The organism is Kitasatospora sp. NPDC002543, assembly GCF_053594915.1.
The window spans coordinates 1-57439 of the sequence record NZ_JBSFWR010000021.1 but is presented as its reverse complement, the minus strand read 5'-3'; the positions used below and the strand labels follow the sequence as shown (position 1 = coordinate 57439).

The 57439-nt window shown below is 73.1% G+C and carries 49 protein-coding genes, 4 tRNA genes and 1 pseudogene; 10 read left to right on the top strand and 44 right to left on the bottom strand.

Annotated elements, in window-relative coordinates; translation table 11 throughout:
* Nucleotides 1-55: 55 nt before the first annotated feature.
* The 5 genes from rimM to proS all read right to left on the bottom strand — a co-directional run bounded on the left by rimM (nt 56) and on the right by proS (nt 4336).
* The gene (gene rimM / locus ACWD4P_RS12375; protein WP_449779529.1) at nt 56-718 is read right to left on the bottom strand and encodes a ribosome maturation factor RimM; all 663 of its coding nucleotides are present in this window, start codon (nt 716-718) and stop codon (nt 56-58) included.
* Between the two features lie 157 nt (nt 719-875).
* The gene (locus tag ACWD4P_RS12370) at nt 876-1115 is read right to left on the bottom strand and encodes an RNA-binding protein (RefSeq protein ID WP_030056773.1); all 240 of its coding nucleotides are present in this window, start codon (nt 1113-1115) and stop codon (nt 876-878) included.
* Nucleotides 1116-1117: 2 nt separating this feature from the next.
* Nucleotides 1118-1546: a 30S ribosomal protein S16 gene (gene rpsP / locus ACWD4P_RS12365; protein ID WP_045700219.1), complete on the bottom strand. Its 429-nt coding sequence runs from the start codon at nt 1544-1546 to the stop codon at nt 1118-1120.
* A gap of 353 nt (nt 1547-1899) precedes the next feature.
* Nucleotides 1900-2478: a hypothetical protein gene (locus ACWD4P_RS12360; RefSeq protein ID WP_359822362.1), complete on the bottom strand. Its 579-nt coding sequence runs from the start codon at nt 2476-2478 to the stop codon at nt 1900-1902.
* Between the two features lie 445 nt (nt 2479-2923).
* Entirely contained in the window at nt 2924-4336 is a 1413-nt protein-coding gene (proS, locus tag ACWD4P_RS12355; protein ID WP_359822364.1) for a proline--tRNA ligase, read from the bottom strand.
* A 189-nt stretch (nt 4337-4525) separates the two neighbouring features.
* Here proS and ACWD4P_RS12350 point away from each other — a divergent pair, with 189 nt between their 5' ends.
* Nucleotides 4526-5353: an SAM-dependent methyltransferase gene (locus ACWD4P_RS12350; RefSeq protein WP_449779528.1), complete on the top strand. Its 828-nt coding sequence runs from the start codon at nt 4526-4528 to the stop codon at nt 5351-5353.
* A 62-nt stretch (nt 5354-5415) separates the two neighbouring features.
* Here the strand turns inward: ACWD4P_RS12350 and ftsH are convergent, their stop codons facing one another.
* The 7 genes from ftsH to nsdA all read right to left on the bottom strand — a co-directional run bounded on the left by ftsH (nt 5416) and on the right by nsdA (nt 16318).
* On the bottom strand, nt 5416-7461 hold the full coding sequence (gene ftsH, locus ACWD4P_RS12345; protein ID WP_449779527.1) for an ATP-dependent zinc metalloprotease FtsH: 2046 nt from the start codon (nt 7459-7461) through the stop codon (nt 5416-5418).
* Nucleotides 7462-7609: 148 nt separating this feature from the next.
* Nucleotides 7610-8134, bottom strand: a complete 525-nt coding sequence (locus ACWD4P_RS12340) for a GNAT family N-acetyltransferase (protein WP_449779526.1) — start codon at nt 8132-8134, stop codon at nt 7610-7612.
* A 192-nt stretch (nt 8135-8326) separates the two neighbouring features.
* On the bottom strand, nt 8327-9892 hold the full coding sequence (ffh, locus tag ACWD4P_RS12335; RefSeq protein ID WP_449779540.1) for a signal recognition particle protein: 1566 nt from the start codon (nt 9890-9892) through the stop codon (nt 8327-8329).
* Between the two features lie 175 nt (nt 9893-10067).
* Entirely contained in the window at nt 10068-12530 is a 2463-nt protein-coding gene (locus ACWD4P_RS12330; RefSeq protein WP_449779525.1) for a [protein-PII] uridylyltransferase, read from the bottom strand.
* 254 nt (nt 12531-12784) lie between these two features.
* On the bottom strand, nt 12785-13123 hold the full coding sequence (locus tag ACWD4P_RS12325; protein ID WP_359829808.1) for a P-II family nitrogen regulator: 339 nt from the start codon (nt 13121-13123) through the stop codon (nt 12785-12787).
* Nucleotides 13120-14562, bottom strand: coding sequence for an ammonium transporter (locus ACWD4P_RS12320; RefSeq protein ID WP_449779524.1), 1443 nt, complete (start codon nt 14560-14562; stop codon nt 13120-13122). Before ACWD4P_RS12320 ends, ACWD4P_RS12325 begins: the two co-directional genes overlap by 4 nt.
* 301 nt (nt 14563-14863) lie before the next feature.
* On the bottom strand, nt 14864-16318 hold the full coding sequence (nsdA, locus tag ACWD4P_RS12315) for a transcriptional repressor NsdA (protein ID WP_359829806.1): 1455 nt from the start codon (nt 16316-16318) through the stop codon (nt 14864-14866).
* Between the two features lie 626 nt (nt 16319-16944).
* Here nsdA and ACWD4P_RS12310 point away from each other — a divergent pair.
* Entirely contained in the window at nt 16945-17637 is a 693-nt protein-coding gene (locus ACWD4P_RS12310; protein WP_359829805.1) for a bifunctional DNA primase/polymerase, read from the top strand.
* A gap of 76 nt (nt 17638-17713) precedes the next feature.
* On the opposite strand, the gene ftsY is transcribed toward ACWD4P_RS12310, so the two are convergent.
* The 5 genes from ftsY to ACWD4P_RS12285 form a co-directional block, all read right to left on the bottom strand.
* The gene (gene ftsY, locus ACWD4P_RS12305) at nt 17714-18940 is read right to left on the bottom strand and encodes a signal recognition particle-docking protein FtsY (protein WP_359829804.1); all 1227 of its coding nucleotides are present in this window, start codon (nt 18938-18940) and stop codon (nt 17714-17716) included.
* 47 nt (nt 18941-18987) lie between these two features.
* Nucleotides 18988-22608, bottom strand: coding sequence for a chromosome segregation protein SMC (gene smc / locus ACWD4P_RS12300; protein ID WP_449779523.1), 3621 nt, complete (start codon nt 22606-22608; stop codon nt 18988-18990).
* Nucleotides 22609-22763: 155 nt separating this feature from the next.
* Nucleotides 22764-22967 carry a hypothetical protein gene (locus ACWD4P_RS12295; RefSeq protein ID WP_045702518.1) on the bottom strand — a complete coding sequence of 68 codons (204 nt, stop codon included), beginning with the start codon at nt 22965-22967 and terminating at the stop codon, nt 22764-22766.
* Nucleotides 22968-23448: 481 nt separating this feature from the next.
* On the bottom strand, nt 23449-23748 hold the full coding sequence (locus ACWD4P_RS12290) for an acylphosphatase (RefSeq protein WP_359826472.1): 300 nt from the start codon (nt 23746-23748) through the stop codon (nt 23449-23451).
* 98 nt (nt 23749-23846) lie between these two features.
* A complete protein-coding gene (locus tag ACWD4P_RS12285) occupies nt 23847-25196 on the bottom strand; it encodes a hypothetical protein (RefSeq protein WP_449779522.1) in 1350 nt (449 codons plus the stop codon).
* 331 nt (nt 25197-25527) lie between these two features.
* Here ACWD4P_RS12285 and ACWD4P_RS12280 point away from each other — a divergent pair, with 331 nt between their 5' ends.
* Complete coding sequence (locus ACWD4P_RS12280; protein ID WP_359826467.1) at nt 25528-26448, top strand: DMT family protein; 921 nt, start codon at nt 25528-25530, stop codon at nt 26446-26448.
* A 19-nt stretch (nt 26449-26467) separates the two neighbouring features.
* Here the strand turns inward: ACWD4P_RS12280 and mutM are convergent, their stop codons facing one another.
* The 10 genes from mutM to ACWD4P_RS12230 all read right to left on the bottom strand — a co-directional run bounded on the left by mutM (nt 26468) and on the right by ACWD4P_RS12230 (nt 36352).
* Nucleotides 26468-27346 (bottom strand): bifunctional DNA-formamidopyrimidine glycosylase/DNA-(apurinic or apyrimidinic site) lyase, encoded by an 879-nt coding sequence (mutM, locus tag ACWD4P_RS12275; RefSeq protein WP_359826465.1) that lies wholly within the window; start codon nt 27344-27346, stop codon nt 26468-26470.
* Between the two features lie 54 nt (nt 27347-27400).
* Entirely contained in the window at nt 27401-28192 is a 792-nt protein-coding gene (gene rnc / locus ACWD4P_RS12270; protein WP_359826463.1) for a ribonuclease III, read from the bottom strand.
* A 20-nt stretch (nt 28193-28212) separates the two neighbouring features.
* Nucleotides 28213-28386 carry a 50S ribosomal protein L32 gene (gene rpmF / locus ACWD4P_RS12265; RefSeq protein ID WP_030056747.1) on the bottom strand — a complete coding sequence of 58 codons (174 nt, stop codon included), beginning with the start codon at nt 28384-28386 and terminating at the stop codon, nt 28213-28215.
* Nucleotides 28387-28388: 2 nt separating this feature from the next.
* Entirely contained in the window at nt 28389-29033 is a 645-nt protein-coding gene (locus ACWD4P_RS12260) for a YceD family protein (RefSeq protein ID WP_359826461.1), read from the bottom strand.
* Nucleotides 29034-29206: 173 nt separating this feature from the next.
* Nucleotides 29207-30391 (bottom strand): ATP synthase F0 subunit B, encoded by a 1185-nt coding sequence (locus ACWD4P_RS12255; protein WP_449779521.1) that lies wholly within the window; start codon nt 30389-30391, stop codon nt 29207-29209.
* Nucleotides 30392-30578: 187 nt separating this feature from the next.
* Nucleotides 30579-31070 (bottom strand): pantetheine-phosphate adenylyltransferase, encoded by a 492-nt coding sequence (gene coaD, locus ACWD4P_RS12250; RefSeq protein ID WP_359826457.1) that lies wholly within the window; start codon nt 31068-31070, stop codon nt 30579-30581.
* Nucleotides 31071-31119: 49 nt separating this feature from the next.
* Nucleotides 31120-31704, bottom strand: a complete 585-nt coding sequence (gene rsmD / locus ACWD4P_RS12245) for a 16S rRNA (guanine(966)-N(2))-methyltransferase RsmD (protein WP_359826454.1) — start codon at nt 31702-31704, stop codon at nt 31120-31122.
* Nucleotides 31705-31815: 111 nt separating this feature from the next.
* Nucleotides 31816-32349: a hypothetical protein gene (locus tag ACWD4P_RS12240; RefSeq protein WP_359826452.1), complete on the bottom strand. Its 534-nt coding sequence runs from the start codon at nt 32347-32349 to the stop codon at nt 31816-31818.
* A 103-nt stretch (nt 32350-32452) separates the two neighbouring features.
* Nucleotides 32453-34681, bottom strand: a complete 2229-nt coding sequence (gene recG, locus ACWD4P_RS12235) for an ATP-dependent DNA helicase RecG (protein WP_449779520.1) — start codon at nt 34679-34681, stop codon at nt 32453-32455.
* 39 nt (nt 34682-34720) lie between these two features.
* A complete protein-coding gene (locus ACWD4P_RS12230; protein ID WP_449779519.1) occupies nt 34721-36352 on the bottom strand; it encodes a DAK2 domain-containing protein in 1632 nt (543 codons plus the stop codon).
* 297 nt (nt 36353-36649) lie between these two features.
* Here ACWD4P_RS12230 and rpmB point away from each other — a divergent pair, with 297 nt between their 5' ends.
* Nucleotides 36650-36835 (top strand): 50S ribosomal protein L28, encoded by a 186-nt coding sequence (gene rpmB / locus ACWD4P_RS12225; RefSeq protein ID WP_014138233.1) that lies wholly within the window; start codon nt 36650-36652, stop codon nt 36833-36835.
* A 172-nt stretch (nt 36836-37007) separates the two neighbouring features.
* Here the strand turns inward: rpmB and thiD are convergent, their stop codons facing one another.
* The 3 genes from thiD to ACWD4P_RS12210 form a co-directional block, all read right to left on the bottom strand.
* Nucleotides 37008-37805 (bottom strand): bifunctional hydroxymethylpyrimidine kinase/phosphomethylpyrimidine kinase, encoded by a 798-nt coding sequence (gene thiD, locus ACWD4P_RS12220; RefSeq protein ID WP_449779518.1) that lies wholly within the window; start codon nt 37803-37805, stop codon nt 37008-37010.
* 23 nt (nt 37806-37828) lie between these two features.
* On the bottom strand, nt 37829-38854 hold the full coding sequence (locus ACWD4P_RS12215) for an ATP-dependent 6-phosphofructokinase (protein ID WP_359826444.1): 1026 nt from the start codon (nt 38852-38854) through the stop codon (nt 37829-37831).
* A 158-nt stretch (nt 38855-39012) separates the two neighbouring features.
* Nucleotides 39013-39978 (bottom strand): thiamine-phosphate kinase, encoded by a 966-nt coding sequence (locus ACWD4P_RS12210; protein ID WP_359826442.1) that lies wholly within the window; start codon nt 39976-39978, stop codon nt 39013-39015.
* A 207-nt stretch (nt 39979-40185) separates the two neighbouring features.
* Here ACWD4P_RS12210 and ACWD4P_RS12205 point away from each other — a divergent pair, with 207 nt between their 5' ends.
* Both ACWD4P_RS12205 and ACWD4P_RS12200 read left to right on the top strand, forming a co-directional pair.
* A complete protein-coding gene (locus tag ACWD4P_RS12205; protein WP_359826440.1) occupies nt 40186-40419 on the top strand; it encodes an Lrp/AsnC family transcriptional regulator in 234 nt (77 codons plus the stop codon).
* Nucleotides 40420-40483: 64 nt separating this feature from the next.
* Nucleotides 40484-41002, top strand: a complete 519-nt coding sequence (locus ACWD4P_RS12200) for a DUF3515 domain-containing protein (protein WP_449779517.1) — start codon at nt 40484-40486, stop codon at nt 41000-41002.
* 83 nt (nt 41003-41085) lie between these two features.
* Here the strand turns inward: ACWD4P_RS12200 and ACWD4P_RS12195 are convergent, their stop codons facing one another.
* The 3 genes from ACWD4P_RS12195 to ACWD4P_RS12185 all read right to left on the bottom strand — a co-directional run bounded on the left by ACWD4P_RS12195 (nt 41086) and on the right by ACWD4P_RS12185 (nt 44184).
* Nucleotides 41086-42231: a D-alanine--D-alanine ligase family protein gene (locus tag ACWD4P_RS12195; protein WP_359824492.1), complete on the bottom strand. Its 1146-nt coding sequence runs from the start codon at nt 42229-42231 to the stop codon at nt 41086-41088.
* Between the two features lie 124 nt (nt 42232-42355).
* Nucleotides 42356-43357, bottom strand: coding sequence for an NAD(P)H-dependent glycerol-3-phosphate dehydrogenase (locus ACWD4P_RS12190; protein WP_359824490.1), 1002 nt, complete (start codon nt 43355-43357; stop codon nt 42356-42358).
* Nucleotides 43354-44184, bottom strand: coding sequence for a lysophospholipid acyltransferase family protein (locus ACWD4P_RS12185; RefSeq protein ID WP_359824488.1), 831 nt, complete (start codon nt 44182-44184; stop codon nt 43354-43356). Before ACWD4P_RS12185 ends, ACWD4P_RS12190 begins: the two co-directional genes overlap by 4 nt.
* Before the next feature lie 228 nt (nt 44185-44412).
* On the opposite strand from ACWD4P_RS12185, the gene cofC reads away from it, so the two are divergent.
* Both cofC and ACWD4P_RS12175 read left to right on the top strand, forming a co-directional pair.
* Nucleotides 44413-45096, top strand: coding sequence for a 2-phospho-L-lactate guanylyltransferase (cofC, locus tag ACWD4P_RS12180; protein ID WP_449779516.1), 684 nt, complete (start codon nt 44413-44415; stop codon nt 45094-45096).
* A gap of 154 nt (nt 45097-45250) precedes the next feature.
* Nucleotides 45251-45472, top strand: a complete 222-nt coding sequence (locus tag ACWD4P_RS12175; RefSeq protein WP_280686257.1) for a hypothetical protein — start codon at nt 45251-45253, stop codon at nt 45470-45472.
* Nucleotides 45473-45796: 324 nt separating this feature from the next.
* Here the strand turns inward: ACWD4P_RS12175 and ACWD4P_RS12170 are convergent.
* From ACWD4P_RS12170 to ACWD4P_RS12120, 11 genes and pseudogenes are all read right to left on the bottom strand, one after another.
* Nucleotides 45797-46459 (bottom strand): annotated as a pseudogene (locus ACWD4P_RS12170) (HU family DNA-binding protein); the annotation flags it as partial.
* 133 nt (nt 46460-46592) lie between these two features.
* The gene (locus ACWD4P_RS12165; protein ID WP_449779515.1) at nt 46593-46940 is read right to left on the bottom strand and encodes an SCO5555 family protein; all 348 of its coding nucleotides are present in this window, start codon (nt 46938-46940) and stop codon (nt 46593-46595) included.
* A 182-nt stretch (nt 46941-47122) separates the two neighbouring features.
* Entirely contained in the window at nt 47123-47719 is a 597-nt protein-coding gene (gene leuD, locus ACWD4P_RS12160; protein WP_359824480.1) for a 3-isopropylmalate dehydratase small subunit, read from the bottom strand.
* Between the two features lie 3 nt (nt 47720-47722).
* Nucleotides 47723-49147, bottom strand: coding sequence for a 3-isopropylmalate dehydratase large subunit (gene leuC / locus ACWD4P_RS12155; protein ID WP_359824477.1), 1425 nt, complete (start codon nt 49145-49147; stop codon nt 47723-47725).
* Nucleotides 49148-49496: 349 nt separating this feature from the next.
* A tRNA-Gln gene (locus tag ACWD4P_RS12150) sits at nt 49497-49571 on the bottom strand.
* A 49-nt stretch (nt 49572-49620) separates the two neighbouring features.
* A tRNA-Glu gene (locus tag ACWD4P_RS12145) sits at nt 49621-49693 on the bottom strand.
* 45 nt (nt 49694-49738) lie between these two features.
* Nucleotides 49739-49811: transfer RNA gene (locus ACWD4P_RS12140), tRNA-Glu, on the bottom strand.
* A gap of 34 nt (nt 49812-49845) precedes the next feature.
* A tRNA-Gln gene (locus ACWD4P_RS12135) sits at nt 49846-49917 on the bottom strand.
* Nucleotides 49918-50156: 239 nt separating this feature from the next.
* Entirely contained in the window at nt 50157-51656 is a 1500-nt protein-coding gene (gene gltX / locus ACWD4P_RS12130) for a glutamate--tRNA ligase (RefSeq protein WP_449779514.1), read from the bottom strand.
* Nucleotides 51649-52449, bottom strand: coding sequence for a fumarylacetoacetate hydrolase family protein (locus ACWD4P_RS12125; RefSeq protein ID WP_449779513.1), 801 nt, complete (start codon nt 52447-52449; stop codon nt 51649-51651). Before ACWD4P_RS12125 ends, gltX begins: the two co-directional genes overlap by 8 nt.
* Before the next feature lie 230 nt (nt 52450-52679).
* Nucleotides 52680-52901 (bottom strand): hypothetical protein, encoded by a 222-nt coding sequence (locus ACWD4P_RS12120; protein ID WP_359824470.1) that lies wholly within the window; start codon nt 52899-52901, stop codon nt 52680-52682.
* Nucleotides 52902-53539: 638 nt separating this feature from the next.
* Between ACWD4P_RS12120 and ACWD4P_RS12115 the strand changes: the two genes are divergently transcribed.
* Both ACWD4P_RS12115 and ACWD4P_RS12110 read left to right on the top strand, forming a co-directional pair.
* Nucleotides 53540-57292: a sensor histidine kinase gene (locus tag ACWD4P_RS12115; protein WP_449779512.1), complete on the top strand. Its 3753-nt coding sequence runs from the start codon at nt 53540-53542 to the stop codon at nt 57290-57292.
* A gap of 10 nt (nt 57293-57302) precedes the next feature.
* A partial coding sequence (locus ACWD4P_RS12110) for a roadblock/LC7 domain-containing protein (RefSeq protein WP_329882915.1) occupies nt 57303-57439 on the top strand: 137 nt, incomplete at its 3' end.

Below are 57439 nucleotides of genomic sequence, written 5' to 3'. Positions count from 1 at the left end.
TCGGCGGCCGTCCCGGGGCCCGCCTCGACACGCTCCTCGGCACGCTCCTCGGCAGTCACTCCGACTCCTCCGAACCCTTCGCGCCCCCGGCGTCCGCAGTGCCCTCGGCGTCCTCAGCGCCCTCGGCGTCCGCAGCACCCCCGGTGTCCTCAGCACCCTCAGCGCCCTCGGCACCACCGGCCGAGGAGGTCCCCGCGACCTCGGCCTGCTCCGGGTCGATCAGCCCGGCCGGCGGGGTGATCACGGCACGCTGGTTCTCCAGGTCGATGGTCGGCACGATCTGGCTGACGAAGGGCACCAGCACCTCCGTCCCGTCGGCCTTCCTCACCATGAGCAGGTCCTGGTAGGGCAGGTGGAGGACCTCGGCCAGCTCGCCGACCGGGGTTCCGTCCAGCAGCACGACGTCCAGCCCGATCAGCTGGTGGTCGTAGTACTCCTCCGGGTCCTCGGGGCGCTCCTCCGGGTCGATCTCGGCGATGAGCATGGTCCCGCGGAGGGCCTCGGCCGCGTTGCGGTCCTTGACGCCGACGAAGCGCAGCAGCAGTCGGCCGCTGTGCACCCGGCCGGACTCGATGGTCAGCGGTCCGGCCGACGCGGGGTCGGTGAGCAGGACGGCACCGGGGCCGAGCCGGAGTTCCGGCTCGTCGGTGCGGACCTCGACACTGACGTCCCCCCTGATGCCGTGGGCACGGCCGATCCTGCCGACGACGAGCTGCACGGTGATCGTTCTCCTGGAGTTCCTGAGCCGATACGAAAAGCGACGGGCTGCGAAGCGATGATGCGACGGAAATGCGGATGGAAATGCGAAAGGCCGACCGGGACGACATGCGTCCCGGTCGGCCTCACAAGCCCTGACGGCTGAACGAGCAGCAGCGTCAGCGAATGTTGTCCACGTCGACCAGGTCGACCCGGACGTTGCGACCGCCGAGGGCGCCGACCACGGTGCGCAGCGCGCGCGCCGTACGGCCACCCCGGCCGATCACCTTGCCGAGGTCATCGGGGTGCACTCGCACCTCGATGGTGTTACCCCGACGCAGGTTGCGCGAGCGCACCTGCACCTCGTCGGGGTGCTCGACGATGCCCTTCACCAGGTGGTCGAGGGCGTCCTCGATCACGATCAGGCCTCGGCGGCGGCGTCGGCCTCGGCCTCGGCCTTGTCCGACTTCTTGGCCTTCGGGGTGATGGCGACACCGGTGGTGGCGTCCTCGAAGCCGGCGACGGCCTTCGCGAACAGGTGCGAGAAGTCCTCGACCTTCGGCTCGGCGACCTTCAGCGGCGCCGGAGCCGGCAGGCCCTTGAACTTCTGCCAGTCGCCGGTCAGCTTCAGGATGGCGAGGACCGGCTCGGTCGGCTGGGCGCCGACGGACAGCCAGTACTGGGCGCGGTCGCTGTCGACCTCGATCTTCGAGGGGTTGTAGGTCGGCTGGTAGATGCCGATCTCCTCGATCGCGCGACCGTCACGCTTGGTGCGGGCGTCGGCGACGACGATGCGGTAGTGCGGGGAGCGAATCTTGCCGAGACGCTTGAGCTTGATCTTGACTGCCACGGGAGTGGATTCTCCTGGTGTTGACGTGGGTGAGCGGGCTCGCCACCGCGTGGGGTTGCGGGGCGGACCGTTCAAGGGACACGCCAGCCGTAGGAGAGAGGGGTCCTGCTCGGCTGCCGAGTACTCAGCTGTCCATTCTGCCACATCGGCGAGAACCGCCTGTACGCGGGGCCGGGCGCCCGTTCAGGGCTCGACCGGGAGCCCCCGCTCCCGGTCCAACCCGATGACATCACCGCCGTCCTGCTGTACCGCTCACTTCACTCCGGGCCCGCACGCTCGCGCTGCCGGACCCTGCGCCGTTCCATTCCGGCCGGACCGCTGCCCGCACAGCAGCCCGTCGGGACGTCGACCGCTCAGGCGATCTTGAACGGTTGCTGGCACGCGCCGCAGACGATGGACGCCTGCGCGAGCACCGACGGGACGACCCGGACGTTGCGCCCGCAGCCGCAGACCGCCTTGACCCGCACGCCGCCCCCGGAGGAGCCGTGCCGGGCCGCCGGGCCGCGGAAGGCGCGCGTCGCGCCGTCGCCGGCCACCGCTTCCTGGTGCGCCCCGAGGGCGCGGTCCAGGCGTTCGATGGTGTCGGCGTACCGCTCCTGCGTCTCCTTGAGCATGGTCACCTGGGAGAAGCCGCTGCTCGCGTGCGGCTCGACCGGGTGCGCCAGGCCCAGCTCGGAAGCGAGCATCAGGAAGCGCCGGTTGTGGTAGCGGCCGGCCCGCGAGGTGTCCCGGATGTCCCGGGCCGCGGCCAGACCGTGGGCGGCCTCGTGCAGGAGGCGCTCGAAACCGAGCCGCGTCCCGCAGGCCGAGGAGGACTCGCCGATCAGGGCCTCGGGCGAGGCGAGATCGGGAAGGTCCTGGTGGTAGGCCTGGATGTCGCTCCAGGCGGCGGCCAGTTCGGCCGCGAGAACGAGGGGCTGTGTCGTGCTCACGCTAGACCAACGATGGAGTGCGAGCCGATGTTCCGCATGTTCTCGTTCCCGGGGAATTCACAGGGAACTCCCAGGAATGCGAGGCCGCGCGCGAATTGCGCGTTCCGGATCTGACGCAAGACCAACCCCCTGCCGGTTTCGGCCCGTGGCAACGCCGACGCGCCTGGTGAAATTCCGTCCGGGGGGCGGGCTGTCGCCACCCAGGACGTACGGCCCGTGGGCCTGCCGGATTGACAGGGCCACGGGCCGTACACCGTACCGCTATTCCGTTAATACCGGGAGTTGACCGGCCAGTAGGGATGTCCGGTGCGGGGGCAGGCCGGAACAGTTACCGGATTCTTACCCATCCGCATTCCGGGCAAATGTCGCCGGTGCCGGTCATTACCCGTGGACGAAGGACCTCCGGCGGACATCCGGGGGGCGTCCGCCGGACGTCGATCCGGTGTCAGTACGCCCGGGCGACGAGCGCGACATTGCCTTCCTGGTCGTCCGCCTGCGGCACCGAGCCGTCGGCCGCGACGATGCAGCGGACCGTGACGCCCTGCTCGGCCAGCTTGGCCTCGCCCTCCGCGCCGAGGTCGGCCCAGGAGATCCGGCCCCACCCCGTCGCGGCGGCCTCGACGGCCTCCTCGATGGTCTTGACGTCGACCGTGCGGGCCTCGCGGCGCTCGCGGGACTCGCGCAGCAGCTGCGCCTGGTCCTCCTCCAGCACGCCCGGGAGCAGCGCGGCCAGGGCGTCGATGGAGACCGGCTCCTTGCCGCCCGGGATGCGGCGGGCCAGCATCGCGGTGCCGTTCTCCAGGTCGCGCGGGCCGACCTCGATGCGCAGCGGGACGCCCTTGAGCTCCCAGTCGACGGCGCGGCGGCCGAACGGGGTGTCGGTGCGGTCGTCGACCACGACCCGGATGCCGACGGCCTCCAGCTGGGCGCCGATCTCGCGGACCTTGGCGATGACCGCGTCGTCGCCCTTGATCGCGAGCACGACGGCCTGGACGGCGGCCAGGCGCGGGGGCACCCGCAGGCCGTTGTCGTCGCCGTGGGACATGATCAGGCCGCCGACCATGCGGGTCGAGACGCCCCAGGAGGTCTGCCAGACGTGCTCACGCTCGGCGCCCTGCAGCTGGTAGGTGGTGTTGAACGCCTTGGCGAAGTTCTGGCCCAGCTCGTGGCTGGTGCCCATCTGCAGGGCCTTGCCGTCGCGCATCATGCCCTCGAGGGTGAGGGTGTTGATGGCGCCGGCGAAGCGCTCCTTGGCGGTCTTGCGGCCGAGCACGACGTCGATGCCGAGCACGTTGGTCATGAAGTCGCCGTAGACCTGGGTGTGGATCATCGACGCGTACTCGCGGGCGTCCTCGTAGGTGGCGTGGGCGGTGTGGCCCTCCTGCCAGAGGAACTCGGTGGTGCGCAGGAAGACGCGCGGACGCAGCTCCCAACGGACCACGTTGGCCCACTGGTTGATCAGCAGGGGCAGGTCCCGGTGGCTCTGCACCCACTTCGAGAAGTACTCGTTGATGATCGTCTCGGAGGTCGGCCGGACGACGACCGGCTCCTCCAGCTGCTTGCCGCCGCCGTGGGTGACGACCGCGAGCTCGGGGGCGAAGCCCTCGACGTGCTCGGCTTCCTTCGTCAGGTAGGACTGCGGGATGAACATCGGGAAGTAGGCGTTCTGGGCGCCCGCCTTCTTGATCCGCGCGTCCATCTCCTGCTGCATCCGCTCCCACAGGCCGTAGCCGTACGGTCGGATGACCATGGTGCCGCGCACCGGACCGTTGTCGGCCAGCTCGGCCTTGTTGATGAGGTCCTGGTACCAGCGCGGGAAGTCTTCCGCCTGAGGGGTGAGAACGGGTGCCTTAGCCATGGGGCGAATGGTACGGGGCCCGGGGCCCCGGTTTCGAATCGGTATCACCGGACGGGGGCGCACCACCGCGACACGCGCGCACCACCCTGCACCCCTCTGGACGCCGGGCCCGACCCGCTGTTCGCTGGTGTGGGGCGGGACTTTGGGGGAGCCGTAGCAGCACACCGAAGGACCGGATGGGAGGCCGCCATGGCTTCAGCTCGGACGACCGGCACGACCGTACGACCGACGGGCGCACGCCCGCACCACCCGCGGACCGGGGCCGTCGGCCCCACGCGGGCGCGCGACTGGGCGGAGATCCAGGAACGCATGCTGGTGCCGCTCTACGAGGCGGTCTACGACCGGCTGGAGGTCGGCCCGGCGAGCAGCGTGCTGGGCCTGGGCTGCCGGTCCGGACTGGCCCTGCTGCTCGCGGCCGGCCGGGGCGCCCAGGTCGCCGGGCAGGAGCCGCGGGACGAGCTGCGCGAGCTGGCCCGCGCCCGCCGGCTGCGGGTGTGCGCGGGGGCCAGGACGCCCGCCGCCGTCCCCCGCCCGGCCCATTCGCTGGTGACGGTTTTCGAGCGGCTGCCCGGTGGCGCCGAATCCGCTCCGGTGGTCGCCGAGGCCGCCCGGCTCACCCTTCCGGGCGGGCACGTGGTGCTGGCCGCCTGGGGCCCGCCGGAGCGCTGCGAGAGCGCCGCCGTGCTGGACGTGGCCCGGCGCAGGGCGGGCCGGACCACCGCGCGCGACCCCTTCGAGCTGAGCGCGCCCGGCGCCCTGGAGGACCTGCTCGCGCCGGCCGGCCTGCGTCCGGCCGGCAGCGGCCGGGTGAGCTGCCCGTTCGCCTACGCCGACCTCGACAGCGCGGTGCGCGGCCTGCTCTCCACCGGCCTGTTCGACCCGGCCGAGGAGTTCTCCGGCGCCTCGCTGGTGGCGAAGGAGCTGGAGGAGGCGCTCCAGCCCCACCTGCGCGCGGACGGCTCGGTGCGGATGGAGAACCTGTTCCGCTACCTGGTCGCCGAGCGGCCGCGCCGGTAGCGGCGCGGAAACGCGAAACCGGGGGCGCCCGCCACTACGGCGAGCGCCCCCGGCCCCTGGCTTCACGCCCGGTCGATCGACTTCCCGTCGGGACCACCGGAACCATCGGAACCGCCGGACCCGACGGCCCCGCCGGACCCGTCGGAACCACCCGCGTCACCGGAACCACCGGAACCACTGGCGTCGCCGGAACCCTCCGAGGAGGCCTCCCGCGGCACCCCCGCCGCCCGGTACGCCGCCGCCTCGTCCAGCGTCTCCGCCTCCAGCAGCGCCGCCGCCAGCGCGTCCAGCCGGTGCCGCTGCTCGGTCAGGATCCGCACCGCGTCGTCGTAGCACTCGGAGACGATCCGCCGGGCCTCCTCGTCCACCGCGTCCAGGGTGGTCGGCGCGGCGGACAGCCCGTACGCGCCCTGCGGGTCGGAGGGCACCGCGGTGAGCCGGCCGACCCGCTCGCTCATCCCCCAGCGCCCGGCCATCCCGCGGGCGATGTTGGTGACCTGCTCCAGGTCGCTCTCCGCGCCGGTGGTGATCACCCCGTAGACCACCTGCTCGGCCGCCATGCCGCCGAGCGCGCCGATGATCCGGCCGCGCAGGTAGGGCTCGGTGTACGAGTAGCGGTCGTTCTCCGGGGTGGAGAGGGTGACGCCGAGCGCCCGGCCGCGCGGCACGATGGTGATCTTGCGGACCGGGTCCGCGCCGGGCTGGAGCATGCCCAGCAGCGCGTGCCCGCTCTCGTGGTACGCCGTCCGCTCGCGCTCCTCCTGCGGCATCACCAGCGGCCGCACCGCGCCCAGCTGGACCTTCTCCAGCGCGTCCGAGAGGTCCCGCTCGTTGACCGCGTCCTGCTCGCGCTTGACCGCCAGCAGCGCGGCCTCGTTGACCAGGTTGGCGAGCTCGGCGCCGGTCATCCCCGGCGTGACCTTGGCCAGCTGGTTGAGGTCGGCGTCGCCGGCCAGCGGGACGCTGCGGCTGTGGATGCGCAGGATCGCCGCGCGGCCCTCCCGGTCGGGCGGGCTGACGGTGATCCGCCGGTCGAAGCGCCCGGGGCGCAGCAGCGCCGGGTCGAGCACGTCCGCCCGGTTGGTCGCGGCGATCACGATGACGCCCTCGGAGCCGGTGAACCCGTCCATCTCGGTGAGGATCTGGTTGAGGGTCTGCTCGCGCTCGTCGTGGCCGCCCATGCCGCCGCCGGCGCCGCGCTGGCGGCCGATGGTGTCGATCTCGTCGATGAAGATGATCGCCGGGGCGACCTTGCGGGCCTCGGCGAACAGCTCGCGGACCCGGCTGGCGCCGACGCCGACGATCATCTCGATGAACTCGGAGGCGGAGGCGGAGAAGAACGGCACGTTCGCCTCGCCGGCCACGGCCCGGGCCAGCAGGGTCTTGCCGGTTCCGGGCGGGCCGCTCAGCAGCACGCCGCGCGGCATCTTGGCGCCGAGCTTGCGGTACCGGTCGGGGTTCTTCAAGTAGTCGACGACCTCGGTGAGTTCGGCCTCGACCTCGTCGATGCCGGCCACGTCGGCGAAGGTGGTGCGCTTGCCCTCCTCCGCGGTGACCGGCTTGGGCGGGGCCTTGCGGCCGAGCGGTCCGCCGCCGAGTCCGCCGGCCATCCGGCGGGCGAGCAGCACCCAGATGAAGACCAGCAGCAGCATCGGGGCGAGCGAGATCAGCAGGTTGGTCAGGAAGCTGCGCTGCTGGACCGGCGAGGTGGCGGTGACCTCGACGCCCTGCTGCTGCAGGGTGGTCCAGAGGTTGTCGCCCGCGAAGGACGGCCGCTGGGTGTCGAACTCGGTGTAGTCGCCCTTGCCGCCGTCCGGCTTGGGCTGGGCGGTCTTGAGGGTGCCCTCGATCGCGTCGCCCTTGGCGTAGATCTTGGTGATGTTGCCCTTGTTCAGCTGGTTGTTGAACTCGGTGTAGGAGATCGTGGTGGCTCCGGCGGGTCCGAAGACGGACAGCAGCAGGTCCGAGATCAGGAACACCACGAGGGCGGTGAGGGCCAGGCCCACCCAGCCGCCGGGCATCCGGCGCTTGGGCGGCGGCGGGGGCGGGGCCCCCTCCGAGCGCCATGGCTGGTCGGGCGTCTGACGTGGCGGCACGGGTTCGGTCACCCATCGGACAATACGGACAGCTGCTCGGGCGAGCCAATCGCAACGCCGCGCCCGGACCGCCGTACGGCCGCGTCGACCCCTCCCACCAGCGGCGATGCCACTACCCCCGCCGACAGCCGCGCCACCGCCCCTCCAGCGTCGGCAGCGGCTACGCCGTCGCGCCCGGCCACTCCTCGGCGGTCAGCGCGAACCGCTCGTGGTCGCGCCAGTCCCCCTGGAGGAACAGCATCCGCGGGGAGAAGCCCTCGTGCCGGAAGCCCAGCCGCTTGGCCATCGCGATCGAGCGCTCGTTCTCCGGCTGCACGTTGATCTCCAGCCGGTGCAGCCCCAGCCCGCCGGCCGACTGCGGGGCGAAGCAGCGGTCCACGACCAGCCGCATGCCCTCGGTCATCCGCCCGGTGCCGTTGAACGGGAGGTACGAGTCGTAGCCCATCGAGGCGTTGCAGAAGCGGCTCATCACGATGTTGGCGACGTTCACCTTGCCGACCATCCCGCCGGTCTCCCGGTCGATGATCAGGAAGGTGCGCAGCCCGGACCCCTGGCGCTTGAGCAGGTCGGGCAGGCCGTCCGGCTCGACCGGGTTCCACCGTCCGATGTGTTCGGCGGACCGCCGGACCGCCTCGGCGTACCCGGCCGCGTCCTCGGACCTCGGGGCCCTGATCATCACTCGCATGCCCCCATCATCGGACACGCGATCGGCCCGCCGCCCGGAAACACCGGACGACGGGCCGACCAAAATCGATCACGACCGATCGCTGTCGATCAAGGACCTTCAAGGACCTTCAAGGCCCTCCGCTCCGAGGACCTTCAGGGCCCCTCTCAGGGCCTCAGAGGGGCCCTGAAGGTCCTCAGAGGCCCTCAAGGACTACAGCATGTCCTTGAACTCCTTGGGCAGCTCGAAATCGGCCGGGCCCTTGCCCGCGCCGAGGCCGAACGCGCCGCCGTCCGGCTGGCCCTGGCCGGCGCCCGGGCCGAGCGCGCGGCGCTCGGCGGCCGCGGCCTCCTCCTGCGCGCGCTTCAGCGGGTTGCCGCTCTTGCGCTTGCCCTTGGCCTGCGGGGCCTTCTTGCCGGACTTCTTCGCGCCGCCGCCCATGCCGGGGATGCCCGGCATGCCGGGCACGCCCTTGCCCGAGGCCATCGCGGACATCATCTTGCGGGCCTCGAAGAACCGCTCGACCAGGTTCTTCACCTCGCCGACCTGGACACCGGAGCCCTTGGCGATGCGGGCCCGGCGGGAGCCGTTGATCAGCTCCGGCTCGGCGCGCTCGGTCGGGGTCATCGACTTGATGATCGCGCCGACCCGGTTGACGTCCTTGTCGTCGATGTTGTTGATCTGGTCCCGGATCTGGCCCATCCCCGGCAGCATGCCGAGCAGCTTGGAGATCGAGCCCATCTTCTGGACCTGCTCCAGCTGGGACAGGAAGTCGTCCAGGGTGAACTGCTTCGGGCCGCCGCGCAGCTTGGCGGCGATCTTCTCGGCCTCGGCCTGCGAGAAGGTCTGCTCGGCCTTCTCGATCAGCGAGAGGACGTCACCCATGCCGAGGATGCGCGAGGCCATCCGGTCCGGGTGGAAGGCGTCGAAGTCGTCGACCTTCTCGCCGTTGGAGGCGAACATGATCTGCCGGCCGGTGACGTGGGCGACCGACAGGGCCGCACCACCACGGGCGTCGCCGTCGAGCTTGGAGAGCACCACGCCGGTGAAGTCGACGCCGTCGAGGAAGGCCTGGGCGGTGGTGACCGCGTCCTGGCCGATCATCGCGTCGACGACGAACAGGACCTCGTCCGGGTTCACCGCGGCGCGGATGTCGGCGGCCTGCTGCATCAGCTCGGCGTCGATGCCCAGGCGGCCGGCGGTGTCGACGATGACGACGTCGTACTGCTTCTGCTTGGCGTACTCGATCGAGTCCTTGGCCACCTGCACCGGGTCGCCGACGCCGTTGCCCGGCTGCGGGCCGTAGAAGGCCACGCCGGCGCGCTCGGCGACCACCTGGAGCTGGTTGACCGCGTTGGGGCGCTGGAGGTCGCAGGCGACCAGCAGCGGGGTGTGCTTCTGCGTCTTCAGCCAGTGGCCGAGCTTGCCCGCGAGGGTGGTCTTACCGGCACCCTGGAGACCGGCGAGCATGATCACCGTCGGGCCGCTCTTGGCGAACCGCACCCGGCGGGTCTCGCCACCGAGGATCGCGATGAGCTCCTCGTTGACGATCTTGATGATCTGCTGCGCGGGGTTCAGCGCGCCGGAGACCTCGACACCGAGCGCCCGCTCCTTGACCTGCTTGATGAAGGCCCGGACGACCGGCAGCGCGACGTCCGCCTCCAGCAGCGCGATGCGGATCTCGCGGGCGGTGGCGTCGATGTCCGCCTCGCTCAGGCGGCCCTTGCCCCGGAGGTTCTTGAACGTCGCTGCGAGGCGATCGGAAAGGGTGTCGAACACGTCGTCGCGGGTCCTCTGCGGCATCGAAATCGGTACGGTCGTCGCCCCCCAGGGTATCCGGCCGCCCCGGGTACGGTCTCCACCCCCGGTCGGAACCGTTGCCCGGACCTTCTCCGGGGTTCCGGCCCGGACCCGCGCCCCGCACGCGGAGCCGCGCCCGGCACCGGCCCGCCGCTCAGCCCAGCGCGGCCCGGACGGCGGCCGCCACCTCGCCCGCCCGCCCGGCGGTCAGCGGACGGCCCGCCCCGTCGGTCAGGTAGAACGAGTCGACGGCCTCCGCGCCGAGCGTGGAGACGTGCGCGGTGCGCACCCGCACACCCGCCCCGTCCAGCGCCCGGCCGATCCGGTGCAGCAGCCCGGGGGCGTCGTGCGCGCGGACCTCCAGCACCGTCGCCGTCGCCGAGGCCACCGCGGGCGCCACCGCGACCAGCGGCGGCGGGGTGGGGATGCCCCGGCGGCGCGGGGCGGCGGCGTCCCGCTCGGCGAGCCGGCGGGCGACGTCCAGCGAGCCGTCCAGCGCCCGGCGCAGGTCGGCCCGCAGCCGGGCCGCCTCCGGCAGCTCCCCGTACTCGGCCGCCACCCGCCAGGACAGCAGCAGCACCGGCCCGGCGCCCACCGGGTCCAGCTCGCGCAGCCCGGCCGAGCGGACGGCCAGCCGGTGCAGCGCGAGCACCCCGGCGGCCGTGCCGAGCAGCCCGGGCCGGTCCGGGACCGCCAGGTTCAGCTCGACGCCCATCGGCTCGGCGCCCACCGGCCCGCCCGGCCCCGACGCCTCGGACCGGACCCGCAGCGACAGCGCGGGCTGCCCGGTGCGGGCTGCCTCGACCGCGAGCCGTTCCTGCTCCGCGGTCGGCGCCGTCTCCGCCGGCGGGGCGCCGGTACCGGCCAGCCGGCCGGCCACCCGGGCCACCAGGCCGTTCACCAGCGAGGCCCGCCAGCCGCTCCACGCGGCCGGGCCGGTGGCCAGCGCGTCGGCCTCGGTGAGCGCGTGCAGCAGTTCCAGCTCGGGCAGGGTGGCGACGACCTTGGTGACCGCCTCGACGGTGGCCGGGTCGTCCGGGTCCCGCCGGGTCGCGGTGTCCACCAGCATCAGGTGGTGGCGGACCAGCACCGCGAGGGTCTCGGTGTCCGCGGGGCCGAAGCCCATCCGGGCGCCGAGGTCGCGGACGATCACCTCGCCCGCCTCGCTGTGGTCCCCCGGCCAGCCCTTGCCGATGTCGTGCAGCAGCGCGGCGATCAGCAGCAGGTCCGGCCGGGCCACCCGGCGGGTCATCGCGGCGGCCCGCGCGGCCGTCTCGACCAGGTGCCGGTCCACCGTCCAGCGGTGCACCGCGTTGCGCTGCGGACGGCAGCGCACCCGTTCCCAGTCCGGCAGCAGCCGTCGGACCAGTCCCTGCGCCTCCAGGGCCTCCCACACCGGTACGGCGGGCTCCCCCGCGCCCAGCAGGGTGACCAGCTGCTCGCGCGCCTCGTCCGGCCAGGGCACCGGCAGCGGGCGGCACTCGGCGGCCAGCCGGCGCACCGTGGCGTGGGAGAGGGCCAGCCCGTTCTGCGCGGCGGCGGCCGCGGCGCGCAGCGGCAGCACCGGGTCGGCGGCCGGGCGGGCGCCCTGGGCGAGCACCGCCTCGCCGTCCTGCTCGACCACTCCCTCGGCGAGCGGCCGCCGTTCGACCGCGCCCCGGGCCACCGCGCCGCCGCCGCGTCCGGAACCGATGAACGGGATGCCCGGACGGCGCGCCCGCCGGCCGCTTCCGCCGCGGGCCGCGAGCACCCGGTCCACCGACCGCCAGGCCACGTCGCTCGCGTACGCGACGGTGCGGGCGGCCTCGTAGACCCGGCGCAGCAGGGTGTCGGCGTCCAGCACGCCGAGCCGTTCGGCGACCTGGTCCTGGTCCTGGAGGGCGAGCCGGTCGGTGGCCCGGCCGGTGGCGAGGTGCAGCGCGTCGCGCACGTCGGCCAGCCGGGTGGCGGCGTCGTCCAGGCCGTCCCGCGGCGCGTCGGCCAGCCAGGTGGCGGCGATCGCGTCCAGCACCACGACGTCGCGCAGTCCGCCGCGGGCCTCCTTCAGGTCGGGCTCCAGCAGGAAGGAGAGTTCACCGTGTCGTTCGGCCCGCGCGCGGCCCAGCTCGCGAAGCTCCGGCAGGCGCGCGGGGGCGCTCGCACGCCAGTCGGTGAGCACCGCGGAGCGCAGCGCGTCGGTGAGCGCCCGGTCCCCGGCGAGGTGCCGGGCGTCCAGCAGGCCGAGCTGGGCCTTGAGGTCGGCGGCGGCGACCGCGCGGGCCTGGGTGACGGTGCGCACCGCGTGGTCCAGCCTGCCGCCCGTGTCCCAGACCGGGTACCAGATCCGCTCGGGCAGCTCCCGGGCGATCGGACCGTCGTGCAGCAGCAGGACGTCCAGGTCGCTGCGCGGGGAGAGCTCGCCGCGCCCGTAGCCGCCGACCGCGACCAACGCGACGCCGGGCGGGGCACCGGCGGCCGCGAACAGCCCGGCCAGCCAGTCGTCGGTGAGCCGGGCGAGCGACCGGCGCCGCGGGCGACCCCCCGGGCCGGGACCGGCGAGCAGCGCGGCCCGGGCGACGGCGTGACCGGCGGGGTCGGCAGGGTCGACGGGGTCGGAGGGGCTGGTCTCGGTGGTCATGTGCGTGGGTCCCGTCCGTCGTGCTGGTGAACCGCCGTGCCGGTGAACCGTCCTGCCGGTGAACCGTCCTGCTGGTGAACCGTCCTGCTCCTGGATCGTCTGCCGGTGGGCCGTCCGGCCGGTGACCCGTTCCGCCGGTGCCCGTTCGGCCGGCCGGACGACGCCGGTACGCCGTCGGGCGGACCCGCACCCCGGGGGTGGACGGACCCGCCGTCCGCGGTGCGGGGCGACCGGTCACCGGGCCGCACGAGGGGCTACAGGGCGTCCGGCCCGCGCTCGCCGGTGCGGACCCGTACGGCGGTGTCCACCGGGACGCTCCAGACCTTCCCGTCGCCGATCTTCCCGGTCCGGGCGGCCTTCACCAGGACGTCGATCAGGTCCTCCGCGTCCTCGTCCTCGACCAGGACCTCGATCCTGACCTTCGGCACCAGGTCCACGGTGTACTCGGCCCCCCGGTACACCTCGGTGTGGCCGCGCTGGCGGCCGTAGCCGCTGGCCTCGGTGACGGTCAGGCCGTGCACCCCGAAGGCCTGCAGGGCGGCCTTCACCTCGTCCAGTCGGTACGGCTTGATCACGGCGGTGATGAGCTTCATCGGGCATCGACCTCGGTCTTCTTCTCGGCGGGCACGGCTGCCGCGGCGGGCGCGGCGGGCTTCTCCGCGGGCGCGGCGGGCTTCTCCGCGGGCGCCGCGGACTTCCCCGCGGGCCGCTCGGCGACGGGCTCCGCGGCGGCGGACTGCGCGGCGGCGGCCAGGCCCGGCAGGGCCCGGGCCAGGCCCGCCCCCACGGCGCTGAAATCGTAGGCGGACTCGGCGTGCTCGGCCTGGTCGATGCCGGCCGTCTCGACCTCCGCGGACACCCGGAAGCCGATCAGCCGGTCGACCGCCTTGGCCAGCAGCCACGACAGCGCGAAGGAGTACGCCGCGACCACCGCGACCCCCATCGCCTGCTTGCCCAGCTGCCCGATCCCGCCCCCGTAGAACAGCCCCTTGACGCCCTGGCCGACCCCGCCGGTGGCGAACAGTCCGACCAGCAGCGAGCCGACCGCACCGCCGACCGCGTGCACGCCCACCACGTCGAGCGAGTCGTCGAAGCCCCAGCGGTACTTGAGCGAGACGGCGGCGCAGCAGACCGCGCCCGCGACCAGTCCGATCGCGACCGCGCCCAGCGGGCTGACCGAGCCGCAGGCCGGGGTGATCGCGACCAGCCCGGCCACCGCGCCGGAGGCGGCGCCCAGCGTGGTGAAGGCGCCGTGCTTGACCCTCTCGTAGGCCAGCCACCCGACCAGCGCCGCACCGGTGGCGACCTGGGTGTTGACCATCGCCATCGCGGCGACGCCGTTGGCGGCCAGCGCCGAGCCCGCGTTGAAGCCGAACCAGCCGAACCAGAGCAGCCCGGAGCCGAGCATCACCAGCGGCAGGCTGTGCGGGCGCATCGGGTCCTTCTTGAAGCCGATCCGCTTGCCCAGCACCAGGCAGAGCGCGAGGCCGGCGACGCCCGCGTTGATGTGCACGGCGGTCCCGCCGGCGAAGTCGATCACACCGTTGCGGTCGCCCAGCCAGCCGCCGTGGCCGCCGTCGAAGTAGAACACCCAGTGCGCGACCGGGAAGTAGACGACCGTGACCCAGAGCGCGATGAACAGGCCCCAGGCGGCGAACCTCGCCCGGTCCGCGACGGCCCCGCTGATCAGCGCGGGCGTGATGACCGCGAACATCAGCTGGAAGAGCGCGAAGGCGGTCACCGGGATGGTGCCGGTCAGCTCGTCGAGGCCGAGGCCGCGCATCCCGAGGTGGTCGAGGTTGCCGATCAGGCCCGCGAAGGAGTCGGAGCCGAAGCTGAGCGAGTAGCCGTAGAGGACCCACAGCACACTGACGACGCCGAGCGAGAGGAAGCTCATCGCCAGCATGTTCAGCGTGCTCTTGGCCCTGACCATGCCCCCGTAGAAGAAGGCCAGCCCTGGGGTCATCAGCATGACCAGGGCCGCACTGATGAGTACGAAGGCGGTGTCGCCCGCACTGAAGCCGTCCGGCATCGGCGTCTCCTCTGCGTCCAGGCCGATCCGCACCCGGGGACCCGTCCCGTGGTGCCACCCGGGGTGTCGGCGTTGAGGAGGAGCGTGCCGAAGGCTGGTTTCGGCCGGTGCGGCCTGGTGTTTCACCGCGGTGACGCGTGCGACGCGCGGGTTACGGCTGCGTGAACCGCGGCTGCGCGGGAGGCGGGAGGCGGGCCGCGCGAACCCCGTCGGCCCCGCACCCCCGCCGGACGCCGGACACACCACCGACCGTGACGGCGGCGGCCGTCACGGTCGGTGGAGCTTCCCCCGGAGGCCCCGGTCAGACCACCGAGACGAACTCCGGGATGTCCTGGACCACCCGCTCCTTGAGCCGGCTCACCGCGTCCACGCCCTTGTACCGGGCCGCCGCGGCCTCCGTGGTCTTGCGCACCCGGGAGTTCAGCCGCTCCGAGCGCACCTTGGTGGCGATGTCCACCGCCTGCTCGGCCATCACCACCGCCTGCTCGGCCTCCTTCTGCAGCAGGTGGACGCTGGCCATGCCGATCAGGTTGAAGGCGTACGAGCGCACGTGGTCGGCGTCCTGCCGGAACAGGTCGACCGCGGTCTCCATCACCGGAGCGGACAGCGAGGCGTAGAGCTCGGCGTTGTCCGAGTGGTACGCGAGGTCGCGGAAGGAGTGCGCGTTCTCGGCGTTCAGCTCGGCCGGTGAGAAGAACTTCAGCCAGTCCGGGTCCTGGTCGCCGTCCCGGATGTCGGTGAAGGTGTCCTCGGCCAGCCGGATCGCCCGGGCGCAGCGGTTGACCTCGCCGATGGTGGCGTAGGCGCGCGCCTCCATCGCGAACAGCAGGGACTGCTGGCGCGGGGTGGCGGTGTCGCGGCTGCCGTACTGGGCCAGGTGGATGAGTTCCAGGGCGTCCTCGCCCCGGTTGAGGTGGATCATCTGGCGGCTCATGTCGGTGAGGATGAGCGCGCCGAACGGGCGGTCGCCCGCCTCCTTGGCGGCGTGCAGGGCGAGCACGTAGTACTTCTGCGCGCTCGGGTGCATCCCGACGTCGTACGACATCCACCCGGCCAGGTGGGCGAGTTCGGCGGTGAGGCGGAACAGCCGCCTGGTGGTGTCCTCGCTGTACGTCTCCTGGAGCAGGTCGGTGACCTCGTGCAGCTGGCCGACGACGGCCTTGCGGCGCAGCCCGCCGCCGTTCTGCGCGTCCCACTGCCGGAACATGACCGTGGTCTGCTCCAGTAGTTCGAGCTCGGGTTCGGAGAGCCGGCCGGTGAAGGCCTCGCCGCCGTTGGCCGCGGTGAGGATCGGGGTGGGGACGCCGGTCGGGCCGGGGGTCAGCCAGCGCTGCATCGGCTCGATCAGCGCGGCGCCCGCGGTCAGGGCCAGCGAGGTGCCGAGGAAGCCCCGGCGGTTGAGCATGAGGTCGCTGCGGGAGTAGTCGCTGATCAGCTGGACGGTCTGCGGGCCGCTCCACGGCAGGTCGACGCCGCCGCCCACGGTGGAGACCGGGATCGCGGCGCGCAGACCGAGGTCCTCGACCGACACCACCGAGCCGAAGCGTTCGGAGAAGAGTTCCGACATGAGCTTGGGAATCGGCTCGCGGGGCTGCTCGCCGTCGAGCCAGCGGCGCACCCGTGAGGTGTCGGTGGACACGTGGTGGGCGCCGATCTGCCGGGCCCGGCGGTTGACCTGGCGGGCCAACTCGCCCTTGGACCAGCCACTGCGGGCGAACCACGTGGTCAGCTTCTCATTCGGTTGCTTCTCTGCCATGGGTAACGTCCCCATCCCGCCCGGCCCCTGGCGGGGCCCCCGATCGTGACCGCCCGACGGTTGCGGGCTCTTGCCAGACGTACCTGCCCGAGGTTCTGCCGTGCCGCCGTACCGCAGCGCCCTCGCACTGGTGTGCCATCGTTGCGGACGATCCGTCAGATTCCCAACTCCCGTTCCCCGATGGCCCGGAACAGGCTTCGACGACATCCGCGTGCTGAACGTAATGCCCCGCGAGGGGCCCGTGGGAGCGGCCCTGGCGAAACGCCACCTTTCGCCACCCCCAGGAGTGAACCGAAGCCCGGGGGCACACGCTTCACTTAGGGAGTCCCAACGGCCCGGCATATGCGGGCCGCCAAGTCCCCCGGCGCATCCCGGAGGGCCCGGCACAACCGGCAATCCACCGCAGCCCCAGGCGAGTTCACCGTCCACTCGGAGCGGCGGCAGCCCCACGCACACGACGATCCGGCATCGGCGCCGCCCCCACAAGGCGGCGCCCGAGGCGCACCGGCAGAACAGGCGCACACCACGCGCTGCGCGCCGCCACCGCACTACGCACCACACGGCTGACAATCGACACACAGTCACCGTCCCGTAACCATCGGCAACGAGAACCTGTTGGGGGAGGCATGGACAACCTGTTCGGCGAACTTCGGCTGGGGCACCTGCGGCTGGCACCGCTGGGGGCGCGCCGCCGCACCAAGGTCACCGCGTCCCAGGCCGCCGCGGAGTACACCGGCCGCTGGGGCTGGGCGGTCGCCACCGGCGCCCCGTCCACCGGCGCCCCGGTCACCGGCACCGCCGCCCCGACCCGCTGTCCCTGCGGCTCCCCCCGCTGCGCCGCGCCCGGCCTGCACCCCCTGCCCGGCGACGACGGCCGGGCCCGCGCCGGCCGCGCCGAGGGCTCGGTGCTGTTCCCCACCGGCCGCGCCTTCGACGTCCTGGACGTCCCCGAGCAGGCCGGCCTCCAGGCGCTGGTCCGGCTGGAGCGGATGGGCACCCAGGTCGGCCCGGTGCTCGCCGCCCCCACCGGCCGGCTCCAGTTCCTGGTCGCCGCCGGCACCGCCCGGCGCCTGCCCGACCTGCTGTACCGGATGGGCTGGGACGACGCCGCGCTCGACCTGACCTGCCACGGCGAGGGCAGCTACGTCGCCGCCCCGCCCACCGTCCTCGCCGGCCTCGGCCCGGTCCGCTGGCTGCGCCGCCCCACCCGCGACAACGCGGGCTGCCCGCCGGAGGCACGGCTGCTGCTCGGCACCCTCGCCTACGCCTGCCACCGCAGCCGCGAGCGCACCGCCGAGCCGGCCTGGATGGCCTCCTGACCCTCCCGGCACGCGGAAGGGCCCGCCCCGTGGAGGGGGCGGGCCCTTCGTGCGCCCTCGGCGGGCGGCGGGGACGTCAGTCCCCGATCAGCGCGTCCACGAACGCGCCCGGCTCGAACGGCGCCAGGTCGTCCGCGCCCTCGCCCAGGCCGATCAGCTTGACCGGGACGCCCAGCTCGCGCTGGACCGCGACCACGATGCCGCCCTTGGCGGTGCCGTCCAGCTTGGTCAGCACGATGCCGGTGATGTCGACCACCTCGGCGAACACCCGGGCCTGGATCAGGCCGTTCTGGCCGGTGGTGGCGTCCAGCACCAGCAGCACCTCGTCCACTGGGCCGTGCTTCTCGACGACCCGCTTGACCTTGCCCAGCTCGTCCATCAGGCCGGTCTTGGTGTGCAGGCGGCCGGCGGTGTCGATCAGCACGGTGTCCGCGCCCTCGGCGATGCCCTCCTTGACCGCGTCGAAGGCGATCGAGGCCGGGTCCCCGCCCTCCGGGCCGCGCACGGTGCGCGCACCCACCCGCTCGCCCCAGGTCTGGAGCTGGTCGGCGGCGGCGGCGCGGAAGGTGTCGGCGGCGCCGAGCACCACCTTGCGGCCGTCGGCGACCAGGACGCGGGCCAGCTTGCCGGTGGTGGTGGTCTTGCCGACGCCGTTGACGCCGACCACCAGGACCACCGCCGGGCCCTCCTCGTGCTTGGTGGAGCGGACGGCGCGGTCGGCGTCCTTGCCGACCAGCTCGACGAGCTCCTCGCGCAGCAGCGCGCGCAGCTCGTCGGGCGTACGGGTGCCGAGCACCTTCACCCGGGTGCGCAGCCGCTCGACCAGCTCCTGGGTGGGCGTGACGCCGACGTCGGCGGTGAGCAGGGTCTCCTCGATCTCCTCCCAGGTGTCCTCGTCCAGGTGCTCCCGGGAGAGCAGCGAGAGCAGGCCCTTGCCGAGCGAGTTCTGCGAGCGGGAGAGCCGCGAGCGCAGCCGGACCAGCCGGCCGGCGGTGGGCTCGGGGACCTCGATGGCGGGTGCCGTCCCGGCCTCCGCCGGGGCCTCGACCTCGACGGCCTCGGGGGCTTCGACGGTCTCGGGGGCTTCGGGGAGCGGGACTTCCTCGACGGTGCGACGAGGTTCCTCGGTCGGCGGCGCGGACTCCTCGCCGACCTGGGGCTCCTGCGGGGTCTTCGGCGCCGTGATGACCGGCGCCTGCGACTTCGGGGGCAGCTGCTGGCGTCGTCTGCCGGAAACGACGAGGCCCGCGATCGCGCCGATGGCGACCACGGCGATGACTACGGCAAGGATCACGTATTCCATAACCGCTCCAGTATCCGCGACCGGAGCCCGGATGGACCGCAGCCGCCCTACACCGATGCGGTGCGCACCGCCCGCGGCCGCCGTTCCCGGTGCTCTCCCCCGGCCTGGCGGCCGGGAGGTGCCCCCTCGCGCAGCCGCTGGCTGATCACCTGCGAGATGCCGTCGCCCTTCATGGTCACGCCGTAGAGGGCGTCGGCCGACTCCATGGTGAGCTTCTGGTGGGTGATCACGATCAGCTGGGAGCTCTCCCGCAGCTCCTCCATGATCCCGATCAGCCGGCGCAGGTTGGTCTCGTCCAGCGCCGCCTCCACCTCGTCCATCACGTAGAACGGGCTGGGCCGGGCCTTGAAGATCGCCACCAGCAGCGCCACCGCGGTCAGCGAGCGCTCGCCGCCGGAGAGCAGCGACAGCCGCTTGACCTTCTTGCCCGGCGGGCGGGCCTCCACCTCGACCCCGGTGGTGAGCATGTTCTCCGGGTCGGTCAGCACCAGCCGGCCCTCCCCGCCGGGGAAGAGCCGGGCGAAGACGCCCTCGAACTGGGCGGCGGTGTCGTGGTACGCCGAGGTGAACAGCTGCTCGACCCGCTGGTCCACGTCCCGGACGATGTCCAGCAGGTCGCGCCGGCTGCGCTTGAGGTCGTCGAGCTGCTCGCCGAGGAAGCGGTGGCGCTCCTCCAGCGCGGCGAACTCCTCCAGGGCGAGCGGGTTGACCTTGCCCAGCTGCTGGTATGCCTTCTCGGCCGCCCGCAGCCGCTTCTCCTGCTCGGCCCGGACGTACGGGTACGGCGCCCCCGGCTCCGCCCCGTCCTCGGCGGGCGGGGGCGGTACCGGCCGGTCCGGCCCGTACGAGGCGAGCAGCTCGCCGCCGTCGATGCCGAACTCCTCCAGCGCGCGGGCCTCCAGTTGCTCGATCCGCAGCCGCTTCTCGGCCCGCAGCACCTCGTCCCGGTGCCCGGCGTCGACCAGCTTGTCCAGCTCCTCCTTGAGCCCGCGGCCGTGCTCCCGGTGCTCGCGCAACTCGTGCTCGCGCTCGGCGCGCGCCTGCTCGACGGCCGCCCGCCCGGCGTCCGCGCGGGCCAGCGACACCTCCAGGCAGGCCAGCAGCTGCCGGGCGCCCGCCGCGACGGCGTTCGCCACCCCGGCGTCGTGCTCGGCGCGCCGGAGGCGCTCGGCGGCCCGGGCGCGCGCCTCGCGCTCGGCGCGGGCGGCCCGGTCCAGCTGGTCGGCCCGGCCGGTCAGGGCGCGGACCCGCTCCTCGTGGGTGCGCACAGCGAGCCGGGCCTCCAGTTCGGCCTGCCGGGCGTCGCTCGCAGCCCCGGCCAGCCGCTGCTGTTCGGCGGTGTCCGGCTCGTCCTCCCCTGCCTCGGCGGACTCCTCGGCGGCGGCCAGGCGCCGCGCCGACTCCTCGGCCCTGTCGAGCAGTTCGGCCAGTCCCTGCTCGGCCCGCGCGGCGGCGGCGGACAGCCGCTCGGCCTCCCCGGCGGCGGCCCGGGCCTGCCCGCCGAGCCGGCCGAGCGCCCCGGCGACCTGCGCCCGCTCCTTCTCCTCGTGACGCCGCCGCTCCGCCAGGTGCTCCACCTCGGCCGCCGACTCCCGCCGCTGCTCGGCGAGTCGGGCCAGTCGTTCGGCCGACTCGGCGCAGCGGACGGCGAGTTCGCCGAGCGCCCGGGCCGTCTCGTCCACCGCTACCTGGGTCTCCAGCAGGCTCGGCGCGCCGGCGGATCCGCCCTGGGCGGATCCGGCCCCGAGCTGGTCCCCGTCGGCGGTGACGGCACGGATTCCGGGCCGCGAGGCGACCAGCGACAGCGCCCGGTCCAGGTCCTCGACCACCGCGACCCCGGCCAGCATCCGCCGGACCGCACCGGTCAACTCGGCCGGGCCACCGACCAGTTCGGCCGCCCAGCAGGCCCCGTCCGGCAATCCCCCGATCACTTCGGGCACTTCGGTGTCACCGGCGATCAGCAGTGCGGCCCGGCCGGCGTCCTCGGCCCGCAGCAGCCGCAGCGCCCCGACGGCGGCGGACGGCGAGTCGACGGCCACCGCGTCGGCCACCGCGCCGAGCGCCGCGGCGATCGGCACCTCGTAGCCCGCCTCGATCCGCAGCAGCGCGGAGGCCGGGCCGAGCAGTCCGGCCAGCCGCTCCGCCGCGGCCAGCAGCGCCCCGGTGCCGTCCTTGCGGCGCAGCCCGAGGGAGAGCGCCTCGTGCCGCGCGGTCAGCCCGGCCCGCTCGCGCTCGGCGGCGCCGGCCGCCTCCCGGGCCGCGGCCAGTTCCCCTTCCACGGCGGCCAGCTGCTCGCGCGCCCGCTGGTACCGGGCCTCGGCCTGCTCGTCGTCCCCGGCCAGGCCGTCCACCTGCCGCTGGAGCTCGTCCAGTTCGCCCTGGGCGGCTCCGGCTCGCAGCAGTGCCTCGTCCCTGGCCTCGGCGAGCCGGCCGATCTCGGCCTGCGCCGCGGCGGCCTCGGAGCGGGCGGCGGCGGCCTGCCCCTGCAGCCGGGCCAGGCCCTCGCGGCGGTCGGCGATGGCCCGGGCGGCGTCCCGCAGCCGGCGCTCCTCGGCGGCCAGCTCCCGTTCCAGTCCGCCTCGGCGCTCGACCGCCTCGGCCAGCGCGTACCGGGCCTCCTCCAGCGCCTCGGTCAGTGCGGCCTCCTCCTCGCGGACCCGCTCGGCCTCCCGCTCCAGCTCCTCCGGGTCGCGCCCGCGCCGTTCCTCGCCCCGGCCCCCGGCGGCGGCGTGCCGGGCGCGGGCCTCGGCCAGTCCGATGGTGCCGCGGGTGCGCTCGGCGAGTGCGGAGAGCCGGTACCAGGTCTGCCGGGCGGCCTCCAGACCGGGGCCGAGCTGCTCGACCTGTGCCTCCAGGAGGCGCTCGCGCTGCACCGCGCGGGCCAGCTCCTGCTCGACGGTGGTGCGGCGCAGCCGCAGCGCCAGTTCGTCGGCGACCTCGGCCTCGACGGCCCGGCGCAGCGTGCACAGGTCGTCGGCGAGCAGCCGCAGCCGGGCGTCGCGCAGGTCGGCCTGGATGCCGGCGGCCCGGCGGGCGATCCTGGCCTGTCGGCCGAGCGGTCCGAGCTGGCGGCGCAGTTCGGCCACCAGGTCCTGGACCCGGTTGAGGTTGGCCTGCATCGCGTCCAGTTTCCGCAGCGCCTTCTCCTTGCGCTTGCGGTGCTTGAGGACGCCGGCCGCCTCCTCGATGAAGGCCCGCCGGCCCATCGGGTCGGCGTGCAGCACGGAGTCCAGCTGCCCCTGCCCGACGATGACGTGCATCTCGCGGCCGATGCCGGAGTCGGAGAGCAGTTCCTGGATGTCCAGCAGTCGGCAGGTCTCGCCGTTGAGGGCGTACTCGCTGCCGCCGTTGCGGAACATGGTCCGGGTGATCGTCACCTCGGAGTAGTCGATCGGCAGGGCGCCGTCGGTGTTGTCGATGGTGAGGCTGACCTCGGCGCGGCCGAGCGGGGCGCGCCCGCTGGTCCCGGCGAAGATGACGTCCTCCATCTTGCCGCCGCGCAGCGTCTTGGCGCCCTGCTCGCCCATCACCCAGGACAGCGCGTCCACCACGTTGGACTTGCCGGAGCCGTTCGGGCCGACGACGCAGGTGATGCCCGGTTCGAAGCGCAGGGTGGTGCTGGAGGCGAAGGACTTGAACCCGCGCAGCGTCAGACTCTTCAGGTGCACGCGGCCGGTCTCCTCAATCGCTCACGACGGAAACCGACTGTATCCGGCGGCGGACACGACGAAGGGACGCCACATCCGGGCGTCCCTTGCAAGCTGCGTCCCTTTCGGGGCGACTCAGTGCACAGCGGCGTCGATCTGCGAGGACCGGGCGGGACTCAGGTGAGAGCCGGCTCCCGCTGATCCAGATCGATGCTGTTGAGCAGAGAGTGCTCGTCAGCGACAGCGGTCAGAGCGTCGTTCTCAGCCTGCATCCGAAGGAGCTCGGCTTCAAGATCCTGGACGCGCTGCTGAAGCCGCCGCATCTCGGAGAGCATTCGCGGGTCGGGGCCGCCGACGTACCCGAGAAGCGCCTTTGCCATGATGAATGGTCCTCCACGCTGAGTGACCGAACCGGAACGGTACAGGTCTAGGGGGAAGGGGGACGCACGCGCGGCGCGTGACCCGAAGTGCTGGCTGGGCACTACGGCACAACCACCGTGAGCTGGGCTCACGAGGGCATGCGCCTGCCGGGAAATCGCGATCGTGTGCGCGGGCTTCCAGCGTCTCACCAAAGACGGAAAGGGTCAACACGATCACCGCACGCTACCGCTCCCCTGTCACCTGCCCGGCGGTGTCGTCACGCCTGGGGGTGTCGGGAGGGGTCCACCACGTGCTCGTGGATCATCGTTCGATGCGGAGTCAACCACGAGTCTGCCCGGATGGCAACCTCGTGACACCGCCGGTTCCCGATCTTTTCCCCGGTAGCCCGGCCGACGGCCCGCCCTGCGGCTGCCCGGGGGCCGTCGCACAGCCGCCCCGGGGCCCCCGAAGGGCTGCCCGGCCCGGTCGGCCCGGGGCGGCTCAGCGGATCTCGAAACCCTCGTAACCAGGGCCGACGGCCGTCCAGATCTCGGTGACCCCGCTGACGTTCCCCGGGGTCCCCGGCCCGCGCAGCCGGGTCAGCAACTGCTCGCAGTCGGCGGCCAGTCCCTCGGCCACCACCTGGACCCGGCCGTCGCCGAGGTTGCTCGCGTAGCCGGTCAGTCCGATCTCCAGCGCCCGTGCCCTGGTCCACCAGCGGAACCCGACCTGCTGGACCTTCCCCCGGACCCAGGCGGTCACCCGGACCGGTTCCTCACTGTGGGCGTCGCGACCATGCATGTCCCGACCCTAGCCTCCCGCCCGCGCCCCCGCGCGAACGGGAGCGGCCCCGCCGGAAGGCCGGCGGGGCCGCTGGGGTCGGACGTCGGTCCGGCGGGTTACCAGTCCCCGCCGCCGAAGTCGCCGCCGCCACCGAAGTCGCCACCGCCGCCGCCGAACCCGCCGAAGTCGCCGCCGTTGAAGTCGGCCCCGGTGAAGTCGCCGCCCTCGAACTGGTCCTGGTAGCCGTGGCCACCGTCCATCATCGGCGCGGCCGCGTAGGCCGGGGTGCTCATCATCGAGCCGAGCATGGTGCCGACCAGCAGGCCCGGCAGCAGACCGCCGCCGCCGAAGCCGCCGTAGTAGCCGCCCGCGTACGGGGCGTACGCCGGGCCGGCGTTCCAGTACGGCTGCGGGCCCTGCTCGGTGTCGACGGTGCGGATCGCCGGGTCGAGGCCCGCCGCGACCCGGTCCGCGTCGGCCTGGCAGACCGGCACGGAACGGGAGGTGCCGCCGGCCGGGGCCCAGTCCACGTCCTTGACGGACGGGCCGTGGCGCGGGTCCATGAAGCACGGGGGACGGCGCTCGGGCAGCGGCCGCTTCTCCCGCCGGGCGGCCAGGGTGGCCAGCGAGAAGCGGCCGTCCTCGATCGCCTCGGTGACCTGCTTGACGTCCTCGGGCTTCTTCGCCTCGTCCATCAGCCGCTTGGACTTCTCGTACGAGTCCAGGGCCCGGCTGTAGTCGGTGCGCTGGACGTCGTCCGCGTCGGCCGCGGCCGGGTTGAAGTCGAGCCGCTCCAGTTCGACGCCGAAGGCCGTGATGTCCTCGTCCACGACCCGGCGCAGCTGGTCCAGCTCGGCGCGGGCCTGCGCCTCCTTGCGCTGCTTGGCGCGGCGGAAGAGGAGGAAGACGCCGGCGCCGGCCAGCGCCAGCACGACCACCGGGATGACCACCCAGGCGATCGAGGTGCTGTGGTTGACCCCGGTGCCCTTGGTCTGCGGGGCGGCCTGGTCGACGAAGTCGTTCAGGGTGGCGTTGATGTCGCCGCCGTTGGAGCGGAAGGCCGCGCCGGAGATCCGCTCCGGGAGGCCGGCGCCCAGCGCGCCGCGGTCGGCCCGGGCGGTGAACTGGTCGCCGCGCCAGATCGCGTAGACGCCGTCGACGCCGACCTTGGTGCGGATGTCCTTGAAGACGGTGTCCTTGGCGTAGGTCGAGGAGTCGGGGAGCACCGCGACGAAGATCGGCTTGTCGGCCTTCTCGATCTTCTTGGTCAGGGCGTCGGCCTGGTCCTGGCTGAAACGGCCGGTCATGGCCGGGTCGACGTAGACCTGGCCCTTCTTCAGGGTGGCGGCCGCGTCGCTCAGCCCGGCCGCCGAGGCCGCCGGCGCCAGCAGGAGCAGCAGCCCGAGCAGCGCCGCCACCAGGGCAAGCGGCCCGGCGCCCCGGGAACGTCGTGCAAGGGTTCTCATGCCCTCGACGCTACCGTGACCGGCCCCCGAGCACGCCATACCCTTCGCATACTGGTACTGACAAGGGTCCCCGCCGTCCGCCGGGGCCGCTCCCCTCCTCGGGGATGATGTTTCCCCCAGTCACCCCTGAGTCGCGGTCCGCGCGGGAACCCCGGGAGGCCCCCGGACGTACGTTCCGGCGGACCCGGACCGGATCCGGGGCACTCGGGGGCGTGCCGACCGTACCGTGCGAACGGGCATAGTGGTCCCGGACCACCGGTCCCATTGCCCTTTCTTTACCCGGCGTCTTTACTCAGCCCGTTCCCTCCCCAACTCCCGATCGGAGCGCTCGGTGATCATCGGCCTCGTCACCGCCGTGGCGGCATCCGCCTGCTACGGCACCGGCTCGGTCCTCCAGGCCGTCGGTTCCCGCCGCTCCGCCCGGGAGGAGGCCGCCAAGGGCGCCACCACCTCGACCACCGAGCACGGCGGCCCGAGCCTGTCCTCGACCGCGAAGGCCGCCGTCACCTGGGAGTTCATCCTCGGGACGGTGCTCGACCTGATCGGCTTCGGGCTCGGCGCGCTGGCCGCCCGGCTGCTGCCGCTGTTCCTCTCCCAGACCATCATCAGCGCCAACCTGGTGATCACCGCGGTGCTCAGCATCAAGCTGCTGGGCATCCGGCTCAAGCAGCTGGAGTGGGCCTCGATCGCCGTGCTCTGCTCGGCGCTGGTGCTGCTGGCCGTCTCCGCCGGGCCGGAGGGCGGCCACCACGCGGCGATGTCCTTCCACTGGGCGCTGCTGATCGTCACCACCGTGCTGCTGGTCGGCGGCAGCCTGCTGGTGCGGCGGATGGGCTCCAACGGCGCGATCGTCGCCGGTCTGCTCTCCGGTCTCGGCTTCGGCGCCCTGGGCGTCGGGGTGCGCATCCTCAACGGCATCGAGCCGTTCGCGTTCGGCGAGCTGCTCTCCGACCCGGCGCTGTACGCGGTCCTGGTCGGCGGCATCGGCGGCATGTACATCCACACCGTGGCGCTCCAGATCGGCTCGGTGAACGGCGCGACCGCCGCGCTGGTCGTCGGTGAGACGGTGCTGCCCGGCGCGGTCGGCGTGCTCTGGCTCGGCGACTCCTCCAAGGCCGGCCTGGGCTGGCTCGGCGTGGTCGGCTTCCTGCTCGCGGTGGTCGCCGCGGTCGGGGTCGCCTACTTCGGCCAGGACACCCACGGCACGCCCGGGGAGCCGGCCCCGCAGGAGCCCGAACTCACCCGGAAGTGAGACTCGGCGCGGGTGCGGCTCAGCCTCCGCTGCGGACGCGCGGCACGCGCTGGCAGCGGGGGCAGAAGTAGCTGGAGCGGTTCATCCAGGCCGCCCGCCGGATCGGGGTGCCGCAGCGGCGGCAGGGCTCCTGCTCGCGGCCGTAGGCGTCGAGGTCGCGGGAGAAGTAGCCGCTCTCGCCGTTCACGTTGACGTAGAGGCTGTCGAAGCTGGTGCCGCCGACGGCGAGCGCCGCGTTCATCACGTCCCGGGCGTTGGCGAGCAGCAGCAGGGCCTGCGGGCGGGTGAGCGTCGCGGTCGGGCGGTCGTAGTGCAGCTTCGAGCGCCACAGCGCCTCGTCGGCGTAGATGTTGCCGACGCCGCTGATCAGGGTCTGGTCGAGCAGGGCGCGCTTGACGGTGGTCCGCTTGGCGCGCAGCGCGGCCGCGAAGGCGGCGTCGTCGAAGCGCGGGTCGAGCGGGTCGCGGGCGATGTGGGCGATCGAGACCGGGGTGCCCTCCGGGTCCCCGTCCTCTGCCTCCTCGACGGCCAGGCCGCCGAAGGTCCGCTGGTCGACGAAGCGCAGTTCGCGCCCGCCGTCGTCGAAGCGCAGCCGCACCCGCAGGTGCGTCTCGTCGGGTACGGCAGGGTCCTGGACGAGGAGCTGGCCGCTCATCCCGAGGTGGCCGATCAGCGAGAACCCCGCCCCCGTACCGGCCAGCGGCACCCACAGGTACTTGCCTCGCCGCTGCGCGGTGCCGAGGGTGGTGCCGGTCAGCCGGGCGGTGAAGTCGGCCGCGCCGGCGGGCTGGCGGCGCACCGCGCGCGGGTGCAGCACCTGGACGTCGGCGACCGTCCGCCCGGCCACCCAGGAGGCCAGACCACGGCGGACGACCTCGACCTCGGGAAGTTCGGGCACGGGAACACGCCTCCTGCTCGGTACGGATCAGCAGGAGTGAAGGCTACTCGGAGGTCAGGCGCCGGCGGGCAGCCGGTCGGCGTACTTCTCCTTGATCGCGCGCCAGGCGCTCTCGGCGGCCTTCTGCTCGGCTTCCTTCTTGGAGCGGCCGACGCCGCTGCCGAAGTCCTCGCCGGCCACCCGGGCCGCCGCGGTGAAGGTCTTCTCGTGGTCCGGGCCGGACTCCATGACCACGTACTCCGGCACTCCGATGCCCACCGAGGCGGTGAGCTCCTGGAGGCTGGTCTTCCAGTCCAGGCCGGCGCCCAGCTGAGAGGACTCCTCGATCAGCGGGTCGAACAGCCGGTGGACGAACTCGGTGGCGGCGTCCAGTCCCTGGTCCAGGTAGATGGCGCCGATCACGGCCTCGACGGTGTCGGCGAGGATCGACGACTTGTCGCGGCCACCGGTGCCCTCCTCGCCCTTGCCGAGGCGGATGAACGTGCCGAGCTCCAGGCCGCGGCCGACGTCCGCGAGCGCGCGGGAGTTGACCACCGCGGCGCGCAGCTTGGCGAGCGTGCCCTCCGGGACGTCCGGGTGGACGCGGTAGAGGGTGTCGGTCACCACGAGTCCCAGCACCGAGTCGCCGAGGAACTCCAGGCGCTCGTTGGTGGGCAGCCCGCCGTTCTCGTACGCGTACGAGCGGTGGGTCAGGGCACGCACCAGAAGGGCGCGCTCGAGCGTGTACCCGAGGCGCCCTTCCAGGACGTCGTATTCGGTCGAAGCCGGCCCACCGGCCTTGCCACCGCCCGAAGAGGAACCCTTCGGGGCGATGGACGCCTTGCGGGTGGAGTTACCGTCCGACATCGATCCGTGCACCCCGCCGATCAGACCGAGAGGACCTGGCGGCGGTTGTACGTGCCGCAGCTCGGGCACGCGATGTGGCCCAGCTTCGGCTCGTGGCAGCGGTCGCACGCCACGAGGGCCGGAACAACGGCCTTCCAGTTGGACCGGCGGTGGCGCGTGTTGCTGCGCGACATCTTCCGCTTCGGAACAGCCACGGCTACTTCTCCTGGTTCTCGGCGAGACCCTCACGGGTGTCGCTGTTCTTGGATCCGTCACCCTCGTCGCCGGGGGCGGCGGAGAGTCCCTGCAGAGCCGCCCACCGGGGGTCGACGGCATCGTGGTGGTGCGCCGGGTCGTCGCTCAGGCGCGCTCCGCACTCGGAGCACAGGCCCAGGCAGTCTTCCTGGCACACCGGCTGCAGCGGCAGTGCGAGCACCACCGCGTCACGCAGCACCGGCTGGAGGTCGAAGAAGTCGCCCTCCAGACGGTAAGTCTCTTCTTCCGAGTCCTCGTCGAGGTCCTCGGTCCCGGCGGTCCGGGCGCGGTGGCGCTCGTCGGACTCCGGGTAGTAGTACAGCTCCTGGAAGGCCACGTCGACGTCGAACTCGACGGGCTCCAGGCACCGGACGCACTCGCCCTCGACGTGGGTCCCGGCGGTGCCGGTGACCAGCACGCCCTCGACCACGGACTCCAGGCGGAGCTCCAGCTCGATCGCGTCCCGCTCCGGGACGCCGATCACGTCGATGATCCCGAAGCCCTCGGGGGCCTCCACGGTCCGACTCACCTTGCGCATCGAGCCCGGGCGACGACCGAGCTCGTGCGTGTCGAACACGAGGGGGTCGCGGTGGTCGAGGCGGTTCACGGTGTCCTGACTTCCATGGGGAATCTTCGATTGGCGTCTCCGTCCGGTCGGCCTTGCGCGGGCAAGCCGACAGCCGGACATGGAGAGGCCGGAGTGGTCAGACTACCGGAGTCTCCCGCCAGGCCCAACTTCGGTCCCGTCAGGAGACTCCCGCACCGTCGTGCCGGGCCGGTTCAGCGGCCGCCGAGCTCCCGCAGCCTGGTCATGTCGATCATGCTGGTGTCGAAGAAGCTGGTCTCGTCCAGGCCCTGGCCCTGGCCCTGCTGCTGGCCCTGCTGCTGGTGCGGCACGGCCGGCGGGGCGGCGGGCTGCTGGGGGTAGGTGTAGCCGTCGTACGACTGCGCGCCGTACCCCTGCTGCTGGGGGTAGCCGTAGCCCTCCTGCGGCTGCTCCGGGTAGCCCTGCTGCTGGTAGCCGCCGTGCTGCTGGCCCCACTGGGTGTTGTACGGGTCGCCCTGGCCGGCCGGGTCGTAGCCGCCGCCGTACACCTCGGCGTACTGCCCGCCCTGCTGCTGGGCGGCGGGCGCGTACTGGTCGGTGCCGGGGGCCTGCCAGCCGGCCGCGGCCGGGGTCTGCTCCGGCCAGGTCTGCTGCTGCGGGACGTCCTCGCGGTACCAGGCGATGTCCTCGCCGTCGGCGTCGTGGGCGAAGCCCGCCGCCACCGCCTCGGCCCGCTCCTTGGCCTGCTGGGCCTGGTCGGCGGCGGCCAGGTAGGCGCCCAGCTCGTCGATGGGACGCTTGCCGAGCAGCTTGTCGCGGCCCTTGCCGACCGCCTCCAGGGTGGCGCCGAGCACGCTCTCCAGGGTGGCGAGCTTCACGTCGACGTACTCGTCGACCTCGGGGCTCGGGCTGACCCTCTGCGGGCGGAACTCCTCGCCGTCGCTCTCGCCGTCGGCCCCGGTCTCGAAGACGCTGGAATCGCCGCGCAGCTTGGTGCGGCCGCGGCCGACCGCGCCGAGCGTCTTGGTCAGCACGACCTCGAAGTTGGCGAGCTTGCTGTCCACGTAGTCGTCGGCCTCGGCCCGCTTGGTGTCGGCCTCGGAACGCGCCTCGGCGAGGATCCGGTCGGCCTGGGCCTGGGCCTGGCGGACCACCTCGGTGTCCGAGATCAGCGAGCCGCGCTCGGCGTGCGCGCCCTGGATGATCCGCTCGGCCTCGACCTGGGCGCCCGCCACGACCTGCTCGTGGTCGGCCATCACCGACTGGGCCTGGGCGAGTTCGGCGGGCAGTGCCGACCTGAGGTCGTTCAGCAGGCCGATCAGCTCGGCCCGGTTCACCACGCAGGAGGCCGACATCGGCATCGAGCGGGCGTTCTCGACCGCCGCCACGATCTCGTCGACCTTGTTCTGCACGTCCACGGGGCTTCGTCTTTCCGTGTGCCGCCGACGGTCCGGCGGAGGCAGGCCCGACGCGGTGGACCTCACCGCAGGGCAGGAATACAGACTGTACGGCCACTGCCGGGCCCGGTCACAACGCCTGAGCCGAACCGGGCTCCCGCCTGCCGGACAATCCGTGACGAAGCGGCAGAAACAGACAGGCAGTGGACTACTGCTCGGCCTTGCGCTCCGCGATCCGCTCGACCAGTCGGCCGTGCACCGTCTCGGGCAGCAGGTGCGAGACGTCGCCGCCGTACGAGGCGACCTCCTTGACCAGCGTCGAGGAGAGGAAGCTGTACGTCGGCGAGGTCGGCACGAACAGCGTCTCCACCCCGGTCAGGCCGTGGTTCATCTGGGCCATCTGGAGCTCGTAGTCGAAGTCGCTGACCGCGCGCAGGCCCTTGATGATCGCGGGGATGCCGCGCTCCCGGCAGTAGTCCACCAGCAGGCCGTGGTGCGACTCGACCACCACGTTCCCGAAGCCCGCGGTGACCTCCTCGATCAGACCGATCCGCTCGTCGACGGTGAACATGCCCTGCTTGTTCCGGTTGATCAGGACCGCGACATGCACCACGTCGTACAGCTTCGAGGCCCGCTCGATGATGTCGAGGTGGCCGTTGGTGATCGGGTCGAACGAACCGGGGCAGACGGCTCGGCGCATGGCGTGTGTGCTCCCTCGTGGGGTGACGGATGCTGCGGGCCGCGGCCCGTTACTCCTGCTCGCCGGCCGCGGCGGCGGCGCGACCGTACCAGAGCGTGCCCTCGCCGTAGCGGCGGGAGCGCAGCTCCTCGAAACCCCCGGGCCAGTCGAACCCACCGCCGCGGGTGCTGCGCTCCACGGTGACGAGTGCGTCCTCCGTGAGCCAGCCCCCGGCCAGGAGTGTGATCAGCATCTCGCGCACCTCCTCGTCCGTCACCGCGTACGGCGGGTCGAGGAAGACCAGGTCGTACGGGCTCTGCGGGGGCGGCCCGGCGATCACCTTCTCCGCCTTGGCGGCCCGCACCTCGGCCCCCGGCAGGCCGATCGTCCGGACGTTCTCCCGGATCACCCGGGCCGCCTGGGCGTCCGCCTCGACCAGCAGGACGTGCTCGGCTCCGCGCGACAGCGCCTCCAGCCCGACCGCGCCCGATCCGCCGAACAGGTCCAGCATCCGGGCCCCGTGCACGGTGCCGTGCAGCGCCTCCAGGGTGGAGAACATCGCCTCACGGGCCTTGTCGGAGGTCGGACGGGTGCCCCGGCCTGGCGGTACGGCCAGCCGGCGGCCGCCGGCCGCCCCGGCGATCACGCGGGTCATGGTGGTGGGAGGTCCTTTCGTCGCTGCCCGACCACGCTATCCCGGCGAGCGGGCGGGTGACGGCGCAGGCCCCGCCGGACGCACCGGCGGGGCCTGCGGGACGGGTACGGCTCAGCTCGCCTCGGAGCCCGCCTGCTGGGCCGGGACGCCCGCGCCGAGCAGGGCCGGCGAGGCGTAGCGGGACCAGGACAGGCAGCCGTCGGGCGGGCAGAACTCGGGGCGGCGCGGGTCGTGCCCGAGCTCGCGCAGCTTGGTCCGGACGGAGTCGGGCGTGCGGCCGAAGCGGGCGGCGATCCGGGCGACGGTCTCGCCGTCGTGGAAGCGCCGGACCAGCTCCTCCTCGTGCTGCGGCACCCAGGGGGCGCCGTGGCCGGGGTACAGCTCGCGCAGCACGTCGCGGTCGGGGATGGGCTCGGAGACGTCGGCGACGATCGCCAGCGCCCGCAGCGCGCGGTTGAGCGCGATCCGCAGCGAGGCGACGTCCTCGACCGGCAGCCGGAGCTTGCCCGAGGCGAGCGGCGCGGCGGCCGCGCCCTCGCGCCAGCCGGTCAGGGTGAGGGTGACCTCGCGGTCGTCGTCGCTGGCGAGTTCGATCCGGAAGACCTTGTCGCCCAGCGGGAGCTCGTTGAGATGACGGAATGCCATGGCATGACCCCCAAGTGTCGTGCCAGGTACGCACCTTGGAGGTGCGCCCTGAACACCTTCATTCTCTCGCGGGGGTCTGACAATCCGGCTCCGCGAGGGCCGCTCAGCCCTTCTCCATGTAGGCCGCGCGGTCCTCGTCCAGCAGGCTCTCCAGCGCGGTGCGCAGCTCCGGGTGGGCGGCCAGGTCCGGGTCCTCGGCGACCAGCCGGGTGGCCTCGGTGCGGGCGGTGAGGATGACCTCCTCGTCCTCCAGGACGGACAGCACCTTGAGCGAGGACTTCACCCCGGACTGGGCCTGGCCCAGCACGTCGCCCTCGCGGCGCTGTTCGAGGTCGATCCGGGACAGCTCGAAGCCGTCCAGGGTGCCCGCCACCGCGTCCAGCCGGGCCCTCGCGGCGCTGCCCCCGGGCATCTCGCTGACCAGCAGGCACAGGCCGGGCGCGCTGCCCCGGCCGACCCGGCCGCGCAGCTGGTGGAGCTGGGAGACGCCGAAGCGGTCGGCGTCCATGATGACCATCGCGGTGGAGTTGGGGACGTTGACGCCGACCTCGATCACCGTGGTGGCGACCAGCACGTCCACCTCGCCGGCCGAGAACCGGCGCATCACCTCGTCCTTGGCCTCCGGCGCGAGCCGGCCGTGCAGGATCTCCACCCGCAGGCCGTTCAGCGGGCCCTTCGTCAGCTTCTCGGCCGTCTCCACCACCGAGAGCGGCGGCCGGCGCTCGTCGCTCTCCGCCCCGGCGTCGGCGACCTCCTCGAAGGCGTCCTCGGGGGCCTTGCGCTTCTTCCTGGGAGTGTCCGGCTCCTCGTCCCCGATCCGCGGGCAGACCACGTACGCCTGGTGGCCCTTGCCGACCTCCTCGCGGACCCGCTCCCAGGCCCGGGTGAGGAAGTTGGGCTTCTCCAGCGCCGGGACGACGTGGGTGGAGATCGGCGAGCGGCCGGCCGGCAGCTGGTCCAGGACGGAGGTCTCCAGGTCCCCGAAGACCGTCATCGCGACGGTGCGCGGGATCGGGGTGGCGGTCATCACCAGCAGGTGCGGCGGCTGCTCGCCCTTGGCGCGCAGCGCGTCCCGCTGCTCGACGCCGAAGCGGTGCTGTTCGTCCACCACGACCAGGCCGAGGTCCTGGAACTGCACCTTGTCCTCGATCAGCGCATGGGTGCCGATGGCGATCCCGGCGTCCCCGCAGGCCATGTCGAGCAGGGCCTGCCGGCGGGCGGCGACGCCCATCGAGCCGGTCAGCAGCGCCACCCGGGTGCCGAGGTCGGAGCCTCCGAGCATTCCGCCCTCGGCGAGGTCCCCCATCATCTCGACGATCGAGCGGTGGTGCTGCTGGGCGAGCACCTCGGTGGGCGCCAGCAGCACCGCCTGGCCGCCCGCGTCCACCACGGCGAGCATGGCGCGCAGCGCGACCAGCGTCTTCCCGGAGCCGACCTCGCCCTGGAGCAGCCGGTGCATCGGGTGGTCGGTGGCGAGGTCGGCGGCGATCTCGGCGGAGACCTTGCGCTGGCCCTCGGTGAGGGTGAACGGCAGCCGGGCGTCGAAGGCGTCCAGCAGGCCGCCCTCGCGGGCCCTGCGCGGTTTGGCGGGCAGGGCGGAGTCGGCGGCCCGGCGCTGGGCCAGGGCGACCTGGAGCACGAAGGCCTCGTCCCAGCGCAGCCGGCTCTGGGCGCGCTCGCGGTCGGCGTGGCCGCGGGGGCGGTGGATCAGCTCCAGCGCCTCGGGCAGCGGGATCAGGTCGTGGCGTTCGCGCAGTTCGGCGGGCAGCGGTTCGCCGACGTCGCCGAGGTGCTTGGTGAGCGCCGTCTCGACGCAGATCGACAGCTTCCAGCTGGGCATCTGCGCGCTGGCGCCGTACACCGGGATGAGCCGGCCGGCGAACTGCTTCGCGGCGTCGCCGGCTCCGGTCGAAGCGCTCGCGTCCTCGTCGAGCAGCTGGTAGTCCGGCGAGACCAGCTGGCGGGTCCGGTTGAAGACCCCGACCTTGCCCGCGAACAGGCCCTGGGCGCCGGCCCTGAGCTCCTTCTGCCGCCAGCCCTGGTTGAAGAAGACCAGCGAGAGCCGGCTGCGGCCGTCGGTGACGACGACCTCCAGCCGGTCGCCCTTGCGCCCGCGGAACGGGATCAGGGTGACCTTCTCGATCCGGGCCAGCACGGTGACGTGCTCGTCGACCTCCAGCTCGTCCAGGCTGGTGAGCTGACCGCGTTCGACGTAGCGGCGCGGGTAGTGGTGCAGCAGGTCCCCGACCGTGCGCAGCTTGAGGCTGTCGGCGAGCACCTTCGCGGTGCGGTCGCCGACGAGCTTGGTCAGTGGTTCATCGAGAGCGCCCATCAGGCCCCTGTTTACACCAAGGGGCGGACAGCGCGGCGGCTACTCGACCCCGATGAGCAGTGGCGCCGGTTCCTGTCCGCCGTGGAAGACCACCGCGTCCACCTCGGGCCGCCGGTGCCGGACGTGGGCGACCAGCCGTTCGGCGAGCGCCTCCTCGGTGCCCTCGCCGAGGACCAGGGTGACGAGTTCGCCGCCGGCCCCGAGCATCCGGTCCAGCACGCTCTCGCCGACCTCGGCCAGCCCGGCGCCGATCACCGCGACGTCGCCGTCGATCAGCCCGAGCACGTCCCCGGCCTGGCAGACCCCGGCCATCGTCCAGGACTCCCCCTCGGCGACGGCCAGTTCGGCGTACCGGGTGGCTCCGGCGGCGGAGGTCATGGCGACCACGTCCTCGTCGAAGCGGCGGCCGCCCTCGTGCACCGCGAGCGCGGCCAGCCCCTGCACCGGCGAGCGGGTGGGCAGGACGGCGATCCGCACCCCCTCCTCGCGCAGCTGGTCGGCGGCGGCCCCCGCGGCGGCGCGCAGCTCGGGGTCGTTGAGCAGCAGGACGACCTCGCGGGCGGCCGAGCGGCGCACCGCGGCGGCCAGCTCGGCGCTGGTCGGCGGGCGGTCCGGGTCGGCGTGCAGGACGACGGCGCCGGCCTGTTCGCAGAGTTCGGCCAGGCCCTCGCCGGAGACCACCGAGAGCACCGCGCGGGCCCGTTCCTCGCGTTCGCCGGGCTCGGCGGCGGTGCCGGAGCGGGCGGCGGCCTCGGCGAAGTGCGTGATCCTGATCTGGTGCGGGCGCCCGGCCCCGACCCCGGCCTCCACGGCGGCGCCCGCGTCGTCCACGTGGACGTGCACGTTCCACAGGCCGTCGCCGCCCCCGATCACCAGCGAGTCGCCGAGCCCGCCGAGCCGCTCGCGCAGCGCGGGCAGCGCCTCGTCGGGGGCGTCCAGCAGGTAGATGACCTCGAAGGCGGGGTGGCCGGGGCCGGGCGGCCTGAGGTGGGCCGCGCAGCCCTCGTCGGCCCGGACGTCCCCGCGCAGCGCGACCGGCCCCATCGGCTGCTGGCCGGCGACGGCGTCGGCGAGCGCGCCCAGGACGGCCACCAGTCCGCGCCCGCCGGCGTCCACCACCCCGTTCTCGGCCAGCACGGCGAGCTGCTCGGGGGTGTGCCGCAGCGCGTCCCGGGCGGCCCGGTAGGCGGTGTCGGCGACCTGGGCGAGGCCGTCCCCGGCCCGGACGGCCTCCCGGGCGGCGACCCGGGCGACGGTCAGCAGGGTGCCCTCGACGGGCTCCGCGACGGCCTGGTAGGCGGAGTCGGCGGCCCGCTGCAGGGCGGCCCGCAGCTGTTCGGCGCCGCCGCCCTCGGCCAGCGTCTCGGCGGTGCCGCGCAGCCACTGGGCGAGGATCACCCCGGAGTTGCCGCGGGCGCCGACCAGCGCGCCGCGGGCCATCGCCCGGACGGCGTCGGCCAGCCCGGGGGCCGGGTCGACGGCGGGGTCGGCGAAGCGGCTCTCCACCTCGGCGGCGGCGGACTCGACGGTCAGGTAGAGGTTGGTGCCGGTGTCGCCGTCCGGGACGGGGTAGACGTTGAGGGCGTCGATCTCCTCGCGGGCCTGGCCGAGCGCGCGCAGGGCGAGCTGGCACCAGGTGCGCACGGCCGGGGCGTCGAGCGTGTGCAGCACCAGGTCTCCTCCGGATGGAACGCCGATACGGCCCGGGAGGCGGCGGCTCTCCCGGAACGGCGGGGGGGTGATACCGGCAGGTTATCGGGGGCGGGGCGGAGCCGTCCGGGCCGACGACCGGAGCGATCACTCGGCCGGTCATGGTAGTTTCGTGGGACGGAAGCAAGCGTTGTATGCTCTTCCGGTTGCCTGGAACCGTCCAGGCTCACCCCCTTATCCGGTCCGGTGCACGTGAGTGTTCTGGTGGCTGAGTGGGGTTTTCGAAAGTAACTGATCTGAAGTCTTGGAGTGACTCCTGTGGCTGCCAACTGCGACGTCTGCGGCAAGGGGCCGGGCTTCGGCAACAGCATCTCCCACTCTCACCGCCGTACCCCCCGTCGTTGGAACCCCAACATCCAGACGGTGCGCGCTGTGATTGGGCGGACGCCGAAGCGGCTCAACGTCTGCACCTCGTGCATCAAGGCCGGTAAGGTCTCGCGCTGACGCGCAGACCGGCATGCCGGTCCTCCAGTGAGCCGGTTCATCCTCGGATGGGCCGGCTTCGCTGTTTCCGTGGCCGGCTACGCCGTTTTCCGGACTCACCAGTGGTGGGCGGACTCCCTCCAGGAGCCCGCCCACCACTGTTTTCCCGGGGTCCCCGGCGTTCCGGGACGGCTCAGCGCCAGCGCCAGGCGTGGTCGACCGGGCCGATGCCGGCGCCCAGGGCGAAGCCCCCGGCGATCGCGCCGGTGATGTACTCCTTGGCCGAGGCCACCGCCCGCGGCAGCGGTTCGCCCTTGGCCAGCCCGGCGGCGATCGCGCTGGCCAGGGTGCAGCCGGTGCCGTGGGTGTGGCGGTTGTCGTAGCGCGGCGCCCGGAACCAGTGCACCTCGTCCGGTCCGCCGTACAGCAGGTCGGCGGCCTCGCCCTCCAGGTGGCCGCCCTTGACGAGCGCCCAGCGCGGCCCGAGGTCGACCAGCGCCTTGGCGGCGTCCAGCATCTGCGACTCATCCTCGACGGTCAGCCCGGTGAGCTGGGTCACCTCGTGCAGGTTGGGGGTGGCCAGGGTGGCGACCGGCAGCAGCTTCTCCCGGACGGTGGCGACGGCCTCGGCGACCAGCAGCGCGTCCCCGTGCTTGGAGACCCCGACCGGGTCGACGACCACCGGGGCGTCCACCCCGGCCAGCAGCCCGGAGACGGTCTCGACGAGTTCGACGGAGGCGAGCATGCCGGTCTTCACCGCCTGCACCCCGATGTCGTCGACCACGCTGCGGAACTGCGCCCGGACGGCCTCGGCGGGCAGTTCCCAGTAGCCCTGGACGCCGAGCGAGTTCTGCGCGGTGACGGCGGTGATCACGCTCATGCCGTGGACGCCGAGGGCGAGCATCGCCTTGAGGTCGGCCTGGATGCCGGCGCCGCCGCCGGAGTCGGAGCCGGCGACGGTGAGCACGCGGGGAGGTGCGGTGGAGGACATGGCCCCAACCTACCCGCGCGGTTTCAGAGCACCGCCTCGGACTCCGTCCAGCGGTCCTCGGGCACCGTCTTCAGCCTGGTCACCGCGTCGCCGATCGGCAGCAGCTCGATGCCGGTCCGGCGCAGCGCGGTGAAGTGCCCGAACGCCCCCTGGTGGACGGCCTCCACCGCGTGCCAGCCGAACCGGGTGGCGAGCACCCGGTCCCGGGCGGTCGGGGTGCCGCCGCGCTGGACGTGGCCGAGGATGACCGGGCGGGCCTCCTTGCCGAGCAGGTTCTCCAGCTCGTGGGCGAGCCGGTTGCCGATCCCGCCGAAGGTGCGGTGGCCGTACTGGTCGACCTCGCCGTGGTCGAAGCGCATGGTGCCGGGCACCGGGGAGGCGCCCTCGGCGACGGCGATGATGGCGAACTTCTTGCCGCGCGCGAAGCGGTCCTCGATTATCCGGGCCACCGCCTCGATGTCGAAGGGCTTCTCCGGGATCAGGATGCCGTGCGCGCCGCCCGCCATGCCCGCGGTGAGGGTGATCCAGCCGGTGTGCCGGCCCATCAACTCGACCACCATGACGCGCTGGTGGGACTCGGCGGTGGTCTTCAGCCGGTCGATCGCCTCGGTCGCGACGTGCACGGCGGTGTCGAAGCCGAAGGTCACGTCGGTGGCGTCGATGTCGTTGTCGATGGTCTTCGGCACCCCGACCACGGGCAGCCCCGCGTCGCTGAACAGCTTGGCGGCGGTCAGCGTCCCCTCGCCGCCGATCGCGATCAGCGCGTCGATGCCGATCTCCCGGGCCAGCGTCTTGGCGTTCTCCACGGCCCAGGCGATCCGGTCCCGCCGCACCCGGGCCGAGCCGAGGACGGTGCCGCCGAGGGTGAGCAGGCCGGTGACGTCGTCGTGCGAGACCGTCCTGGTGCGGCCCTCGATCAGCCCGAGGAAGCCGTCCAGGATGCCGACGATCTCGTCCCCGTGGACGTCGGTGCCCCGGTGCACCACCGAGCGGATCACCGCGTTGAGGCCGGGGCAGTCGCCGCCGCTGGTCAGTACACCGATGCGCATGTCAGGTGTGCTCCCGCTCGCAGTGGTTCGGGCCACCCGCGCCGGGCGGGCGGGCTGGGGTGCCGCAAGCCTACGCAAAACGCACCCGCGACGCCCGTCCCCCGCACGCCGGAGCGTCACGCGCCGCCCGCCGTACGGGGATCGGTGCGGGCCGCGCGCTACTCGGCGAAGTGGTCCCAGCCGCCGACCCGGTCCCAGGGGGCGCCGTCGACCGTGACCCGGCCGCTGCGGCTGCCCGTCGGGCGGCCGGTCACCTCGCCCACCACCCGCCAGCGGGCGGGGAGTTGGACCCCGCGGGGGAAGGTGGCCACGATCGCGTGGTCCTCGCCGCCGGAGAGCACCCAGACCAGCGGGTCCACCCCGACCGCCTGGCCGATGTCGGCCATCTGCGCCGGGACGTCGAAGTCGGCGGCCTTGAGGTCGATGTCCACCTCGCTGGCCCGGGCCACGTGGCCGAGGTCGGCGACCAGCCCGTCGCTCACGTCGATCATCGAGGTCGCGCCCAGCTCGGCCGCCGCCGGGCCCGCGTGGTACGGCGGTTCGGGACGGCGGTGCGCCTCGACGAAGGCGCGCGGGGAGCGGAAGCCGCGCTGGAGGACGGTCAGGCCGGCGGCCGACCAGCCGAGCCAGCCGGTCACCGCCACCAGGTCGCCGACCTGTGCGCCGGCGCGGGTCACCGCCGCGCGCCCCTGGAGGTCCCCGAGCGCCGTGATGGCCAGCGTGACGGTGTCGCCGCGCACGACGTCGCCGCCGACCACCGTCGCCCCGGCGACCTGGCACTCGTCGCGCAGCCCGTCCATCAGCTCGGTGGCCCAGGTGGTCGGCAGGTCCGCGGGGGCGACCAGGCCGAGCAGGATCGCGGTCGGCACCGCCCCCATCGCGGCCACGTCGGCGAGGTTCTGGGCGGCGGCCTTGCGGCCCACGTCGTAGGCGGTGGACCAGTCCCGGCGGAAGTGCCGGTTCTCGATCAGGACGTCCGTGGTCGCCACCACCCGGCCGTCCGGAGCCCGCACCACCGCGGCGTCGTCACCCGGGCCGAGGTCGACCGCATCGGTGAGCGGTACCCGGGCGGTCAGCTCCCTGATGAGGCCGAACTCGCCGAGCTCGCCCACGGTCCCCTGCATCTGCCGTCCTCTCGCGTTTCCATCCGGTTCGGCCCCCGTCGCGCTCCCCCGCGCGCAGCGTACGCCCTTCGGGGGGCCCGGGGTCTCCCCTCCCCGGGCCGCAGCGCGGTAGCGTGGTGATCAGACTGCCGGTGAGCCCACCCACCCATCCGCCTGACCGGGCGATCACGGCGGCGATCCCCCCTAACCGGCCGCCGGGAGGTCCCCGTGGTACAGGCATACATCCTGATCCAGACCGAGGTTGGGAAGGCCACCTCCGTGGCCGGGACCATCTCCGAGATCCCCGGCGTGCTGACCGCCGAGGACGTCACCGGCCCCTACGACGTGATCGTCAAGGCCGAGGCCGAGACGGTGGACGAGCTGGGCCGCATGGTCGCGGCCCGGGTCCAGAAGGTCGAGGGCATCACCCGTACCCTCACCTGCCCCGTGGTGCACATCTGAGGCGCCGCACCGGCTCCCCGCACCGGCGCGGACCGGCCGTTCGGACCCCGGTTACCATCGGCGGGTGGCCCGAGAACTGCGCGTCCCCGAGGCGCTGACCGCCCTGCCGGCCCCGGTCCGCTGGCTGGCCCTGCCCGTCGTGCTGACCTGCGCGGTCGTGGCGCTGGTCGGCAGCTGGGGCCAGGCCGACCCGAAGGTCGAGGTACCGCGGCCGAGCGGCCGGGCCGCCGAGTACTGCCGGTCGCTCGCCGCTGAGCTGCCCGCCGAGCTGCTCGGGCAGGCCCGCAGGGACCCGTCGCCCGCCTCGCCGTACGTGGCCGCCTGGGGCGGTTCGCCCCGGACGGTCCTGCGCTGCGGCATCGACCGGCCGGAGGAGCTGGACGGCGACCACGCCGCGGACTGGTCCCCGAGCGTCGACGACGTCACCTGGTGGTCGCAGAAGCTATCCGACGGCGGCTACCGCTTCGTGACGACCATGCGCGCCGCCTACGTCGAGGTGACCGTCCCGGCCGGCGCCGCGAAGAACCCCTTCGACCCGGCGGCCGCCCTGAGCGGCGCGGTCCGGGCCACCGTCCCGGGCTGAGCGGCGCGCGCCCGCGCCCACGACCCGCCGGGACGCGCCGAGGGCGGGCCGGGAGCCTCCCGGCCCGCCCTCGGCCGCGGGTCCTAGCGGAGTCCGGTGGAACGCCGCAGCGCCGTCCCGAGCAGCCGGTCGATCAGCTCCGGGTACGAGACCCCGCTGGCCTCCCACATCTTCGGGTAGGCCGAGATGGGGGTGAAGCCGGGCATGGTGTTGATCTCGTTGATCATCCAGGTGCCGTCCTCCAGCAGGAAGAAGTCCACCCGGGCCAGGCCCTCGCAGCCGAGCGCCTCGAAGGCCTCGACCGCCTGGCGCTGGATCTCGGCGAGCTCCCCGGCGGTCAGGTCCGCCGGGATCTTCACGTCCGAGGAGTCGATGTACTTGGCCTCGAAGTCGTAGAAGTCGAAGCCCTCGCCGACCAGGATCTCGCCGGCCACGCTGGCCCGCGGGCCGTCCTCGAACTCCAGCACGCCGCACTCGATCTCGCGGCCGGTCACGCCGGCCTCGATGATCAGCTTGGGGTCGTGCCGGCGGGCCTCCTCGATCGCGGCGTCGAGGTCGGCCAGGTCCTTCACCTTGGTGATGCCGATGCTGGAACCGGCCCGGCAGGGCTTCACGAACAGCGGCAGGCCCAGCTCGGCGGCCCGCTCGCGCACCGCGGCGCGGCCCTCCTCGGACTCCCAGTCGCGCGGCCGCACGATGGTGTAGCGGCCGACGCCCAGGCCGTGCGAGGCCAGGATCCGCTTGGCGAACTCCTTGTCCATGCCGGCCGCGCTGGCCAGCACGCCGTTGCCGACGTACGGGACGCCGGAGAGCTCCAGCAGGCCCTGGAGCGTGCCGTCCTCGCCCCACGGGCCGTGCAGCAGCGGGAACACCACGTCGACCTCGCCGAGCGCCTTCGGGGCGCTGCCCGGCTCGGTCAGGACCACCTCGCGGTTGCCCGGGGCGACCGGCAGCGCGACCTGGCCGTCGACGCCCTCGGCGACGTTCGCCACGTCCGGGAGCTTCCCGTCGGTGATGGCCATCCGGGCCGGCTCGTCGCTGGTCAGCGCCCAGCGGCCCTCGTGCGTGATGCCGATCGGCAGCACGTCGTACTTGTCGCGGTCGATCGCCCTGAGCACGCTGCCCGCGGTGGAGACCGAGATCGCGTGCTCGGAGCTGCGCCCGCCGAAGACCAGCGCGACGCGCGGCTTCCGGTCGGGCCGGTTCGGGGAGGACTGTTCGATGCTCATATCGGGTTTGAGACTACCGTGCGACGCCCTGCCCGAATGTGAGCGGCACCGGGCAGTCGGCGGCGCCGGGGCCCGGTGCCGCCCCCGTCGTCGGCGCCGTCGGCACCGCCCGGACACCGCCCCGTCAGTGCCGCTCCGCCTTCGCCGACCGCGACATCAGCGTCCGCAGCACCTCCTGGGTCGGCCGCCCGTTGTGCACCACGTCCACCACGGCCTCGACGATCGGCATGTCGACCCCGTTGCGCCGGGCCAGGTCCAGCACCGACTCGCAGGACTTGACGCCCTCGGCGGTCTGCCGGGTGGCGGCGATGGTCTCCGCGAGCGACATGCCCCGGCCCAGGTTCATGCCAAAGGTGTTGTTGCGGGACAGCGGCGAGGAGCAGGTGGCCACCAGGTCACCCATCCCGGCGAGCCCCGCGAAGGTGTGCGGGTCCGCGCCCAGCACCTCGCCGAGCCGGGTGGTCTCGGCCAGCCCGCGGGTGATCAGCGTCGCCTTGGTGTTGTCGCCGAGCCCCATGCCGGCGGCCATGCCGACCGCCAGGCCGATCACGTTCTTGACCGCGCCGCCGAGTTCGCAGCCCACCACGTCGGTGTTGGTGTACGGCCGGAAGTACGGCGTGTGGCAGGCCGCCTGGAGCCGCTTGGCGACCGCCTCGTCGGAGCAGGCGACCACGCTGGCGGCGGGCTGCCGGTTGGCGATCTCCTTGGCCAGGTTGGGCCCGCTGACCACCGCGACGCGCTCCGGGCCGACCCCGGTAACCTCGTCGATCACCTCGCTCATCCGCTTGGCGGTGCCGAGTTCGATGCCCTTCATCAGGCTCACCAGCACGGTCTGCGGCTCGATCAGCGGCGTCCAGGCGGCCAGATTGTCGCGCAGCGTCTGCGAGGGCACCACCAGCACCGCGAAGTCGGCGCCGGCCAGCGCCTCGGCGGCGTCGGTGGTGGCCCGCACGCTGTCGGGCAGCCGGACGCCCGGCAGGTAGTCCGGGTTCTCGTGGGTGGAGTTGACGGCGTCCACCTGCTCCTGCCGGCGGGCCCACAGCACGACCTCGCAGCCCGCGTCGGCGAGCACCAGCGCGAACGCGGTGCCCCAGGAGCCGGTCCCCATCACGGCGCAGCGGGTCACTTGCCGGCCTCCTCGGTGCCCTTGCCCCGCTCGCCCTTGGCGTGCCGGCGCTCGGCCAGCGCGGCCGCGGCACGCTCCCGGGCGGCCTTGCGCATGTCGTAGCGCTCGGCCGGCGGCTCCTCGCCGCGGACCTCGGCCAGCACGGCGGTGATCGCCGTCATGATGTCCTCGGTGGCGTCGGAGAGCACCTGGGCGGTGAGCTCCTGCCCCCGGTACCTGCTCAGGTCCACCGGCGGCCCGGCCGCGACGGTGACCCTGTGCCGCGGGAACAGGTTGAACTTGCCCTTCCCGTACCCGGCCCGGCCGTACGGCGGGATGATCTCGTGGGCGCCCCAGTGCGCGACCGGGATGACCGGCGCACCGGTCATCAGCGCGACCCGGGCGACCCCGTTCTTGCCGGTCATCGGCCACAGGTCCGGGTCCCGGGTGAGCGTGCCCTCCGGGTAGAACTGCACGCACTGACCGCCGTTGACGGCGTCGATGGCGGCCCGGAACGCCTGCGCGGCGTCGGTGGACTCGCGGAAAACCGGGATCTGGCCGGTCTTGCGCAGCATGAATCCGATGAAGGGGATCGAGAACAGCGAGGACTTGCCGAGAATGCGCGGCGGACGTCCGCTGTTGTACTGCCAGTGCGCGTAGACCAGCGGATCGATGATCGAATTGTGGTTCACCGCGGCGATGAAGCCGCCGTTCTTCGGAATGTGCTCCCAGCCCCGCCAGTCGGGCTTCACCAGGGCGGTCGTCACCGGCTTCACCAGCACGGCCGCGAAGCGGTACCAGATGCCGTAGTCGGCGTTGCCGAACTTGGCGTACGAGCGGCGGGCCACCCCAGCTCCTTCTCATCCGATGCGGCACGGATTACCGCGGTCATGGCGTCCCGGTGCCGCGCACCGTTCCGGTCGGTGCCCGGGTCACGGGCGCGGAACAGTGTCGCCCGCCCGCTCACCGGCTGTCGAGCAACCGCGCCAACCCGCCCGGCGGGCGTGATCAAACGCACGTCCGCACAGCTCGGACGGCCTGGCGAGGCTCCCGGGACCGGCGACACAATGACGCCGATGACCCAGGACACCGTACGCCCCAGCGGGCCCGTCGCGCCCCTCGCACCCATGGCCGGCTGGTCGCTGGTCCTTCCGCTCAAGCCGCTCGCACTGGCGAAGAGCAGGCTGGCCCCCTACGCCGGGCCGCACCGGGCCGAGATGGCGCTGTCCTTCGCCCTGGACACCGTCACCGCCGCCCTGGCCACCCGCGGCGTCGACCGGGTCCTGGTGGTCACCCCCGACGCGTCGGCGGGCTCCCGACTGGCCGCACTCGGCGCCCTGGTGGTCGCCGACGAGCCCGGCGGCGGGCTCAACCGGGCGCTGGCGCACGGCGCCGAGGCCGCCCTGACCATGGCCCCGCGCTCCCCGCTGGCGGCGCTCTCGGCGGACCTCCCCGCCCTGCGGCCGGCCGAACTCGCCCGCGTGCTGGGCGCGGTGCCGCCGGACGGCCGGGCCTTCCTGCCGGACTCCCCCGGCCTCGGCACCACCCTGCTCGCCTGCGCCCCCGGGCGTCCGCTCTCCCCCGCCTTCGGGGACGGCTCACGGGCCCGGCACGCGGCCGGCGGGGCGTTCGAACTGCGCCTCGCGGACGTGGAGTCGGTGCGCCGGGACGTGGACACCGGGACGGACCTCCACGAGGCCTCGGCGCTCGGCCTCGGCCCGAACACCGGCGCGCTGTTCGCCCGTCTGAACCTGTCCTGAACCCGTCCCGGGCCTGTCCCCAGCCCTTTGCGGAGCCGCTTCCGGAAGGCCGCCCCGCCACCTCTCCCCGCGCCGCTCGGAGCCTCCCGGCCCGTACCGGCCGGGCACCGGCCTGCTCCCGGGCCCTGGCCGGCCCGCTCGCTATGCTGCTCGCATGCAGGCCACCGCGTTCACCTTCGACCCCGCCACCCGGGCCGGCTCCGTGCTGCTCGACGACGGGACCCCGGTGCCGTTCGACGCGGCCGCCTTCGACGCCGGCGGCCTGCGGCTGCTGCGCCCCGGCCAGCGGGTGCGGATCCGCACCGAGGGCTCCGGAGAGGCCCGCCGGGTGGTCTTCGTGACGCTCCAGACCTTCCCCGACCCCGCCGAGGGCTGACGGCCGCACCCGGTCGCCCGCCCCGCCGGAGCGGTGCCCCACCGGCCGTGATGCCCCGCGCCGCCGTGCGCCGCGGATTTCGGACCAAGCGCCCGGAAATCGAAAGAGCCGCGGCGACCGGTCCCCGTGAATTCACGGAGGGGGGTGCCGCGGCTCTGTGCCGAAGGCCGTCCGAGGACGGTCGCGCGGGACTTACTTGGCAGAGGTCTTGCGCGCGGTGGTCTTGCGGGTGGCGGTCTTCTTCGCCGGCGCCGTCTTCTTGGCCGTGGCGGTCGCCTTCTTGGCGGTGGCCGTGGTCTTCTTGGCGGCAGCCGTGGTGGTCGCCTTCTTCGCCGCGGCCGTCTTCTTGGTCGCGGCGGCCTTGGTCGCGGTGGCCTTGGTCGCGGCGGCCTTCGTGGCGGCGGCCTTGGTCGCGGTCGCCGTGGTCTTCTTGGCGGCGGTGGTCTTCGCGGCCGTGGACTTCGCGGCGGCCTTCTTGGCGGTGGCCGTGGTCTTCTTGGCGGCGGCCGTGGTGGCGGCCTTCTTGGCGGCGGCCGTGGTCGCCGTCTTCTTGGCGGCGGCCTTCTTGGTGGCCGGGGCGGCGGCGGCAGCGGCGGCGGCGCGCTTGGTGGCGGCACGCTTGGCGGCCGGGGTGGCGGCCACGCCGCTCTTGCCCGGGGTGAGGGAGCCCTTGGGGGCCTTCTTCACCGAGGGGCCTTCCTTCGGCAGCTTCTTGCTGCCGCTGACCAGGTCCTTGAAGCCCTGGCCCGGACGGAAGCGCGGGACCGAGGTCTTCTTGACCTTGACCCGCTCGCCGGTCTGCGGGTTGCGGGCGAAGCGCGCGGAGCGCTCCACCTTCTCGAAGGTGCCGAACCCGGTGACCGAAACCCGGTCACCGGCCACAACGGCACGGACCATGGTGTCGAGCACTGCGTCGACGGCCTCTGCGGCAGCCTTGCGACCGCCCAGCTGCTCGGCCACCGCTTCGACAAGCTGAGCCTTGTTCACGTCTTCCCCTTCGGAAACGGGCGCCGGATGATTCCATCCGTTCTTTTCGCACGTTAGGTATGTATCTGCGGACTTTCAATTACCAAACGCGCGAATCACCCTAGTGTCGCAATGGATTTGCGCGTCGGCGACCTCAGTCGAGCGGCGGGGGCCCCTCGTCGAGGTCATGTACAAAGCGACTCAACCGCCTTGCCGCCTCCGGAAGATCGCGCTTGGCGGTCTCGGTGACGATGAGGAGTTGACGGGTGAGAGCGGTCTTTGCATCGGCAGACACGTTCAGCGCATGCACGCGGGCGTGAGCTTGCTTCAACCGCTCGGCCACAAGCGCGTAGAGCGCTACGACTTCCTGGTCGTCCGGCCCCTCAGCTGGCGCGGAGGTGACGTCCGGCCGGTCGTCAATTCGGCGTTCGGATGGCCGGCCCATGGAGTCCTCAGCCGCGGGTTCGCCGCCCGCGTACGGAGGTTCATGGTGCCGGTGCATGTACTGATTGTGCCATCTACCCGCAGTTGTACTTGCGCGGGGCCCTCTTCCGCAAAGCCAAATGGGCAATCCGGGGCGGGCCGCGGCGCTAACTCGTGCTCCGGAACGCCGGATGGCCCGGCCCCCCCGAGGGGGGCGCGGGCCATCCGGCGGATCGTCAGAATGCTTGTTCTGAGGGGAACTCAGGCGGCAGGCAGAGTACGGGGCTTGAACGCCGGGCGGGTCGCCTCGAAGGCCGCGATGTCCTCCTCGTTCCGCAGCGTGATGCTGATGTCGTCCAGGCCGTTGAGCAGTCGCCACCGGACGTTGTCGTCCAGTTCGAAGGCCGCGGTGACGCCTTCGGCGCGCACTTCACGGGCCTCCAGGTCGACGGTGATCTCGGCCGAGGGGTCACTCTCCGTGAGCGCCCAGAGCTGTTCCACGGTCTCCTGCGGCAGGACGACCGTCAGCAGGCCGTTCTTCAGGGAGTTGCCCCGGAAGATGTCGGCGAAGCGGGACGAGATGACCGCATGGAAGCCGTAGTTCTGCAGCGCCCAGACGGCGTGCTCCCGGGAGGAGCCGGTGCCGAACTCGGGGCCGGCCACCAGGACCGTGGCGCCCTGGCGCTCCGGCCGGTTGAGGATGAACGACTCGTCCTTGCGCCAGGCCTCGAACAGGCCGCCCTCGAAACCGGATCGGGTGACCTTCTTGAGCCAGTGGGCGGGGATGATCTGGTCGGTGTCCACGTTGCTGCGGCGCAGCGGAACGGCCCGGCCGGTGTGGGTGGTGAACTTCTCCATGGCTCAGGCCTCCACGGCAGCGACGTCGGCGGTCAGGTCGGCGGGGGCCGCGAGGCGGCCCAGGACGGCGGTCGCGGCGGCGACCTGCGGGGAGACCAGGTGGGTGCGGCCGCCCTTGCCCTGCCGGCCCTCGAAGTTGCGGTTCGAGGTGGAGGCGCAGCGCTCACCCGGGGCGAGCTGGTCGGGGTTCATGCCCAGGCACATCGAGCAGCCCGCGTGGCGCCACTCGGCACCGGCCGCGGTGAACACCTTGTCCAGCCCCTCCTCCACGGCCTGGAGCGCGACCCGGACGGACCCGGGGACGACCAGCATCCGTACGCCGTCGGCGATCCGGCGGCCCTCCAGGACGGCGGCGGCGGCCCGCAGGTCCTCGATCCGGCCGTTGGTGCAGGAGCCGACGAAGACGGCGTCGACCGCCACCTCGCGCAGCGGGGTCCCGGCCTCCAGGCCCATGTACGCCAGGGCGTTCTCGGCGGCCAGGCGCTCCTGCGGGTCGGCGAAGGAGGCCGGGTCCGGCACGTTCGAGCCCAGCGGGGCGCCCTGGCCCGGGTTGGTGCCCCAGGTGACGAACGGGGTCAGCTCGTTCGCGTCGATGAAGATCTCGTGGTCGAAGACGGCGTCCTCGTCGGTGCCCAGGGTCTTCCAGTACGCGACGGCGGCGTCCCAGTCCTCGCCCCGCGGGGCGTGCGGGCGGCCCTCCAGGTAGGCGAAGGTGGTCTCGTCCGGGGCGATCATGCCGGCCCGGGCGCCGGCCTCGATCGACATGTTGCAGATGGTCATCCGGGCCTCCATGGACAGGCCCCGGATCGCCGAACCGCGGTACTCCAGGACGTAGCCCTGGCCGCCGCCGGTGCCGATCCTGGCGATGACGGCCAGGATCAGGTCCTTGGCGGTGACGCCCTCGGGCAGTTCGCCCTCGACGGTGACCGCCATGGTCCGGAACGGCGCCAGCGGCAGGGTCTGGGTGGCCAGCACATGCTCGACCTGGCTGGTGCCGATGCCGAACGCCAGCGCGCCGAAGGCACCGTGGGTCGAGGTGTGGGAGTCGCCGCAGACCACGGTCATGCCGGGCTGGGTGAGGCCGAGCTGGGGGCCGACGACGTGCACGACGCCCTGCTCGACGTCGCCGAGCGAGTGGATCCGGACGCCGAACTCGGCGGCGTTCCGGCGCAGGGTCTCCAGCTGGACCTTGGAGACCGGGTCGGCGATCGGCTTGTCGATGTCCAGGGTGGGGGTGTTGTGGTCCTCGGTGGCGATCGTCAGATCGGTGCGACGGACCGTGCGCCCGGCCAGCCGCAACCCGTCGAAGGCCTGCGGGCTGGTGACCTCGTGGAGCAGGTGCAGGTCGATGTAGAGGAGGTCGGGCTCGCCCTCCGCGCGCCGCACGACGTGGTCGTCCCAGACCTTCTCTGCGAGTGTCCGTCCCATCGGATTCCCTCCAGCCGGCCGCGTTGCCGGCCTTCTCGTGTGTCGAGGTCAAAGCGTGTGCGCCGCCCTGAGGCTCCCGGGCCGCTCCCGTCCAGAGTGGCGCTTTTCGCCGGAGATTGAACTGGCGTCTCGCGGAGTGAGACCGCAGTCTTAGCGCATGGACAGCGCGGACGCCCCGGTCCGCACCGGCGGCCGGCCCTCGCGGAGCGCCGGGGGCGTCCCCGCGGGCGGCCGCGGAAAGGGCCCCGCGGAACGCCGAAGGGCCCCGCTCGCAACGGAGCGGGGCCCTTCGGGAGAACAATCGCGGGGAAAGCAAAAAGACCCCGGAAACCGGGGCCTTTCCAATTTCTGGCTGGGGTACCAGGACTCGAACCTAGACTAAATGAACCAGAATCACTCGTGCTGCCAATTACACCATACCCCAACACAAAGCAAGGGCCGATGGGCGAGCCCACCGGCTTCCTGCTCTGAAGTACCCCCGACCGGATTCGAACCGGCGCTACTGCCGTGAGAGGGCAGCGTGCTAGGCCGCTACACAACGGGGGCTTCCTGGTGATCCCTCGCGGGATCGTAGATCCCTTGCGGGATCCGTACCCCCGACCGGATTCGAACCGGCGCTACTGCCGTGAGAGGGCAGCGTGCTAGGCCGCTACACAACGGGGGCTTGATCTTCTTTTGTGCCGTACTCGCGTACTGCGCTGGGGTACCAGGACTCGAACCTAGACTAAATGAACCAGAATCACTCGTGCTGCCAATTACACCATACCCCACCAGAGTTGAACCCCTGCCGGGGCCTTCTCAGGCGTTGCGCCTCTCGGTCGGTCCCTTCCGAGGGGCTTTCGTTCCCTCGTCCGTTCCCTCCCGGGCGGCGCAGAAAGAACATTACCCGACGTCGGCCCCGGGTCCAAAATCGATAACCCCAGGCAGCGGCCGGGAGGCCCGCGGATGACCTCCGGGTGCGCCGCGGGCCCGGCACGAAGCCGGGCCCGCGGCCTGCTCAGCGGCCCGCTCAGGCGGCCTGCAGGGCCTCCAGGGAGGCCCGCAGCCGGCGCAGCGTCTCCGGGCGCCCCAGCAGCTCCATGGACTCGAACAGCGGCGGGGAGACCCGCCGGCCCGTGACGGCCACCCGCAGCGGCGTGAAGGCGAACTTGGGCTTGATGCCCAGCCCGTCCACCAGCGCCTCGCGCAGCGCGGCCTGGATCGGCTCGGGGGTGAAGTCCGCGAGCTCCTCCAGCGCCTTGATGCTGGACTCCAGCACCGGGCGGGCGTCCGCGGTCAGCACCTTGGCGGCGTCGTCCGGGTCGACGGCGAACTTCTCCGGCGCCACGAACAGGAAGCCGGCCATGTTCACGATCTCGCTCAGCACGACCATCCGCTCCTGGGTGAGCGGCGCCACCTTGGCGAGCAGGTCCAGCTGCTCGGCGGTGGGCTCGGCCGGCAGCAGCTCGGCCCCCTGGAGGAAGGGCACCAGGCGGCTGACGAAGTCCTCCGGGGCCAGCCGGCGGACGTGCTCGGCGTTGATCGCCTCGCACTTCTTCAGGTCGAAGCGGGCCGGGTTGGCGTTCACCTTGGCGACGTCGAAGGCGGCGACCATCTCGTCCATGTCGAACAGGTCGCGGTCCTCGGCCAGCGACCAGCCCAGCAGGGACAGGTAGTTGAGCAGGCCCTCGCGGATGAAGCCGCGCTCGCGGTACAGGTTGAGCGAGGACTGCGGGTCGCGCTTGGAGAGCTTCTTGTTGCCCTCGCCCATCACGTACGGCAGGTGGCCGAAGCGCGGGGTGGTGCCGTCGCCGACGCCGATCTCGGCGAGCGCGGCGTACAGCGCGATCTGCCGCGGGGTGGAGGACAGCAGGTCCTCGCCGCGCAGCACGTGGGTGATGCCCATCAGGGCGTCGTCCACCGGGTTGACCAGGGTGTACAGCGGGGCGCCGTTGGCCCGGACGATGCCGTAGTCCGGCACGTTCTCCGGCTCGAAGGTGAGCGTGCCGCGGACGAGGTCGTCGAAGCTGATGGTCCTGTCGGGCATCCGGAAGCGCAGGATCGGCTCGCGCTTCTCCAGCTCGTAGACCGCGACCTGCTCGGCCGTCAGGTCGCGGCAGTGGCCGTCGTAGCCGGAGGGCTTGCCGGCGGCGCGGGCGGCCTCGCGGCGGGCGTCCAGCTCCTCGGTGGAGCAGTAGCACCGGTAGGCGTGGCCGGCCTCGTGCAGGCGGCGGGCGACGTCGGCGTAGATGTCCATCCGCTGCGACTGGCGGTACGGCGCGTCCGGGCCGCCGACCTCCGGGCCCTCGTCCCAGTCGAGCCCGAGCCAGCGCATGGCGTCGAGCAGCTGGTCGTACGACTCCTCGGAGTCGCGGGCGGAGTCGGTGTCCTCGATCCGGAAGACCAGCGTGCCGCCGTTGTGGCGGGCGTAGGCCCAGTTGAAGAGGGCCGTGCGGACCATCCCCACGTGGGGGTTGCCGGTCGGGGAGGGACAGAAGCGAACCCGGACGGCCGGGTCAGTGTTAGCCACGCTTGATCACCTTGTTGGTGAGAGTGCCGATGCCTTCGATGGAGACGGCGACCTCGTCGCCGACGTTGAGGGGGCCCACCCCTGCGGGCGTGCCGGTGAGGATGACGTCGCCGGGCAGCAGCGTCATGGCCTCGGAGATGTGGACGACCAGCTCGGCGACCGAGCGGATCATCAGGGAGGTGCGGCCGGTCTGGCGGAGCTCGCCGTTGACCGTGCAGGTGATCGCGAGGTCGCTCGGGTCGACGTCGGTCTCGATCCACGGGCCCAGCGGGCAGGCCGTGTCGAAGCCCTTGGCCCGGGCCCACTGGCCCTCGCGCTGCTGGACGTCCCGGGCGGTGACGTCGTTGGCGCAGGTGTAGCCGAGGATCACCTCGGGCACCCGGTCCAGCGGCACCTCGCGGCACATCCGGCCGATCACCACGGCGAGTTCGGCCTCGTGGTGGACGTCCGAGGAGAACGGCGGGTACGCGATGTTCTCGGTCGGACCGATCACCGAGGTGGACGGCTTGAAGAAGGTGAGCGGGACGTCCGGGACGTCGTTGCCCAGCTCCGCCGCGTGCGCCGCGTAGTTGCGGCCGACCGCCACGATCTTGTTCGGGAGCATCGGGCTGAGCAGCCGGACGTCCTGGAAGCGGTAGCTCTCACCGGTGGGCTGGGGCTGGCCGAACGGGTGGCCGGCCAGGGCGTGGACGACCAGCGAGTCGGGCTGGGAAGGGTCGCCCTCCACCACGCCGAAGGAGACGCTGCCGGCGGCAGGGCTCCCTTCCCGGACGGAAAACCTGGCAATGCGCACGGCTGGGCTACCCCTCGCTTCGTCGGCCGCCCGGGGCGCGCCCGGGCGCTGGTGGGCGCCCCGCCCGCAGTGGGCGCGGCCCCGTCAATCGGCCTCCAGGCTATCGCGTGGGGCCCCGGCTGACCGCTTTGCCCCTGTTCAGGACCGTCGGGGCGGATGCGTCCGACGACGACGGAGGGCGCCGCCGCCACCCGTGTGACGACGGCGCCCTCGACGCGGCGCCGCGGGGGTCAGTCCTGGACGACGACGACCGGGGCGACCATCAGCTGGGTACGGCGCGGGTTGGCCGTGACGGCCGGCAGCTCGGTGCCGTAGGTCAGGACGTCCTCGGGCTTGCGGGCGCCCGGGATCGTGCTGAAGTCCTCGACCGAGGCCAGCGTCGTCCGGCGCGGGTTCGCCGTGGACCGGCAGGACAGCGTGGACTTGGTGGCGGCCTTCTTCGCCTGGGACATCGAGAGCACCTCGTGGTCATGGCCGGGCTGATCGCGGTGGATCGGCGCCGGCCTGATGGATTCCGATTGATTCGGAGGGGTTCTGGGCAGGCTGATCGGGGCCGTGCTCCGGAGACAGCCAGGTTACGAGATCTCATTCCACAGAGACCGTGACCAAAGCTACACATAAGACTGTGATTTTGCTCACAAAATGTCGAGCAAAAGGCAGATATCCGACATATCGCTGCACCGGGACTATCCGACATTCCGCCGAATAACGGGCATTCCGGAAGGTCTGTGACTCTTCCCGCGCCCGGGTCCGCTTGGCATGTATCCGGCGAGTGTCCGAAAAAGGCGGTATTCCGGCCCCGTTACCGCACAGTCCGTGAGAACGTGCAAGCGGTCGGTAGCGCCCGACGCCCGGTACCTGCGGCCCTTGTTGGGATTCCCCGGCTGTGCTGGAATGCGACGGACCGTGGGTAGGGAGTGGTCCACCCCGGTGCCCGCTCTCCCGGACCGGCCGGGGTGCGGATGGAAACTCGACACCGTCCAGGCCGTGGCGACGCGGCGGGACGCCCGGTCCAGAGGTTGCGACGCCAGTGCAGGGACGTTTCAAAAGGGGTAGCGGCGCCGCGGGTAACCCGGAGTCGCGTGAGCCTGTGGCAGCCCCTCAACAGGCGGCGGCCCCCGGCGGCCCCGCCGAGCCGGTGACACCCGAGGCCCCCGGCCGCCCGGAGGAGGACGGCCAGGAGCGGAAGTCCGCCCGGGACAAACTCCGGACCTCCCTGACCCGGCGCCGCGCCACCGGCCTGAACCGGCTCGCGATGCGCAACTGGCGCATCCGCACCCGCCTGATCGCGCTGCTCGCCCTCCCCGTGCTGGTCTCGCTGGTCCTCGGTGGCCTGCGCATCCAGAGCTCGATGGAGAACTCGCAGCAACTCGCCCAGATGGCCAACCTGTCCGACCTGGCCAAGAAGGCGACCAACCTCGCGGACGCGCTGCAGACCGAGCGCGACATCAGCGCCGGCCCGATCACCCACGACCCGACCGCCCCGCTGGACGACGACATCGTCGCGGCGCGCAAGTCCACCGACGACCTGAGCCGCACCTTCACCGCCTCCTCCGACAAGTTCGAGAACCTCGAACTGTCCGGCGGAAAGGCGCTGTTGCTCCAGATCCGCAAGGACCTGAACTCGATCGCGGACACCCGCAGCGTGCCGTACCAGAACAACCAGAACATCCAGTCGACGATCACCGCCTACGACGTGATCATCCGAGACCTGCTGTCCATCACCCAGGACATCGCGCTCGCGTCGAACAACAAGGACCTGGTCGTCTCCACCCGCGCGCTCCAGCAGTTCTCGCTGGCGAAAAACGCGACCTCGCAGCAGCGGGCCCTGATCAGCGCCGCGCTCGCCAACCCGAAGACCCCCGACCTCAGCCCCAGCGACGAGTCCTTCGGTATCCGTCTGCGCAGCTCGTACGACAACGCGATCGCGAGCTTCAACAACATCTACACCGCGCACGACCTGGACAACCTGCGCAGCCAGCTGAGCTACAACTCGGTGGTCGCCGACGCCGACCGCTACGCCTCCACGATCCTCACCCAGAGCGGCATCCGCCAGACCGAGGCGGTCAGCTACAAGGACTGGTACGAGAAGGCCAGCGCCAAGATCACCGCCGAGCGCCGGATCGAGTCCAAGCTCATCGAGAACCTGGACGGAAAGGCCCAGGACCTCCAGTCCCAGGCCGACGCCGACGCCCTGATCATCGGTGTCGCGGTCGCCCTGGTGCTGCTCGTCGCCCTCGGTGGCGCCGGTCTGATCGCCCGCTCGATGGTGCGCTCGCTGACCCGCCTCCAGGCCGCGGCCGAGGACGTCGCCGAGCGCCGTCTGCCCGAGCTGGTCAAGACCCTCTCCGAGGCCGACCCGCACGACGTCGACACCACGGTCGAACCGGTCGCCGTCGACTCCACCGACGAGATCGGCCACGTGGCCCACGCGTTCGACATGGTGCACAGCGAGGCCGTCCGCCTCGCCGCCGAGCAGGCCCTCCTGCGCGGCAACATCAACGCGATGTTCACCAACCTCTCGCGCCGCAGCCAGGGCCTCATCCAGCGCCAGCTGTCGCTCATCTCCGAGCTGGAGAGCCGCGAGGCGGACCCGGACCAGTTGGCCAACCTCTTCAAGCTGGACCACCTCGCGACCCGCATGCGCCGCAACGGCGAAAACCTCCTCGTCCTCGCCGGTGAGGACCCGGGCCGCCGCTGGACCCGCCCCGTCCCGCTGGTCGACGTGCTCCGCGCCGCCGCCTCCGAGGTGGAGCAGTACGAGCGCATCGAGCTCGCCGCCGTACCGTCGGCCGAGGTCGCCGGCCGCGTCGTCAACGACCTCGTCCACCTGCTCGCCGAGCTGCTGGAGAACGCCACCTCGTTCTCCAGCCCGCAGACCCGCGTCCGGGTCACCGGCCACGCGCTGCCGGACGGCCGCGTCCTGGTCGAGATCCACGACACCGGCATCGGCCTGAGCCCCGACGACCTCTCCGAGATCAACGAGCGCCTGGCCAACCCGCCGACGGTGGACGTCTCGGTCTCCCGCCGCATGGGCCTCTTCGTGGTCGGCCGCCTGTCCCTGCGACACGGCATCCGCATCCAGCTGCGTCCCAGCGACTCCGGCGGCACCACCGCGCTGGTCATGCTCCCGGTGGACGTCACCAATTCGGGCGACCGCCGCGGCTCCGGCCGGGCCGGCTCCGCCCAGGGCAAGCAGCAGCGCGGGGTCGCCCCGACGCCGCGCCAGCAGCGCCAGGTGCCGCCCGGCCGCCCGGGCGGTCAGGCCGCGCTCGGCCAGGGCCCGGCCGCCGGTGCCCCGCAGGGCGGCCGCCCGCAGCTCGGCCAGGGTGGTCCGGCCGCCCCGGCCGGCCCCGGCCCGCAGGGTGGTCCGCAGGCCGGTCCGGGTGCGCCGGCCGGTCCAGGTGGGCCCGGCGCCGGTCTGCCGACCCGCAAGGTCGGCCAGTCGCTGCGGGAGAACCCCGTCCCGCAGGGCGGCGGCGCTCAGTCGGGCCAGGGCCAGAACCCTGGTCAGGGTCAGGGCCGCCGGCCCGCCCAGCCGCAGCCGAAGCAGCAGGCCCCGCAGAACCAGCAGGCTCCGCAGAACCCGCAGAGCCAGCGCCAGGCCCCGCAGCAGGCCCCGCAGGGCGGTCTGCCCCAGCGGGCCCCGGGCCGTCAGGGCCCGCCGCAGGGCGGACCGAACGGCCTGCCCCGCCGCGACCGCCAGCAGCCCGGCCAGCCCCAGGCGGGCCAGCCGCAGGCGGGCCGACCCGGCCAGGAACGGCCGCGACCCGCCGGCGAGTTCGACGGCGGTCCGGGTGCCCGGACCGGCGAGCAGCCGCAGCACGGCCGCCCCGGCGGCCCCGGCGCCCCGCAGCAGGGCGCCCGCCCGGGCAACCGTCCGCAGGACGGCCTGCCGCAGCGCCGTCCGGCCCCGCAGGGCCCCGGCGCCCCGGGCCGGCCCGCCGCCCAGGGCCCGCGCGGTCCGCAGCGCCCCGGCCCGGACGCGCCGCAGCGCGACCGCCAGCCGCAGCTGCCGCCGCAGGCCGCTCAGCAGCCCCAGCCCCAGCCGCTGCCGTCGGCCGAGCCGGCGCCGGTGGAGAGCACCCAGCAGTTCGCCCGTCCGCGCTTCGAGGCCAGCCAGATCGACCCGCGCGACCCGCTGGGCCTCGGCCTGGTGGAGCCGGTGCTGCCGAACGTGCCGAACCCGCCGCGTCCGGAGCCGGTCCGTCAGGAGCAGGCCCCGCAGCAGCCGCAGCCGCTGCCGCACCAGGAGCCGATGGCGCTGCCGACCGGCCCGTCCGAGACCGCCGAGCAGCCCTGGTTCCCGCAGGCCGAGGACTCGCAGCAGGCGCGGCCGCGGCCGTACCAGCCGCGCCGCCCCGGCACCTCCGCACCGGAGTTCCAGGAGCCGGGCCCGGAGCAGCAGGCCGCCCGGCCCGCCCCCCAGCAGGCACCGCAGCAGCAGGCACCGCAGCAGCCGCAGGGCCAGCCGCAGCCGGGCACCGGCGACGCGCCGTGGCGTCCGTCCGCGAACGACGAGCGCTGGCGCCGCGCGGAGCAGATCCGCGAGCCCTCGACCAGCGGCGTCACCATGTCGGGCCTGCCCCGGCGGACTCCGCAGGCCAACCTGGTCTCCGGCACCGCCGAGGCCTCGCCGCTGACCGGTCCCCAGGTCTCCCGGGCCCCGGAGGAGGTCCGCGGCCGGCTGACCAACCTGCGCCGCGGCATCCAGCAGGGCCGCCGCGCCGGGGCCGAGCAGGCCGCCAACCAGCCGGGTTTCCAGCATGGTGCCCAGCAGCCCGGATTCGATAGTTTCGGTGGCCGGAACGACGGCAACGGCGCAGATCACCAGGAGCGTTGAGTTGAACCAGATGAGCCAGGCCGCACAGAACCTGAACTGGCTGATCACCAACTTCGTGGACAACACCCCCGGGGTGTCCCACACCGTGGTGGTCTCCGCGGACGGCCTCCTGCTGTGCATGTCCGAGGGCTTCCCGCGCGACCGCGC

Coding starts and splice junctions, on each gene's coding strand:
- ACWD4P_RS12215 (WP_359826444.1), bottom strand. CDS start 38,854: ATGCGCATCGGTGTACTGACCAGCGGCGGCGACTGCCCCGGCCTCAAC.
- ACWD4P_RS12165 (WP_449779515.1), bottom strand. CDS start 46,940: ATGCACCGGCACCATGAACCTCCGTACGCGGGCGGCGAACCCGCGGCT.
- ACWD4P_RS12320 (WP_449779524.1), bottom strand. CDS start 14,562: ATGCCGGACGGCTTCAGTGCGGGCGACACCGCCTTCGTACTCATCAGT.
- ACWD4P_RS12350 (WP_449779528.1), top strand. CDS start 4,526: ATGGCTTCAGCTCGGACGACCGGCACGACCGTACGACCGACGGGCGCA.
- ACWD4P_RS12330 (WP_449779525.1), bottom strand. CDS start 12,530: ATGACCACCGAGACCAGCCCCTCCGACCCCGTCGACCCTGCCGACCCC.
- ftsY (WP_359829804.1), bottom strand. CDS start 18,940: ATGGAATACGTGATCCTTGCCGTAGTCATCGCCGTGGTCGCCATCGGC.
- ACWD4P_RS12210 (WP_359826442.1), bottom strand. CDS start 39,978: ATGCAGGGGACCGTGGGCGAGCTCGGCGAGTTCGGCCTCATCAGGGAG.
- leuC (WP_359824477.1), bottom strand. CDS start 49,147: ATGGGACGGACACTCGCAGAGAAGGTCTGGGACGACCACGTCGTGCGG.
- rnc (WP_359826463.1), bottom strand. CDS start 28,192: ATGTCGGACGGTAACTCCACCCGCAAGGCGTCCATCGCCCCGAAGGGT.
- ACWD4P_RS12340 (WP_449779526.1), bottom strand. CDS start 8,134: ATGCGAGTGATGATCAGGGCCCCGAGGTCCGAGGACGCGGCCGGGTAC.
- ACWD4P_RS12295 (WP_045702518.1), bottom strand. CDS start 22,967: ATGGCAAAGGCGCTTCTCGGGTACGTCGGCGGCCCCGACCCGCGAATG.
- ACWD4P_RS12285 (WP_449779522.1), bottom strand. CDS start 25,196: ATGAGAACCCTTGCACGACGTTCCCGGGGCGCCGGGCCGCTTGCCCTG.
- ACWD4P_RS12310 (WP_359829805.1), top strand. CDS start 16,945: ATGGACAACCTGTTCGGCGAACTTCGGCTGGGGCACCTGCGGCTGGCA.
- ACWD4P_RS12195 (WP_359824492.1), bottom strand. CDS start 42,231: ATGAGCATCGAACAGTCCTCCCCGAACCGGCCCGACCGGAAGCCGCGC.
- recG (WP_449779520.1), bottom strand. CDS start 34,681: ATGGGCGCTCTCGATGAACCACTGACCAAGCTCGTCGGCGACCGCACC.
- thiD (WP_449779518.1), bottom strand. CDS start 37,805: ATGTCCTCCACCGCACCTCCCCGCGTGCTCACCGTCGCCGGCTCCGAC.
- coaD (WP_359826457.1), bottom strand. CDS start 31,070: ATGCGCCGAGCCGTCTGCCCCGGTTCGTTCGACCCGATCACCAACGGC.
- ACWD4P_RS12325 (WP_359829808.1), bottom strand. CDS start 13,123: ATGAAGCTCATCACCGCCGTGATCAAGCCGTACCGACTGGACGAGGTG.
- rsmD (WP_359826454.1), bottom strand. CDS start 31,704: ATGACCCGCGTGATCGCCGGGGCGGCCGGCGGCCGCCGGCTGGCCGTA.
- ACWD4P_RS12175 (WP_280686257.1), top strand. CDS start 45,251: ATGCAGGCCACCGCGTTCACCTTCGACCCCGCCACCCGGGCCGGCTCC.
- nsdA (WP_359829806.1), bottom strand. CDS start 16,318: ATGGCAGAGAAGCAACCGAATGAGAAGCTGACCACGTGGTTCGCCCGC.
- ACWD4P_RS12120 (WP_359824470.1), bottom strand. CDS start 52,901: ATGTCCCAGGCGAAGAAGGCCGCCACCAAGTCCACGCTGTCCTGCCGG.
- proS (WP_359822364.1), bottom strand. CDS start 4,336: ATGGCTAAGGCACCCGTTCTCACCCCTCAGGCGGAAGACTTCCCGCGC.
- cofC (WP_449779516.1), top strand. CDS start 44,413: ATGACCCAGGACACCGTACGCCCCAGCGGGCCCGTCGCGCCCCTCGCA.
- leuD (WP_359824480.1), bottom strand. CDS start 47,719: ATGGAGAAGTTCACCACCCACACCGGCCGGGCCGTTCCGCTGCGCCGC.
- ACWD4P_RS12290 (WP_359826472.1), bottom strand. CDS start 23,748: ATGCATGGTCGCGACGCCCACAGTGAGGAACCGGTCCGGGTGACCGCC.
- ACWD4P_RS12240 (WP_359826452.1), bottom strand. CDS start 32,349: ATGGCATTCCGTCATCTCAACGAGCTCCCGCTGGGCGACAAGGTCTTC.